Origin of the sequence: Sphingopyxis sp. (assembly GCF_050725615.1) — a bacterium.
Lineage (GTDB): Bacteria > Pseudomonadota > Alphaproteobacteria > Sphingomonadales > Sphingomonadaceae > Sphingopyxis.
Genome location: NZ_JBOHHU010000015.1, coordinates 1 through 56,626 on the forward strand (window position 1 = coordinate 1; position 56,626 = coordinate 56,626).

Here is a 56,626-nt window from a genome sequence, read left to right on the forward strand (position 1 = left end):
CGGCCGCGCTGCCAGCGCCTATATGAATTACGACGTCCACAAGGCGGGGGCAGGGGATGACGCCGCCTTCCTGCGCGAAGCTGCGGTGCTCCGCGCGCTCTCGGGCCCGCTCGCGCCCGCCGGCGTCCGCGTCGCGCCCTTCTACGCCTCCATCCCCGACCAGCGCGCGCTCGTCTGCGGCATGGTCCGGGGCAAGGACCGCTTCGGCACGATCATCGACCCCTCGCAACGCGACACGCTCGCCGCCGATTTCATGGCGCAGCTCGCCGCGCTCCACCGCATCGATATCGCGGCGAATCCCGTCGACGGCATGGGCCCGGTCGAACCCGCCGAGGTCTTCATCCGCCGCCGCGTCGCCGAGCTGCGCGCGGGCAACAGCGGCAAGGGCTGGGACCCGCTGATCCACCTGTCGCTGAACTGGCTCGAGGCCAATATTCCCGCCGACCTGCCCGCGCCGGTGATCGTCCATGGCGACGCCGGCCCCGGCAATTTCCTCTACAACGGCGACAAGGTCACCGCGCTGCTCGACTGGGAACTCGTCCATTATGGCGACCCGATGGCCGACCTCGCGATGCTCGCGATCCGCATGCTGTTCCAGGGTTTCGTGCCCTTGCCGCAAGCCTTCGCCGCCTATGAAGCCGCCGGGGGCCAAAAGGTCGACCTGCCGCGCCTCATCTACTGGCGTCTGCTCTTCCAGACCAGCTTCGCGCGCCGCGCGCGCTACGACGATCCCGACGCGCCGCCGCCGCCCAATCTCGGCATGAACCTCGTTTATTCGACGATCCACCGCCGCGTCCTCTCGCACGCGCTCGCCGAGGCTGCGGGCATCGAATTGCCGCCCGTTGCGCTGGCTGACGCCCCGCTCGGCGCGCACGACCGGAGCTTCGCCATCGCGCTCGACGACATCAAGGGCACCATCGTCCCGCGCCTCGCCGACCAGCAGGCTACGGCGAAGGCCAAGGGCATGGCGCGCCTCATCAAATGGTGGCGCGCGATCGAGCGTTTCGAGCCCGGCTTCCACGCCGCCGAAAAGGTCGAGATCGAAGCCGTGCTCGCGCGCGATTTCGCCGATTATCGCACCGCCTGGACCGCCTTCCGCGATGCCGTCGCGGGCGACCGCATCGCCACCGACGCGGCGATCATCCTCTGCAACGCGCACGAGACGCGCGAGGCGGCGCTGATGGCCGACGCGATGGGCGGCCTCGCCGATACGAAATTCGCACCGCTGCAACAAAATCAGGAAGGGTAGAGACCATGTCGAAGGATATTTTAGGCTATAAGGGCAAGCGCGTCGTCGTCATGGGCTGCTTCTCGGGCACCGGCGAGGCCTGCGCCCGCGCCCTCGTCGACCTCGGCGCCGAAGTGCATGGCGCCGACATCAAGCCGTCGCCGGTCAATCTCGCGAGCTTCACCGAGGTCGATCTCAAGAACCCCGACGCCATCGCGTCGGGCATCGCGAGCATCGGCGGCAAGATCGACGCCGTGTTCAACGTCTCGGGCCTGCCGCAGACCTTCCCCGGCGAGGACGTCGTCACGGTCAATTTCCTCGGCATCCGCGCCTGGACTGAGGGCTGGATTCCCCACCTCAACCCCGGCGCCGCGATCGTCTCGGTCTCGTCGCTCGGCGGCATGAAGTGGCTGACGCGCCAGCCGTTGCTCCGCGAATTTATCGCGATCGAGGATTTCGCCGAGGCCCGCCAATGGTATCTCGACCGTGCCGAGGAAGTCGGCGACCCCTACAGCCTCGCCAAGGAAGCGATCAACACCTGGACGCAGGTCCGCGCGCCCGACCTGATCGGCCGCGACATCCGCATCAACTGCACCATGCCCAGCCCGATCGACACCCCGATGCTCGGCGAATTCCGCAAGGTTGCGGGCGACGCGGTGCTGGGCGCCTTCGCCAAGGCCAAGGGCCGCTATTCGACCGCCGACGAACAGGCGCTGCCGCTGATCCTGCTCAACAGCGACGCCGCAAGCTTCATCAGCGGCGTGTGCCTGCCGGTCGACGCCGGCCTCGCGGGCGGCCTCGCGACGGGCGTGCTGGATATCCAGAAAATGATCGCGGAAGCGGCGGCGGGATAAGTCGTCGCCGTGAATCCGCGATTCCACCTCTCTTCCCTCGTCGCCCTGAACTTGGTTCAGGGTCCATGGCCTGCCTTATCCTTCGACGCTGCGTCGAACGAGAGCGCGGGCCATGGATGCTGAAACAAGTTCAGCATGACGAAGATTGAAGAGTTCGGTTCGGGGGCGCTGACTACGCGGGGCCTAGCCCCGCGCCCCCAGCATCATCGCGATACCATGCGCCGCCGCCGCCTTCAGGTCGGCATAGCCGACCCCGTCGGCGTGGCTGCTCATCGGTCCGATCGCCGACAGGCGTTCGAGGATCATCAGCACCGTGCCGGCGCACGACCGCGCCGACAGGTCGGCGGGGGTTCGCCCGGCCGCCTGCGCACGCGCGACCTGCTCGCTGATCGCGTCCATCATCGGCCGCGCCTGCGTCATCCGCGCTTCATAGAAACGCGCGTCGCCCTCTTCGGCGGCCAGATTGCGCACGACGAAGATGGTGCGGTTGCGGTTCCACAATTCGGTGTAGCATTCGACGAACGCACGCGCCGCCTCGGCGGCTCCCGGTCCCATCCAGTCGCGCGCGATCACCGCTTCCAGTTCGGGCGAATTTTGCGACGCGCCTTCGAGCGCCGCCAGCACCACCTCGGGCACGCCCTTGAAATAGACATAGAAAGTCGCGGGCGAGGTCTGTGCCGCGCGCGCGACGTCGACCACCGACACGTCGCGCAGCCCGTGCGTTTCGAGCAGGTCGACCGTCGCGTCGATCAATTGCTGCCGCGTCCTTTGTCCCTTCGCGCCCAGCTTGCGCTCGGGCGGGGTCTCCGCCGCGATGATGGCCTGTGTCTGCGTCAAATAGGTGATCCTGCCCCGAAATCTTGCCGCCATCCTAACAGCGGGGTTGCGATATGGCAAAAAATTGACGTATCGTCAAAAATGAAACGAAAAACACGAAAATCAGGGGATTCGGGATGGAGAGGCTGAGCGGCAAGGTCGCTGTCGTGACCGGTGCATCGAAAGGCATGGGGCGACATTTCGTCGCGGCGCTCGTCGCAGCTGGCGTAAAGGTCGCGTGCCTCGCGCGCCCGTCCGAAGAATTCGACACGCTCGCCGCCGAATTCGGCGATGCGGTACTGCCGATCGCCTGCGACGTCGCCTCCTCGGAGGAAGTGAACGCCGCCATCGCGCAGACCGCCGCGCACTTCGGCCGCATCGACGTGGTCGTCGCCAACGCTGCCATCTTCCATCCCTTCGCCTTCGAAGACGGCAGCGACGAAATCATCCGCAGCCATATCGACATCAACATCCTCGGCGTATCCTGGCTGGTCCGCGCCGCGATCCCGCATTTGCGCGCCACCAAGGGCCAGATCGTGGCGATCAGCAGCGAGTCGGTGAACATGCCGTTCCCGATGCTCGCGCTCTACGCCGCGACCAAGGCGGCGGTCGAAACACTCTGCCATGGTCTGCGTGACGAATTGCGCAGCGACGATATCCGCGTCACCATATTGCGCTCGGGGTCGGTCAAGGGCGGTTCGGGCGGCAAAAGCTGGTCGCAGGAAACCGTCGCCGCCTTCTACAAGAAGATCGTCGAGACCGGCCATGCGTCGATGACGGGCGAGGGGGCGACCCCCGAATCGATGGCCAAGGCCTTGCTCTCGGTGATCGGACTGCCCGCCGACATCGGCGTCGATCTGATCGAGGTCCGCGCCGCGCAGGTCGGGGTGCCCGAAGGCGCGAAGAAGCTGGAAGGGTGAGCCTTCGCTACCTCCTCAATAATCTCGTCACCCTGAACTTGTTTCAGGGTCCATGGCCGGTCGTTTCCCTCAGCGTGGGGTTTGAAGTCGAGCGCGGGCCATGGATGCTGAAACAAGTTCAGCATGACGAAGTCTTGAGAGTTTCGCGCTTTCCCCGGGGACGGCCTTGACCCCCTCCCGCAACCTCCCGCTCATCATCGGCGCGCTCTGGATCGCGGAGGTCAACGGCTCCTTCGAAACCGCGATGATCCTCGCCGCGCTCAAACGGCTGATTGAGGATTTCGGCAATCCCGCGATGGTCGGCTGGCTGATCACCGGCTATCTGATCGTTGGCGCCGCGATCGCCGCGATCGTCGGCCGCCTCGGCGATCTGTTCGGGCGCCGGCAGGTGCTCGTCGTCGTGCTCGCCATCGGCGCACTCGGCTCGCTGATCAGCGCGCTCTCGACCAATTTCCCGGCGCTGCTCGCGGGCCGCCTGATGCAGGGCGTCACCGGGGCGATCCTGCCTTTGTGCATCGGTCTCGTCCACGAAAATGCCGGCAAGGACCGCGCCCCGATGGCGATCGGGTTGATGATCTCGGGCGCATCGATCGGCACCGCCGCAGGGCTCGTCGTCGGCGGCATGATCGTCGACAATTTCAGCTGGCACGGCGTCTTCTTCGCCAGCGCGGGCCTTTGCGCCGTCTCGGCGCTCGCGATCGCCGGCCTGCTCCCGCGCTCGCCGCGCCAGCCGGCATCGGAGCCGGTCGACTGGCTCTCGGGGCTGGCCTTCGCGCCCGGCGTCGCGCTCGTCCTCGTCTACTTCAGCATGGGCAAGGAGTGGGGCTGGGCCGCCCCATTGCCGCTCGCATCCTTGGGGGCGGGGCTATTGCTCACCCTCTGGTGGTGGCGCACCAGCCTCGCGAGCCCGAACCCGCTGATCGCGGTGCGCAGCTTCTCGGATCGCACCATCGCCGTCGGCAGCGCGGTGACCGCGCTCGTCGCGATGAGCACACTCCAGATCACCGTCTTTTTCTCGCTGCTGATGCAGGCGCCGCTCTGGACCATCGCCGGCCTTGGTTTCACCGCAACCCTCGCGGGCGTCGCCAAACTGCCCTCGAACCTCAGCTCGGTCTTCGCGGGACCGCTCGGCGGCTGGCTCGCAGCGCGCGGGGGAGGGCGTTTTGCGCTGGTCGCGGGCGGCGTGGTGACGGTCGCGGGCTGGCTGCTCTGGTTCGTCATGGACGTCGACAGCTTCGCCAAGGTCGTCGTCCAGCTCATCATCATCAGCTTCGGCACCACGATGCTCTTCTCTGTCGCCCCGACGATTATCGCGCAGGCCTCACCCCCCGAGCGGATCAGCGAGATTTCGGGCCTGCTCACGGTCATCCGCCAGCTTTTCATGGGCATCGGCGCGCAGATGGTGACGACCTTGCTCGCCGCCGACATCGTCCGCCGCGGCAGCGAAAGCTATCCGTCGCCCTTCGCCTACGACATCACCGTCGCGGTCATCGCCGCGCTCTGCACCGCCGCGGTGCTGACCGCGCTCGCGCTGCCCAAGGCATCAATCAAGGAGCACGACCGTGTCGGATGAGCTGAAGGGCAAGGTCGCCGTTATCACCGGCGGCGGGCGCGGCTTCGGCAAGGCTTTCGGTCAAGCGCTGGCGGCGCGCGGCGCGCAACTGGTCCAGCTCGATCTCGACGATGATGCCGCCAAGGCAGCCGCCGCCGAAATCGGACACGGTGCCGAAGCGATGATGGTCGACGTCGCCGACGAGGCGGGCGTCGAGCGCGTCATGGCCGATATCGCCGCCCGCCACGGCGGCATCGACATATTGATCAACAACGCCGGCATCCACTCGGCGGAGGCCAATGAATTTATCGGTACGCTCGGTACCGCGCGCACGCGGCGCATGTTCGACGTCAACATCTGGGGCGTCATCTATTGTACGCTGTCGGCACGGCGCTTCATGGCTGGGCGCGCGGGGGCGTCGATCGTCAACATCTCGTCGATGGCCGCCTATGGCGCGCAAAAGGCCTATGGTGTCTCGAAGCTCGCGGTGCGCGGCCTCACCGTTTCCTTCGCCAATGAACTCGCGCCCGATGGCATTCGCGTCAACGCGATCGCCCCGGGACTGATCTTCACCGACACCATCCGCGCCGAATTGCCGCAGCCGGTGATCGACCATGTCATGGCGATGCAGATTCTTCAGCGCGAAGGCGAGGAACGCGACATCGTCGAGGCGATGTTGTGGTTGGTGTCGCCCTCCACCAGCTTCGTCACCGGCGAAACGATCCGCGTCAGCGGCGGCGCCACACTTCAGATATGATTGCGAGAAAATGAGACCACTTCCCGAACTTACCCCCGAAAACACCGCCTTCTGGACCGGCGGCGCCGAAGGGAAATTGATGATCGCCTTTTGCACCGATTGCGCCCATGCGATCCACCCGCCCCAACTGATTTGCCCCAAATGCTGGAGCGAAGCTGTTGAAACCAAGCCGGTCCCCGGCACAGGTACTGTCTACACCTTCACGGTCAACCACCAGCCATGGGCGCCCGGCATGGCGGTGCCCTTCGCGCTCGCCGTGGTCGATCTCGACGGCGCGCCCGGCGTGCGCGTCACCGCCGAGGTGGTGAACGCCGATCCCGACAGCGTGGCCATCGGCCAAGCGATGAAAGTGGGTTTCCTCAACATCGACGATGTCTGGTTCCCGCAGTGGGAGCCCGCACAATGACCCTGAACGCCGCCATCACTGGCGTCGGAATGTCCGACATCGGCCGCAAGACGGGTCGCCCCGCGATGATCCACCTCGCCGAAGCCGCGCGCCGCGCGCTCGAATGCGCGGGGCTGACCAAGGACGATATCGACGGCATCGCGACCTATCCGGGCAAGGCCGACAATTCGCCGGGCATGTCGCCGCTCGGCACCGGCGAGGTCCGCAACGCCCTTGGCCTCAAGACCCGCTGGCACAGCGCCGTCCCCGACGGCCCGTCGCAGATGGCGCCGATACAAGTGGCGGCGATGGCGGTCGCGACGGGGCAGGCCCGCCATATCCTCTGCTTCCGCGCGCTCACCGAAAGTTCGTCGCAAACCGCGACGCAGCGCGCCAGCATACCCGGCGCGGGCCGCGCGCGGCTCGGCGGTTGGTACTCCTATCTCGTCCCCGCCAACGCCATGTCGGCGTCGAACTGGGCCGGCTGGATGGCGCAGCGCTATTTTCACGAATTCGGCATGACCCGCGAGCATCTCGGCCTCGTCGCGACCGGTCAGCGCGCCTTCGCGCAGCATAATCCGTCGGCGGTGATGCGCTCCCCGCTGACGATGGACGATTATCTTGGCGCACGGATGATCTCGTCACCGCTCGGGCTGTTCGACTGCGACGTACCGATCGACGGCGCTTGCGTCGTGATCGTCTCGGCCGCCGACGCCGCGAAGGATTGCGCGCAGGCGCCGCTGGCGATCGAGGCGATGGGCGCCGCGCTCGGCTCGCAGGAAACCTGGGATCAGCGCGCCGACCTCACTACCATGGGCGCGCACGACAGCGCCGCCGACATGTGGGCGCGCACCGACCTGAAGCCCGCCGACGTCGACGTCCTCGGTCTCTATGACGGGTTCAGCATCTTCGTGCCCTATTGGCTCGAAGCCATGGGATTCTGCGGCCATGGCGAAGCGAAGGACTTCATCGCCGAAGGCAATATCGGCCCCGGCGGACGCTTTCCGGTGAACACCGGCGGCGGGCAATTGTCGGGTGGGCGGCTGCACGGTTTCGGGTTACTGCACGAGGTGTGCACCCAGCTTTGGGGGCAGGCCGGCGGGCGCCAGGTTGATGGGGCCAAAGTCGGCGCGTGCGGCATGGGCGGCGGCTTTATCGCGGGCTCGATGCTGCTGCGGCGGGATTGAACCATCCCCTCCCGCAGGCGGGAGGGGAGCGAGAATTACGAACTTGTTCGTTAGTCGCAGCGGGGTGGGCCTCTGCCCAGTCAGACGCTCGCTACGCTCGCGCCCACCCCTAACCCCTCCCGCCTGCGGGAGGGGGATTTAACGCAAATCGACCCACCGCCGCTCGTCGCTCGCCAGCACCGCCGCCTCAACCACCTCCTGCACATGCAGCGCCTGCCTGAAGTCCGGCGCGGCCGCTCCCGAGCCGCCGATCGCATCGCGCATTGTCGCAAAGATCGAAGCCAGAGCCAGCAACCCCGTTTCGGGCCGATCGGCCACAGCATGACATCCCGGCACCGCCAGATACGCCGGCTCGATCGCAATCATCTCCATCGCCCCGCTCCCCAGCGCCGCATCCCTCGTCCCGAACAGCCGCGTGTCATGCGCCATCGGAAACACCGGCGCCCGCGCTTCGATCCGCCCCTTCGCCCCCCACACCGAAAAGCGAAACCCGTCGCCGCCGATCTTGCACCAGTTCGCCTCCAGCCGCGTCGGCAGGCCCGAGGCGTGGCGCAGCAGCAGCGACGCCCGGTCGGGCACCTCGGGAAGGATCGTCTCACCATCGAGCGGCCATTCCTTGAGCGCGAGCGACTGGTCCGCGGTCACGGCGGCGACCCGCCCGAAAAAATGCACCAGCAGATGCAGCATATGGCTTCCCAGATTGCGCCCCGCGCTCGCGCCATTGGCGGGATCGGCGAACCAGACATAGCCGGGCACATTGGTCTGGCCTGCACTGAACAAGGGCACCTCGAACGCGATATCGGCGCCGAACACCTCGCCGAGCCAGCCGGCCTCGATCATCGCCTTCATCTGCACCATCGCCGGCACAGCCTGCATGAAGGCATCGACCACCGCGACGGTCCCCGCCGAGCGCCAAGCCGCGTGCATCGCGCGCGCGTCGGCCAAATCCTTGGCGAAGGGAATGCCGTTATAGACATGCTTGCCCGCGCTGAGCGCCGCCATCACCATGGCGAAACGCAGCGGCGGCCGCGTGCCGCAATCGACGATGTCGATCTCGGGATCGGTCGCCATCGCGCGAAAATCATGGAAGGCGCGCGCGACCTTGAAATCCTTCGCCGCCTTCGCTGCCGTCTCGGGCCGCGAGGTGCAGATCGCGGTCACCTCGATCCCGTCGAGACTGCGCCAGGCGGGCAAATGCGCCTTCGCGCCCCAGGCGGCGCTGATGATGCCGACACGAAGGGGAGGGGAGGTCATGCCGCGTCGGCCCGTCAGGCGATCGCCTTCTTGTTCTTGAGCTCCTCGATCCGGTCCCATTCGAGCCCCAGTTCCATCAAGAACAATTCGGTATGCTCCGACGCTTCGGGCGCGCGTGTGTTTTCCACCCCGGCGCGGTCGAACTGAACCGGATTGGCGACCAGTCGGATCGGCGCGCCGCCGTCGGCGCTCTCGACCTCGAAGATCAGATCATTCGCCAGCACCTGCTCGTCGCTCGCCACGTCGTGCACCGACTGATAGGCGGCCCATTGCCCCTTCATCGTCTTGAGATGCTGGACCCAATAGGCATAGGGCTGCGCCGCGATGGCGTTCTTGACCAGCGGATAAGCTTCGGTGGCATTCGCCATGATCGCCTCGGCGGTCGAGAAACGCGCGTCCTGCGCCGCCTCGGGGATGCCGAGATGTCCGAACACATCCTCGATATAGGGCCCGGGCGACAGGACGGTCAGGTTGATGAACTTACCGTCCGAGGTTTTGAACACCCCCATGAAGGGATTGGTGCCGACGGCCTGATTGCCGCCTGGCATCTGGTTTTCAAACGGGTCGGCGCCCAGCTCCATTGCCACATCGACCGAACAGGCGGTCGCCCAGATGCCCGATGACAGCAAGGACACATCGACCTCGGTCGCCTCGCCGGTGCGTTCGCGGTGGAACAGCGCCGCCGCGATCCCGCCCGCGATGTTCATGCCGCCGATCGTGTCGCCATAGGCCGGCCCGGGCTGGGTCAGCGGGCCGTCGAGCGCCTTGGGGGTCACCAGTACCGCCGACCCGCCGCGCGCCCAATAGGCGGTCGAATCGAACCCGCCCTTGTCGCGCTCGGGTCCCTTGTCGCCAAAGGCGCTGCCGCGGACATAGATGATGTTCGGATTGGCGGCGCGGATATGCTCGATATCGATCCCGAGTTTCTGCCGTGCCGAGGGCAGGTAATTGGTCAGGAAGACGTCGGCGGTCTTCGCGATCTCATAGAGCAGTTCGCGGCCTTCCTCGGTCGAAATGTCGATACCGACGCTGCGCTTGCCCCGATTGGGATGCTGCATCAGCGACGATCGCTGCGGATTGACCGCCAGCCGCTGCAGCATTTGGATGCCGCGCTGCGCGTCGCCGCGCACCGGATGCTCGATCTTGATCACATCGGCGCCCCAGTCGGTCATCACCCCGCCCGCTGCCGGGACGAAGGTGAATTGCGCAACCTCGAGGACGCGGATGCCGGACATCACTTTGGTCATGGCTGATCCCCTTATTCGGCGTGGAAGCCGATGACCTTCTGGTAGGTGAATTCGTTGAGGCCCTCTTCGCCATATTCGCGGCCATAGCCCGAGCGCTTGATGCCTCCGAACGGTGCGTCGGACTGCATCGTCCCCGCGCCGCCGTTGATGCCGACCCCGCCGGTGCGCAGCTTCAGCGCCATGCGATACGCCTGTCCCGCATCGGCCGAGTAGATCGCGCCCGACAGCCCGAAATCGCTGTGGTTGGCCATCGCGATCGCCTCTTCGTCGTCGTTATAGCCGATGACCGCGCCGATCGGGCCAAATACCTCTTCCTGCGCTAGACGGCTGTCGTTCTTCACATTGTCGAACAGGGTCGGCTCGTAATAATAACCCTTGTCGAGCCCCTCGGGCCGCTTGCCGCCCGCGACCAAAGTCGCGCCCTCGTCCTGCGCGATCGCGACATAATCCTCTGTGCGTTTGCGCGCGACTTCGCGGATCAGCGGGCCGTAATTGACCGTCGGGTCGACCGGGTTGCCGATCTTCATATGCCCGAGCATCGCCTGCATCGCCGCGACGAACTGCGGACGGATGCTGTTGTGGACGATGTGGCGCGTGGTGAGTGCGCAGCCCTGGCCGCCATGGGTGGTGAAGCCCATGATCCCCGCCGCCGCGGCTTTCGCGATATCGGCATCGGCGCGCACGATCAGCGCCGACTTGCCGCCGAGCTCCATCACGATGCGTTTGAGCGTCGGCGCCGCCTGCGCCTGGATCATCGCCCCGACCTTGTCCGATCCGGTGAAGTGGACGAGGTCGACGCGCGGGTCGGTGGTGAGCAGCTTGCCGGTCTCGATATCGCCGGTGACGATGCTCAGCACGCCCTTGGGCAACCCGACCTCGTCGGCGATCTCGCCGAGGATCAGGGCCTGCATCGGTGTATAGGGCGAGGGCTTCAGCACCACCGTGCAGCCGACCGCGAGCGCGGGGATCACCTTGCCGATATTGAGGAAGAAGGGGAAGTTGTACGGCGAGATGGCGGCGACGACACCCACCGGTTCGCGGCTGACCACTCCGGTGCCCAGCGTCGTGCGGCCCTGCGCATTGGGGGTCAGCTCGACCGGCAGCGACGAGACGGCGGGGCGCGAGGCGACCTCGATCGTCCGCCGCGCATGTTTCATCGGAATGCCATATTGCAGGAACTCGGCGAGCATCCGCGTCGCGCCGGCCTCGGCGACGATCATGTCGACGATCGCGCCCTTGCGGGCGTCGAGCGCGTCGAGGAAGCGCGTCAATATCGCCTGCCGCTGCGCCACGGGCAGATATGCCCAGTCGCCCTGATCGAAGGCGGTGCGCGCTGCGCCGATCGCGGCGTCGACCTGCGCCGCGCTGCCGACCGGCGCCTCGATGAGCAGGCTTTCGTCGGCGGGGTTGATCACCGCCTCGCGCTGGCCGGTCTTCTGCCATTCGCCGCCCACGTAAATGGCGTCGTCATATTTCAAGAAAGCCATATTGTTGTCCTTATGAAGCGGCTTTGGTGTCCCAGACGATCGGCAGGTTGCGGATCGACAGCAGCCCCGGGATCACGGTGGTGTCGGCGCCCGGTTTGATCCGGAACGGCGGCACGCGCGACAGCCATTCGGCGAGCAGCACGCGCAATTCGCGCCGCGCCAGGTGCGCGCCAAGGCAGATATGCACCCCGCCGACCAGCGTGAAATGCCGGTTGTTCTTGCGCTCGGGATCGAAATCGCGCGGGCAAGCGAACTGGCCCTCGTCGAAATTGCCCGAACTGTTGATGCAAGCGATCCAGTCGCCTTCCTTCAACTCGACGCCGTGCCAGGTGAAATCCTTCTTGATCCGCCGCCCGCTGTTGACCAGCGGCTGGACGCGCAGGAACTCCTCGACCGCGCTGTTGATGATCTCCGGATGGGCGCGGATGCGCGCCTGCAGGTCGGTGTCGAGCGCCATGCGGCGGAACATCTGGCTGATCGTCGAGGCGACAGTGTCGAGCCCGCCGAGCCACAGGAACCAGGTCATGCCGATCGTCTCGTCGGGGGTCAGCGGCACGCCGTCGATCGATCCGTTGGCGATATAACTGCCCAGCGTCTCGTCGGGGTTCGCCTGCTTCTCGGCGATGAAGCCGCGCAGATAGGCGAGGATTCCCGTCACGGCGGCGGCTTTCGCGGAAATGTCGGGGTCGTGCAGAATCGCATATTCCCAGTCGAGAAACTGGTCGAACATGCTGAAGGGAAAACCCATCAGGTTCAGGAACACCCGGACCGGATAGATGCGCCCGAAGTCATAGGCGATGTCGACCTCGCCATCCTGCGCCACCGCGTCGATCATCTCGCTCACGATCGCGCGAATTTTCGGCTCCATGGCGTTCATCGCGACCGGCGTGAACCAGGGGTTCAAAAACTTGCGATAGCGGCCATGGTCGGGCGGATCGATACCGAGCGGGATCGATGGAAAACTCTCGCCCGCCAGCACCTGGAACTGCGCCGCACCCTCGGTCGAGAAGATCTCATTATCCTCATAGACGCGGCGAATGTCCTCATAATGCGACACCGTCCACGCGCCATGCTGACGCCCGCTCGTCGGCCAGGGATAATAAAGGATGCGCGGTACGTCGGGCGATCGCATCACATCGGCGGGCAGATAGGGGTCGGGCAGGTCATAGGCGATCTGGCCCTGCGCAAAGCGCGTGTCGAGCACCAGCTCGGGCGGGACATGCGCGGGCACCGGCGGGGCGTCCGCCGGGGCATGCGCGATCGGACAACGGGAGAGCGTCGTTTCGGTCATAAATCCTCCGCTCAGGCCGAAGCGAACATGCGTTCGATGTCGCCCGACGTCACCGGACGACGCGCCTGACCGATCGCGTCCATGCTGTCGGTCTTGAGCCCGCCCAGATTGTGGCGCGGGCTGACGTCGACGTCCTTGCCCAACTCGCGCAGGTGCGCGACGGTGCAATTTTCGCGCCCGCCGTTCAGCGCAAAGGCGTCGAAGCTATATTCACGCATCGCGTTGAGGTGGGTGATCTTGTCGACCACATTCTTCTCCAGCCCATTGACCGATGCCCACAGATATTCGGGGACATTGGGCCACACCGTGTCCGAATGCGGATAATCGCATTCATAGGCGATCATGTCGGTGTTCATATATTCCAGGTTCTTCACGCCGAACTGGTCGTCGATGAAGCAGCAGATGATGTGCCGCTTGAACAGGTCCGACGGCCGTTCGCCGTTGAAGTCGGTGTAGGTCCATTCGTGATGATGCTCGTGCGTGAAATCGGCGCGCTCGAGGAAATAGGGGATCCAGCCGATGCCGCCCTCACTCAGCGCCATGCGCAAATCGGGATAGCGCTGCCAGAATTTCGCGAAGGTCCAGTCGGCCGCCGAATTGGCGATCGAGATCGGCATCGCGGTGATCCATGCGTCGATCGGGCTTTCGGGCGAGGGATGCATCGCGCGCGCGCCGGTACCGATATGGCAGTTGATCACCATCTTGTAATCGCTGCACGCCTTCCAGAACGGCTCCCAATATTCGTTATGGATGCTCGGCAGGCCGATGTTCGACGGATTGTCGGAGAAGCTGACCGCATGGACGCCGAGGTCGCTCATCCGCTTCAGTTCGGTCAGCGTGTCGTCCATGTTCCACATCGGGATCAGGCACATCGGGATGAAGCGGCCCGGCGCGGTCGCGCACCATTCCTGCACATGCCAGTCGTTCCACGCGCGGCAGGCGAGCAGCGCCTCCTCGGGATCCTTCTGCGCCATCGACACGAAGGTCCCGCCGGCAAAGCTCGGCATCGTCGGAAAGTTGAGGGAGGCGAGCACGCCATTGGCGTTCATGTCGTCGACGCGCAGCTTGGGGTCATAGGTGCCGGGGCGAAGCTGTTCGAACGCGCTCGGCTCCATGCCATATTCGCTGCGCGGGCGGCCGACGACGGCGTTGAGGCCGATGGTCGGGAAACGCTGGCCGTTCCACGACCAGATATCCTTGCCATTGTCCTGGACGATGCGCGGCGCGCGGTCCTTCTTCCCTTCCGGATAATGGCGGATGAAGGCCTCGGGCGGCTCGACCGCATGATCGTCGACGCTGATGATCACCATGTCGTCCATCTGCATGGCGACTCTCCTCTCAAATGGTTTGTTGTTGCCCTCATCATCGCAAAAATTGACGATGTGTCAACTCTTGGTTTATGACATAGTATAATAAGTGGGAGGGAGACATGATCGCGCGAACGCTGCCGGTGATCGACCGGGACAATCAGGCCTATTGGACATGGGGCCGCGACGGCAAGCTCGCGATCCACCGCTGCGCGGCGTGCGAATATTATGTCCATCCGCCGGTGCCCTTTTGCCCCAGATGCGAAAGCCGCGACGTCGCGCCGCAGGCGGTGTCGGGACGGGGCAGGGTGGTGACGTTCACGATCAATCACAAGGCATGGGTCCCCGAATTGACCGAGCCCTATGTGCTCGCGCTCGTCGCAATCGCCGAGCAGGACGATGTCCGAATCCCTTGCAACATCGTCGATTGCGCGCCCGATGCGGTCGATTTCGATATGGAGGTCGAAGTCGTCTTCGAACAGACCGAAGACCTCTGGGTCCCGCTCTTCCGCCCGGTGACCGCATGACGCGCTTCGCCGAGAAAAATACCGCGATCACCGGGGTCGGCATGTCCGATGTCTCGCGCGGCGCCGACAAATCCGCGCTCGCGCTCACCGTCGATGCCGCGCTCGAAGCCATCGCCGACGCCGGCCTGACCCGCGCCGATATCGACGGCATCGCGACCTGGCCCGGCGAGAAAGCCGACGGCTCGGGCTTCTCGCCCGTCGGCTGCGCCGCACTACAGGATGCGCTGCGGCTACAAGTCAGCTGGTATGGCGGCGGCGGCGAGGCGCCCGGCCAATATGGCGCGGTGTTCAACGCGATCGGCGCGATCGCCGCGGGTCTCTGCCGCAACGTCCTGATCTTCCGTACCATGTACGAGGCGACAGCGCGTAAGACCGCCTACGCCAATTCGCTGCTCCGCGAAGGCCAGCGTCAGGCGGGCCCCTTCGCCTGGTACGCGCCCTATTACACCTATGCCGCCGCGCTGCAGCAGGCGCTGTTCTTCAACCTCTACGTCTACAAGAGCGGCATCCGCCCCGATCAGGTGGGCCAGATTGCGGTGGGCCAGCGCCGCAACGCCGCGCTCAATCCCAAGGCAATCTACAAGGCGCCGATCACCATCGACGATTACCTCGCGTCGCCGCTGATTGCGACGCCGCTGTGCCTCTACGACTGCGACGTCCCCATCGACGGCGCCGCAGCGATTATCGTCTCGCGCATGGATGTCGCGCGGACCTTGCGGAACCCGCCGATCCGCATCGAGGCGATCGGCTCGTCGATGCGCTACCGCAACAGCTGGACCCAGCTCGCCGAACTCGACACCCAGGCGCAGCCGAAGGTCGCCGAGATGATGTGGAGCCGCACCGACCTCAAACCCGCCGACGTCGATATCGCGCAGCTCTACGACGGCTTCAGCTTCCACACGATCAACTGGCTCGAAAATTTCGGTTTCTGCGAGCGCTATGGCGCGAAAGATTTCATCGACGGCGGCCATCGCATCGCCCTCGAAGGCGAGCTCCCCGTAAACACCGGCGGCGGCGCGATGTCGGGCGGGCGCCTCCACGCCTATGGCGCGGTCCACGAAGCCTGCACCCAGCTCTGGGGCCGGGCAGGGGTTCGGCAGGTGAAGGGCGACCCGCAAGTCTGCGCCACCTCGACCTCGGGCGGCCCGCTGGCGGGGGCGATGCTGCTGGTGCGGGACTGACCTAGCATATCATTATACTGTCATCCCCGCCTTCGTGGGGATGACGATAGTGTTATTGTTGCGATAGGATCTGACCGCCGACCACCGTGAGCGCGACCGTGCCGAGCGCACTGGCATCCTCCGGCCAGTCGTACAGCATCAGGTCCGCCGGCCCCCCGACCAAAAGCGGCACCTGATACCGCGCCAGCGCTTCCGCGCGCCCGATGGCCTCGCCGCCCCCGATCACATCGCCGCCCCGTGTCCGCCGGTCGGTCGCCGCGCGTAGCGCCACCCATGGGTTCGCATCGCCGTAGGGCGCATCCGACCCCCCGAGCACCGACACCCCGCTGCGCGTAAGCGAGCCGAGCCGATAGAGATCATCGAGCGCATCGCCGTCCATCTGCGCGCGATAACGATCCCCCCGATCATGGATGAAGTTCGGCTGCGTCACCACCGTCAGCCCCGCCGCCGCGATATCGCCGATCAGGCTCGCCGCGATCATCCCGCCATGCTCGATCCGGTCGCCGCGCCTCGCGCCCCCTGCAACCGCCAGCGCTTCCAGATAGAAGACCAGCTCCCCCAAGGTCACGCAATGCGCCGCGACATTCCGTCCCAGCGCCCGCGCCGCCGCGATCCGCCCCGCCACCGCCTCGACCGGCGGCAGATCATTCTCGTCGAGCAGCAGTTTCACCGGGCCCAGCACATAGCCGTCGCCGGCCGGCAACGCCTCGGTCCCCATCATCACCAGCCGCTGCGGCATTGCGCCCGCCAGCAACGCCGCCTCGGCCGCGCCGTTCGACGCCCCCGCATCGGTAACCCCGGTTACGCCCCACTCGGCGAGCTTTGCGCCCAATGCCGCCAGCGACGGCGGCGCTCCGCCGATCCGTTCGCGCAGCCAGGCGTCGCCGCGCCAGATGCGGCCGTTGGGTCGTCCGTCGGCGCCTGGTTCGACGCAGGCGGGGAAGGGCGCTTCGCCCAGCTCGGCCAGCCCCAAGCTGTTGAGCAGCCAATAGCCCCCCGTGCGGTCCTGCACCCGCAACGGCCGGTCGGGCAGCCAGTCGTCGAGCAGGACGCGATCGGGAAGCCCCGCGACCCGCTCGTCATAACCGATCGCGCGCACCCTCGTTCCCGGCTCGCCCGCTGCGGTGCGCAGTTTGGCGATCACCGCATCGACGCTTTGGCAATCGGCGAGATCGACCGACTCCATCCGCGCCGCCGTAGCCAGCAAATGCAGGTGATGATCGTGCAGCCCGGCGCCCAGCGTCAGCCCCCGCGCATCATATTCTGGACCATGCCCGGCGACCGCCGCGCCCATCGCCGCGATCCGTCCGTCGCGCACCGCCACCGCCAAGGGCGCGCCATCGGCACCGCGCGCGTTGCGGATAATCAGGTCGAAGGCGCCGCTCACACCAGTGCCTTTGCGAAAGTCGCGGCGGTGCGCGCCAGCGAAATGTCGATCACCCCACAGCGATCACCCGCCATCGCCTCGAGCGCCAGCGTCGCGGCGGTCAATCCGGTGAGCGGATCGGCCAGCGCATCGCCGAGGAAGCGCGGCGCCTCGCCGTCCCACCCGACCAGCCCGCCCGCCGCCGCGCAATCGTCGCCGAACCCGACGCGCATCGCCGCCTCGCCGGTCCAGCCATGCGCGGTGATCGCGATCCACAACAGGTCGGGATTGATCCCGAACAGCCGCGCTTCGTCGAGCCCCAGCCGCGCCAGCGCATGCGGCCGCGCTGCCGTGATCAGCACCCGCGCCTCGCCGATCATCGCGATCAATTCGGGGCCGTCGAGCGCCATCGCCCGATGCCGCTTCGCGCCGTTCAACCGCGCGTCGAGCTTCGGCGTGTGCCGCCGCGTCGGGTCAGGTCGGGCTGGGCTTTCGACCTTGACCACCGCATGCCCCGCCTCCGCCAACAACGCCCCGCAATAGGGCCCCGCCCACAGCGCCGACAGGTCGAGTATCATCCCGTCCTTCGGCGCGGCGGGCTGCAACGCGCACGGCGCCAGCGGCGCGGCTTCGCCAACCCGTGCGACCGGCAGATGCAATGCGGCGGCCGACGCAACCGTCGCCGCCGTCACCTGTCGGGAGGCTGCGCCAAGGATCGCCTCCCACGGATCGTCGTCGAAATCGCAACCCGTCCACGCCGGAACCAGTTCGCGATCCTCGTCCCGCGCCAGCGACACCGCCATCCACCCCTCACGGCACGCCACCAGCCGGCAATGCCGGTTCGGCGACCATTCGCCGGGCGCGGCGAGCAATAAATCGTCGTGCCGCGACAGCGCGCGGCGCGGGTCGAATAGGATACGGCCGCCTGACGCTGCGACCAGCCGCTCGCCTGCCGCCGCGACCGCGTCCAGCAATGCGCTCACGCGCCGCCTTCGATTTGGTGGACGAGCCCCCAGTCGAGTGCCTGCGTCGCCCCGACGCGTTTGCCCGACACCAGCATCCACAAAGTGCGATGCCGCCCGATCGCCCGCGCGACCGTCGCGGTCCCGCCCGCGCCGGGGATCAGCCCCATGCCGAGTTCGGGCAGCTGGAACCAGGCGTCGGGCGCCGCGACCCGGTGATGCGCTGCCGCCGCCACTTCGATTCCCGATCCGATGCAGGCGCCATGCAGCCGCACCGCCCCCCGATCGCCCAGCGCATCGAGCGCGCGCGCGCAGCTGTGCAGCGTCCGCACCATATGCGCCTCGGCCAGGTCGCGCGCCGTGCCGAATTCGGGCAGGTCGCCGCCGGTCGAGAAACATTTGCCCGCACCCTGGAGAAGGACCGTGGGAACGCTCGGGTCGTCGAGTGCATTCGCCAGCGCCTCGTACAGCGCATCGCGCATCGCGGCGGTCATCGCATTGTGATTGGTCGGATCGTTCAGGGTCAGCGTCAGCCGGTCGCCATCGCGTGCGACCGCCACCGGCTCGGCGGGCGTCGGCGGCCCATCGTCGATCTTGGCCGCCGCCAGCCAGCGCGCAAACTCTGCGCCGCCCAGCAACGAGGAATAGGCGAAGGATTCAACTGTCAGCGCATCGGCCAGTGGCATTTTTTGCGTCAGCCGCAGCAGTTGCGCGGCAATCGTCGCCGCCAGCGGAAGGGCGCGCACCGCATCGGCCAACTCGTCCACCTGCGAAAAGCTGCCCAGCGACACCCACGGGCGCGGCGCGCCGACCGCCGCCGTGACCAGCATGTCGAAATCGTCCGCCACGACCGCCGGCATCGCACCGTCGCGGTCGACCCCGATCACCACCGTCTGGATCGGCGCCCTCGGTCGCCGCCACTTCGCCGCATCGACCACCAGCACCGGCTCGCCACCCGGCGCCGACAGGCGGTCTGCCCCCAGATAGTCGGCGCGATGATCGGGCGTCGTCATGGCGCGACCCTATCCCGCGCAGGCCTCATCCGCCAGTTCGGCCTTGAGGATGCGGCGGAGCAGCTTGCCGGTTTCATTGTAGGGAAGCTCGTCGCGCACGAACCATTGCTCGGGGGTCTTCGTCGACCGCAGCTTGGTCCGGATCATAGCCGCCATCGCGTCGGTGTCGGGCGCGCCCGATCGCGACACGATCACCGCGACCACCTTTTCGCCCCATTGCACGCACGGAATGCCCAGCACCGCGCAGTCGGCGATATCGTCGAAGCCGCGCAGCACATCCTCGATCTCGCCCGGTGAGATATTCTCGCCGCCGCGCACGATCACATCGTCGAGCCGCCCCTCGACGAACAGGTAACCGCCGTCGTCGAGCCAACCCGCGTCGTTGGTCGCGAACCAGCCGTCGTCGGCGATCGCCTTTTTGTGCAGATATTCGCCCGACACCTGTTCGCCGCGCACATGGATCTCGCCATGCTCGCCCGGTTCGCAACATGTCCCGTCCTCGCGCCTTATCTCGAGTTCGAGGCTCGGCAGCGGTTGCCCGACCGACGCGATGCGCCGCCGCGCGACGGGGTCGTCGGAGGCAAAGGCGGCGCGATGATCCTCGGCGCCGAGCAGCGCGATCGTCGAACTCGTCTCGGTCAGCCCATAGGCGTTGACGAAGGCGACATGCGGCAGCATCGCCAGCGCGCGTGCGATCACCGGCTCGGGCATCTTGCCCCCGCCATAGGACAGCGCGCGCAGGCTCGGAAGCGTCTCGCCCGTCGTCGCCATCACATCGAGAATGCGATCGAGCATCGTCGGCACGACCATCGCGTGCGTGATGCCCTCGCGCGCCACCGTCGCGACCCAGTCCTCGGCGGTGAAGGCGGGCAGGTACACGATCCGCCGTCCGCCATAGGCCGCCGTCAAAATCGCTGAAATGCCGGCGATATGGTAGCTTGGCACGCTGACCAGCGCCGCCTCATCCTCGTCGGCGCCGAGGAATTCGACCGTCGACATCACATAGGAGGTCAGATTGCCGTGGCGCAGCACCGCCGCCTTGGGCTCGCCGGTGGTGCCGCTGGTGAACAGCAGCACCGCGATGTCGGTCTCGGCCTCGGGCAGGTCGACCTTCTCGGGCGTCTCGCCACTCAGGAATTGCGCCTCGAAGTCGCTGCGCGCGATCAGTTCGACCCCCTCGACCGGCGCGATCCGTCCCAGCATGTCGTCATCGGCGACCAGCACGGCGGGTGCGCTCCGCGCGACCAGCTTGTTCAGGTCGGCGTCGGCAAGGCGATAGTTGAGTGGTACGAAGGGGGTGCCCGCCATCCCGCTCGCGAACAGCAGCAGGGGCAGGGCGTTGCCGTTCATGCCGAGGAAGGCGGTGTTGGCCTTGCCCTTCGCCGCCAGCCAGGCCGCGACCTGCGTCGCCCGCGCGCGATAGCCGTCGAAATCGAGCCCGTCGGCCCGCGCGCCGAGCGCCTGCCGGTCGCAACAGGCGTCGGCGGCGATGTCGAGAAGCAGCGGCGTACGCATGGGCCGTCAGTCCGAGGCGGGAAGCGGCTTGGCGCCCTTGATCGTCATCGCGGTGCCGCCAAACGCCAGCGAACCCTTGCCCGCCTTGGCGCCCAGCACCTCGATACCGCTCGCCTCGTCGGTGTAGCGCTTGCCGATGATCACCCCTTCGGCGAAGGCCGGATCGATGGCGCCGCTCGGCACGCTCGTATCGTCGATCGGCAGCACCGCGACCCCGCCGCACTGCAGTTCGCCGGCGGCGCTCGGCGGCCGCACGACGACCAGCTGCGCGTCGCACACCGCGGATTTCCAGCGCGAACCCGGCTTCAGTTCCATGTCACTCGATCCTTTCCCATGGCGCCCGTCTGTCGCCTTTGCTCCGCCAATATGTCAATCGACATAGAAAGTAAACGTAGTTATACAACTCAAAACAGCAAAGGGATCAGGATGCACCCACGGCATTTTGCGCAAACGTCGCCCGAACGCCCGGCGATCGTCATGGCGGCGAGCGGCGCGGCGACACGCTACGCCGAACTCGAGGCCGTCGCAAATCGCGGCGCGCACCTGTTTCGTGCGCTTGGCATCGGTCCGGGCGATACGGTGGCGGTCTGGCTGAAGAACGCCCGGGAATATTTCGAAATCTATTGGGCGGCACAGCGCGCCGGGCTCTATCTCTGCCCGATCTCGAGCCAGCTCACAGCGGAGGAAGCCGCCTATATCCTGAGCGACAGCGGCTCGAAATTGCTCGTCACCCACGCCGATGTCCCCGCCGCCGCCGCGCTGGTTGAAAATTGCGCCGACCTCATCCCCGATGTCACGCATATCTACGACCTCGGCGCCGGCCTCGCGCCATCCTGGCAAGCCGCCGTTGCGGCCCGGCCCGCGACCCGCATCGCCGACGAATCGGCGGGCTATCACCTCGTCTATTCCTCGGGCACCACCGGGCGCCCTAAGGGCATCCGCCTGCCGCTCTCGGGCGAACCCGCCGACGCCCCGCATATGCTCGCCGAGCGTATGGCGGCACGCTACGGCATCGGCCCGGACAGCGTCCTGCTCTCGCCCGCGCCGCTCTATCACACCGCGCCGCTCGCTTATGGCATGTCCGCGCACCGCCTCGGCGCGACGCTCGTCATCATGGACAGGTTCGACGCCGAGAAGGTGCTGCGCCTGATCGAGAAACATCGCGTCACTTTCATGCAGATGGTGCCGACGATGTTCATCCGCCTGCTCGCGCTGCCCGACGACGTCCGTGCGCGCTACGACATTTCGTCGCTGACCAAAATCGTCCACGCCGCCGCGCCCTGTCCGGTCGAGGTCAAGCGCCGGATGATCGAGTGGCTCGGCCCGATCGTCTATGAATATTATGGCGGGTCGGAGGGCAATGGTTCGACCTTCATCACCCCCGAAGAATGGCTCGCCCATCCCGGATCGGTCGGCCGCGCCGACTGGGGTACGCTCCATATCTGCGGCGACGATGGCGAAGAAGTCGGCCCGAACGTCGACGGTCTCGTCTATTTCGAGGGCGGCTGGGATTTCCAATATTTGAACGATCCCGACAAGACCCGCGACGCCCGCCATCCGCGCCATCCCGGCTGGTCGACGCTCGGCGACATCGGCCATCTCGACGCCGATGGCTATCTCTACCTCACCGACCGCAAGAGCTTTATGATCATCTCGGGCGGGGTGAACATCTATCCGCAGGAGGCCGAAAATCTCCTCATCCAGCATCCCGAGGTCGCCGACGTCGCGGTGATCGGCGTGCCGGACGCCGAGATGGGCGAGGCGGTGAAGGCGGTGGTCCAGCCCAAAGACTGGAACGACGTCGGTCCCGACCTCGCCGCGCGCCTGATCGCTTATTGCCGTGAGCATCTGAGCCCGATCAAATGCCCGCGCTCGGTCGATTTCGACCCCGCGCTGCCGCGCCATGACACCGGAAAGCTCTACAAACAGGCGGTGCGGAAACGCTACTGGCCTGCGGGCTGACGGCGGCGTTGGGGATGATGAGCCCATCCCTCCAATCTTCGTCATGCTGAACTTGTTTCAGCATCCATGGTCTGGGCCGTCGGTCTGCGCTGCGCCGAAGGACAGGGCAGGCCATGGACCCTGAAACAAGTTCAGTGTGACGAGAATAGCCAGGATCCGGGTTAAATCATCGAGCAAATGTCTTGCAGCCTCTGCCGATCGGCCTATTTTGGCCTGGCATGATCCGCTCGCTGCTCAGCCTGATGCTCGCCGTCGCCTTCGCCTTTCAGGGCATGACCGGCTGCGCCATGGCCGAAACCGGCGCCCCGGCGCCCAGCGACCATTGCGCCGAAATGGCCGCGAGCCAGCCCGATGGCGCATCGCATCACCAGATGCCCGACGCCGACGGTCCGCATGATTGCAAGCATAATTGCCATCTGCCGGCGATTGCCGCGCCGCCCGCGCTTGTCTCCGAGCCTGCTGCGGCGCCCGAAATCGTCGCGGCCACCATCCTCGCATCGCGCCATGGCGGCCAGACGACCCCCGCCATCCCCCCTCCACGAGCCGCCTGAATCCGCTTCAATTGACGATTCGCTCGAACCCGTCGGCCCGACGCCGATGCTCGGGCCATGGATTCAGGACTGAACAAATGCATCACCAACTGACGCGGCGCGGCTTTTTTGCCGGCGCTGCCATGCTCGGCGGCGGGCTTGCCCTGCCGGCTTGGGCGCAATCGGGCCACGACGGCCATCTCGCGGGGCCCGGCACGCTGTCGGGCGAGGATATCCGCCTGTCGATCGGCCATATGCCCTTCCGCCTCGGCGGCACCAGCGGCCATGCCGTCACGGTCAACAACAGCCTGCCCGGGCCGCTGATCCGCCTGCGCGAGGGCCAGACCGCGCGCATCCATGTCACCAACACGCTCGACGAGGACACGTCGATCCACTGGCACGGCCTGCTGCTGCCGTTCCAGATGGACGGCGTGCCGGGCATCAGCTTCCCCGGCATCCGCCCGCGCGAGACCTTCACCTATGAATTTCCGGTGCGCCAGGCGGGGACCTATTGGTACCACAGTCACTCGAACATGCAGGAGGCGATGGGGCTGTTCGGCGCGCTCGTCATCGATCCCGCCGGCGCCGAACCCGCACCCTATGACCGCGAACATGTCCTCGTGCTCGCCGACTGGAGCTTCCTCCACCCGCATGTCCTGCTGAAAAAGCTCAAGCAGCAGGGCGGCTATTTCAACCGCCGGAAACAGACGCTCGCGGGCCAGCTCGCGGGCAAGGACCAGAAGGGCGCCGACCGCCGCATGTGGGGCGGCATGCGCATGGACCCGACCGATATTTCGGACATCACCGGCAGCACCTATGCCTATCTCGTCAACGGCCACGACAGCACGGGCAACTGGACCGGGCTGTTCACCCCCGGCGAGCGCGTCCGGCTGCGCATCATCAACGCGTCGGCGATGACCAATTTCAACATCCGCATTCCCGGCCTGCCGATGACGGTGGTCCAGGCCGACGGCCTCGCGGTCCAGCCGGTCGAGATCGACGAATTCCAGATCGCCGTCGCGGAAACCTATGACGTGATCGTCACGCCGACCGCCGCGCAGCCCTATGGCTTCATCGCCGAGGCGCTCGACCGGTCGGGACAGGTGCGCGCGACGCTGGCCCCGACGATGGGCCTGGTTGCGCCCATTCCGGCGCTGCGCGAACGTCCGCTGCTCACCATGAAGGACATGGGCATGATGGATCATGCGGCGATGGGCCACGAGATGGCGGGCATGGATCATGGCGTGATGAAGATGCGTGACAAGTCCGCCGCGCCTGACATCCAATACGGCCCGGGCGTCGCGACGGTGTCGCCGATGCCGATGGACCGCCTCGGCGATCGTCCGACCGGACTTGAGGATGTGCCGCACCGCGTGCTGACCTACCGCGATCTCAAGTCGCGCGATCCGAACCCCGATGGCCGCGCCCCATCGCGCCAGCTCGACGTCCATCTGACCGCCAATATGGAACGCTATATGTGGTCGTTCGACGGGGTGAAGCTGTCCGAAAATCCTGACCCGATCGCTTTTCACCACAAGGAACGCGTGCGCGTGAACCTGATCAACGACACGATGATGCCGCACCCGATCCACCTCCACGGTCATTTTTTCGAGGTCGTGACGGGCAACCCCGGTCATCACCCGATGAAGCACACGGTCAATGTGCTGCCCGGCAGCAAGCTCAGCTTCGACCTCACCGCCGACGCGCTCGGCGACTGGGCCTTCCACTGCCATATGCTGATGCACATGCATTCGGGCATGTTTCGCGTGGTGACGGTGCGTCACGAAGGCGGCGGCGATCATGGGACGCATGGAGGGCACCAATGATGCGCACGCTCCTTCTCCTTCCGCTGCTGGCGCTCGCATCGCCTGCCGTCGCCCAGGATCATAGCGGCCATGTCATGCCCGCCGCGCCCGCCGCCGATCCCCATGCCGGTCACCGGATGCCGGAAGAGGCACCGGCGCCCGATCCTCACGTTGGCCACCCAATGCCGGCCGAGGCCTCGGTGGGTAACGCCCCGGCGCCGACCCCGCCCGCCGACCATGCCGCCGACGCCGTCTATGACCGCGCGGCGATGCAGCGCGCGCGCGATATATTGATCCACGAAAATGGCGGCATGAGCTTCTCGAAGATCGCGCTCGACCTCGCCGAAATACAGGTCCGCGACGGCAGGGAAGGCTATCGCTGGGAAGGCGAGGCCTGGTTCGGCGGCGACGTCGACCGCCTCAAGCTCAAATATGAAGGCGAGGGCGATTTCGGCGGCGGTCTCGACCATGCCGAGGTGCAGGCGCGCTACGCGCGCGCGATCGATCCCTGGTGGGACGTCAGCGCCGGGGTGCGCTACGATATCACCCCCAACCCGTCGCGCACCTATGCCGCGATCGGGATCGAGGGCGTCGCGCCTTACTGGTTCCACCTCGAGGGGACGGCCTTCGTCTCGAACAAGGGCGACGTACACCTGCGCGCCGAGGGCAGCTACGACCAGCGCATCACCCAGCGCCTGATCCTGCAACCCCGCTTCGAGGCGAATGTGGCGGCGCAGGATGTCCCCGAACTCGGCATTGGCGGCGGCCTCTCCGATATCGAACTCGGTCTGCGTCTGCGGTACGAAATCGTCCCCGAATTTGCGCCCTATGTCGGCGTCGAATATGGCCGCAAGATCGGCGATACCGCCCGTTTCGCGCGCGCGGCCGGCGAGGGTGTCGGCGGGACCAGCTTCGTCGCGGGGGTGCGCCTCTGGTTCTGAAAAAACCGCAGCCCTGAGCCTGTCGGAGGACGCTTCTCAGTGAGGCGCCCTTCGACAGGCTCAGGGCTACGGTCCTTGTTCCGGTGTCAACCCCGACCCGGACCCCACAGGATCAGCGCGGCGCCGCCCAGACACACCAGCCCGCCGAGCAGATCCCACCGGTCGGGCGACACCCCTTCGACCAGCTTGAGCCAGACGAGCGAGGCGACGATATAGATCCCACCATAGGCGGCGAACGCACGCCCCGCCGCCTCGGCCTCGACGCGGGTCAGCGCAAAAGCGAAAAAGGCCAGCGCCAGCGCGCCGGGCGCCAGCCACCAGGGCGACTTGTCCAGCCGCAGCACCGCCCAGAAGGCGAAACACCCCCCGATCTCGCCGAGCGCCGCAAGCACATACCAGCCGATCGTCGCGAGCGGCGTGCTCATGCGTGCGTCGCTTCGCACAGCCGATGGTCGCCCAGCGCCTCGATCACCCGGCAGTCGCCGGCCAGCCCGCCGCGGCAGCGCCCGACCATCCGCGCCAGCTCGTCGCGCAGCGTTTCGAGCTGCGCGATCTTCGCCTCGACCTGCGTCAGATGCCCGGTCGCGATCCGGTCGGCCTCGGCGCAATCGCGCTCCGGATGGTCCGACAGATCAAGCAGCGACCGGATTTCCTCGATCGTGAAGCCCAGGTCGCGCGAATGACGCACGAACGCCAGCCGCGACCGGTGCGCTTCGCCATAGCTGCGATAATTGGCCGCCGTGCGGTCGGGTTCGGGGAGGAGGCCAATGCGCTCATAATAGCGGATCGTCTCGATATTGGCGCCAGTTATCCGCGCGAGTTCGCCGATTTTCATGCCTTGACCCTGTAGTTGCTACAGGGTGCATATAGGGGGACGACTCGAAACCCCAAGGAGATTCGGCGATGGCCGACCAATGCTGCGCCGGCAAAAGCGGCACCACCGCGCTCAACGACCCGAAATGGCGGCGCGTGCTGTGGATCGCTCTGCTCATCAACGCCGCCATGTTCGCGGTCGAGATCGTCGCCGGGGTTGCCGCCGATTCGCGCGCGCTTCAGGCCGACGCGCTCGATTTCCTCGGCGACGCCGCCAATTATGCGATCAGCCTCGGCGTCGCCGGCATGGCGCTCGCCTGGCGCGCGCGCGCCGCGCTGTTCAAGGCGGCGACGATGCTGGCGTTCGGGCTTGGTGTTCTCGGCGCGACGATCTGGGGTTTTGTCAGCGGCACCGCGCCGCACGCCGAGACGATGGGCGTCATCGGCTTTTCGGCGCTCGTCGCCAATGGCGCCGTCGCCCTGATGCTCTACCGCTACCGCACGGGCGACGCGAACATGCGCTCGGTGTGGATCTGCTCGCGCAACGACGCCATCGGCAATCTCGCGGTGCTCGCGGCGGCGCTCGGCGTCTTCGGCACCGGGCGCGGCTGGCCCGACCTTGCGGTCGCCGCGATCATGGCCAGCCTCGCGATCTGGGGCAGCCTTGAGATTTTCCGCCAGGCGCGCGGCGAACTCGCCGCCGCCTGACGGCGCAAGACGCTCAGCCCGGCTGGTTGTACATTTCGGTCGGCCCGGGATATTCGCGGCCGTCGTCGAGCCCCTTGCCGACCTCGCGCTCGGACAGTGCATTCACCATCGCGTTCAACCGCATCACCGTCTTGCGGTGCCTTGGATCATTGGCGAGGTTGACCAGTTCGCCGGGATCGGCCTGGGTGTCGTACAGTTCTAGGTCGTTGCGCGCGTTGAGCGTCTTCCAGTCGCTCGGCGTGTGATGATGCGCGGGCGCGAAATAGCGCGCGAACTTGTACCGGCCGTCATGTACCCCGCGATGCAGGCGCCGCTTCTCGAGGTCATAGATCTTCGAATAATCAGGGATGCTCTCGCCGGGCGGGCGCGGCCCCACGACCTTCGCCGAATTGGGCTCCCACATATGCGCGACGGCATAGTTGAAGAAATGGCCGCGCTTGTCGCGCTCGGTTGGCGCCGCCGGCGACGACAGCAGCCCCGACACATCGACCCCGGGCAGGTTCGGGAAGCGGTTTCTCCCTTCGTCCGCCGACAGGCCCGCGAGCGTCATCAGCGTCGGGGCGATGTCGATCGCGCCCATCAGGCCCTTGGTCGTCTGCCCGCCCTTCACATCGGGGTGGGCGATGATCATCGGGATATTGGTTTCCTCGCGGTACATCGTGCCCGCTTTCTGGCGCAGCCCGTGCGCCCCGGCGCGCTCGCCATGGTCGCTGGTGTACAGGATGATCGTGTTGTCGATCTGGCCGCTCTCCTTGAGCGCCCACAGCAATTGCCCCAGCCGCCGGTCGACGTCGCGCAGGCAGTTGTAATAATAATTGTTGAAGCGGTGCCAGCTGTCGAGATCGCCCAGCGGCATCGGCCCATAGAAAAGATCGTTGAGCCGCTGGATGCCCTTGTGCGCCTCGGGCTTGGTGCTGAGGTCGTCCTTGTAAAAGCTTTCGGGCAGGTCGAACTTGTTGTCGACCTCATAGATCGGGTCGCCCGGTTCGCGGCGCAGCGGCGCCAGGATGTCGGGGTGAACGCGATGCTTCGCCTGCTCGCCGGAGGCGTCATAGAACATGATGTCGTGCGGGTTGATCAGCCCGACGACCATGAACCACGGCTTCCCCTCGGCCTTGTCGCGCCGCACGAAGTCGAAGATGCTGCGCGCCGCGTCGCCCGCGACGAACATGTCGGCGCGATAGCCGTCCCAGGTCAGCCCCAGTTCCTCGCCGTCGAAGCCATAATCGTGGAAGCCGTATTTCTCCATCGCGCGCTCGGTGCTCGGATAGACGCCGCCCGGCACGCGGTTCCAGTTGCGCTCGAAATTCATCCGGCTGAGGTGCCACTTGCCCTTGTAGCTGGTGTAATATCCGGCGGCCTGCATCATATGCCCCAGCGTCGGCATATCCTCCGCCGCGACGGGGTTCGGGGCATTGTCGCTGTTCAGGAACAGCCCCGTCTGCTGGGTGTGATGGCCCTGGAAGATCGTCGAGCGCGACGGCGTGCAGGGGGTGGTGTGGACATGGTAATTCTCGACCAGCATCCCGCGTTCCATCAACTCGCGGTGATGGGGCAGCTTTTCGAGCAGTCCCTTGGGATAGCTCGCAATGCTCTGCTCCTGATCGGTGACGATCATCAGCACGTTGAGCTTCTTGCCGTTCTTCGCATAGGTCGGCAGCGCGAGCCCCGCTGCCGCGAGCGCGCCCATGCCGCCGACGAAGGTGCGCCGATTCACGTCCCAGCTCATGTCTCTCTCCCAGGATTTCGACAGGCGGCCCGCGATGCCGGTTCAGGACATCGCGGGCGCCAGATGATCAGAATTTGAACGCCAGATCGACCCCGAACTCGCGCGGCGCCTGATAGAATTGGCTGATCGGCGTCGCCCCCGCGTTGGTCGCGCCCGACATGACCTTCTTGTCGGTCAGGTTCGTGCCATAAAGCGTGACCTTCCACCGGTCGTCGTCACCGGCGACCGCGATGCTCGCATTCACCAGCACCACCTCGTTGCGATAATAGCCCGGATTGTTGTTGCGGCCCCAGGTGTTGAAGCGCGACGAATAGCGCGCGTCGCTGTGCAGCTTCACCTCGCCGATAGAGGTCGGGATCGCATAGTCGAGCGACAGGCTGCCGCTCCACTTGGGCGCATTGGCCAGGTCGAGCCCCGACGAGTCGGTCGGCACGGCGAATGTCCCGTTGGGCACGCCGTTGATCAGGATCGGCACCGCCGGCCCGCACTGGCCGACTTCGGGTGCGCCATTGGTGAAAACCCCGTTGGTGTCGGCGCAAAAGTCGGTGTAGCGCGCGTGCAGATAGGCGAGGTTGGCGCCAATGGTGAACCCCTGTGCAGGGCGCAACACGCTCTCGACCTCAAAGCCATAGATGCGTGCGGCGGCGATGTTGGTCGTGATATTCTCGGCGCGGACCGAGCCCATCTTGGTCACCGAGCTTTGCAGATCGCTATAATTGTTCAGAAAGCCGGCGACGTTCAGCCGCAGCAAGCGGTCGAACAGGTCGCTCTTGACCCCGACTTCATAGGCGGTGACGCGTTCGGGATCATAAGGACCGATATTCTCGGGGATCGTGCCGCGCGAGTTATAGCCGCCCGCCTTATAGCCCTGCGAATAATTGGCGTAGACCATGATCTCGGGGGTGATTTCATAATTCACCGTCAGGCGCGGGGTGAACTCGGCCCAAGAAGCCTGCAGGCTGCTTGCGAAGGACGAGATCCGGTTGCCGTTGACGAACACCTGCGATGCGATGTCATACTTCTTGCGGTCGTGGCTGTAACGGCCGCCGATCGACAGCGTGAGCCCGTCGGCGGGGTGCGCGTTGACAAGCGCGAACAGCGCATAGCTTTCGGTGTCCTGATGCAGCTGCGCCAGCGTCGTGGTCGTCGGGTTGGCGAGCACGGTGTTGAACTGGCGCCACTTGTCGGCCTGGTAATAGAGGCCGACGACGAAATCGACCGGCTCGCCGGCGGGCGAGACATAGCGGAGTTCGGCGCTCTTCGATTCACCCGAGAAATCGCGCGTGACGTCGAGCTGCGGCGCGGGGGTGATCAGCCCGTCGAAGTCGCCGCGCGTCACATAGGTCAGGTGGCGATAACCAAGCACCGAGCTGATCGTGCCCCAGCCCACATCGAGGTTCGAGTTCCACGACCCGCCATAGCTTTCGGTGTTGGCATAGGGATCGAACAACACCGCGGCCTTATAGACGTCGGTTTTCACCGCGTCGGGCAGCCGGTCCCAGTTGGGGTCGCCATTGTCGAGTACATGCGGCGCCGGGCCCACGGTCTTCTGCTTCAGCCAGTCGAGGATCAGGGTCGAATCGAACGCGCCGCCCCGATCATATTCAAGCGCACCGCGCACCGACTTCACATTGGCGCCGTTCAGCCGGTTGCCGGTGATGACGTTGCGGGCATAGCCATTATAATCGCGGAAGTTGACCGCGACCTTGGCGGCGAGCGCGTCGTCCGCGAAGCGACCGCTGTTGATCTTGCCGCGGAACTGCTTGAGCCCGTAGGACCCCAGCGAGACGCGTGCCTCGCCGCCGAAATCGTCGGTCGGGCGCGCGCTGATGACGTTGATCGTACCGGCAAGGTTGTTCTTGCCGAACAGCACGCCCTGCGGCCCCTTCAAAATCTCGATGCGTTCGACGTCGAACAGGTCGAGCATCGTACTCGACACGAAGGGGATATAGACGCCATCGATGATCGTGCTGACCTTGGGATCGGCGTTGGGATCGGGATCGGCGGTGCTCATGCCGCGGATCGAGATCATCGGCACGTTGGCGACCAGGCCTTGCGTTTGCAGCACGACGTTGGGCGCCAGGCCGTTCAGGCTGGTGATGTTGGTGCTGCCGCTTGCCTCGACCATGTCGCTGTTGAAGGCGGAGATCGCGATCGGCACATCCTGCACGCTTTCCGAACGGCGCTGCGCGGTGACGAGGATTTCGCCATAGGTTTCGTCGGTCGTTGCGCTGCCGTCATCGGTCGCGGTCTCGGGGGCCGCATCCTGGGCGTGCGCCGGCGCGGCTGAAAGCGCGATCGCGGCGGTCGAAAGCAATAGCAAAGCGGTCTTCATATCGTCCTCCCGTTCGCCGGCGCGCGAAATCCGCTTCCGCACGCGCCCTCGCGTTCGGAAGTGCGGCGCGCGCATCCGGCTCGTTTGTCCATGGAACGGGTGTGCGTCGGCTTGTGCCGTCTTCCGCCGGTCGGGATTGTCTATCCTCGGTTGGCACCGTCGGGGTTCATCCTCGTTCTCAGGGTTCTCATATCAGGCTCGAAAAATACTTCAACTACTAAGTATTATATCTTCGTGAAATGCAGGATTGGCGGAAAAGCGCTTGATGCGTGCCGTCGACATGCCTTATATATTAGTATTCTAAGTATTTTGGGCGCGCGTCGAAGCGGCGCCAACGGGGTAAGGCGGCATGACGGAACCGGCGAAAGCGCGAACGCTGTATGACAAGATATGGGACGCGCATGTCGTCGCCGATGACGATGGCGAATCGATCCTCTATATCGACCTGCACCTGCTCCACGAGGTGACCTCGCCGCAGGCTTTCGCAGCGCTTGCCGCCTCGGGCCGCACGGTGCGCAGGCCCGAACGCGCGCTCGCCCTTTCCGATCATAATGTGCCGACCGAAGGGCAGGCGGCGGGGGCATCGGGGGTTGCCGACGAAGCGGCCCGCGCGCAGCTCATGGCGTTGGAGATCAACGCCGACCGGTTCGGCATCCAGCGCTTCGCCATGGGCGATCCGCGCAATGGCATCGTCCATGTCGTCGGCCCCGAACAGGGCAGGTCGCAGCCGGGGATGACGATCGTCTGCGGCGACAGCCACACCTCGACGCATGGCGCCTTCGGTGCGCTGGCCTTCGGCATCGGCACCAGCGAGGTCGAACATGTGCTCGCGACCCAGACGATCCGCCAGCGCAAGTCGCGCAACATGCAGATTGTCGTCGATGGCATGCTCGCGCCGCATGTGTCGGCCAAGGACCTCGCGCTGCACCTGCTCCGCGCGGTCGGGGTCGACGGCGCCACCGGCCATGTCATCGAATATGCCGGCCCCGCCATCCGCGCGCTGTCGATGGAGGCGCGGATGACGCTCTGCAACCTCAGCATCGAAATGGGCGCGCGCGCCGGGCTGGTCGCCCCCGACGAGACGAGCTTCGCCTATCTCGAGGGACGCGCCTCAGTCTCGTCGGGCGACGGATGGGGCAGGGCGTTGGCGCGCTGGCGCGCGCTTGCGACCGACGCCGGTGCGGCCTTCGACCGCGAGTTGCGTGTCGATGCCGCCGACGTCGTCCCGATGGTGAGCTGGGGTACCAACCCGTCGCAGGTGGCGGGGATCGGAGAATTTGTGCCCGATCCTTCGGACCTGTCAGACCTCGATGCGCGGGCGAGCGCCGAACGCGCGCTCGCCTATATGGGCCTTTCGCCGGGCCAGCCGATCGCCGGCGAGCGGCTTGACCGCGTCTTCATCGGCAGCTGCACCAACAGCCGGATCGAGGATTTGCGCGTCGCCGCCGCCGTCGTGCGTGGCCGCTGCGTGGCGCCGCATATCCGCGCGATGGTGGTGCCGGGGTCGGGGTTGGTGAAACGACAGGCCGAGGCCGAGGGGCTCGACGTCATCTTCACCGCTGCGGGCTTCGACTGGCGCGAGCCGGGCTGCTCGCTCTGCGTCGGCATGAACCCCGATCGCCTTGCCCCGGGCGAGCGCTGCGCCTCGACCTCGAACCGCAATTTCGAGAATCGCCAGGGGCGCGGCGGCCGCACCCATTTGATGAGCCCGGCGCTCGCAGCGGCAAGCGCGATCGCGGGCGCGATCGCGTCACCGGAGATGCTGGACTAGGCTGCGCGCTCGAACCGCGCGATGGCATCGGCATGGCGCAACGTCCGCCCGATGTCGTCGAGCCCTTCCATCAGCACCCGCTGGTCGTCGGCGTCGATCGCGAAACCGATGACCTCGCCCGACGCCAGCCGGATTTCCTGCGCCGCCAGATCCACCTCGACCGGCCTATATTGCGACAGCTCGATCTCTGCGGACAGTCGGGCACAAACCTCCTCGGGCAGCCGGATCAACAACAGCCCGTTCTTGCGCGCATTGCTCGCGAAGATGTCGCCGAAACTCGGCGCGATGACGCAGCGGATCCCGAAATCGTCGAGCGCCCACACCGCATGTTCACGCGAGGAACCGCAACCGAAATTGCGGTCGGCGATCAATATCTGCGCGCTGCGGCCAGCGGGGTGATTGAGGATGAAATCAGCCCGCTCGCTGCCGTCGGCCGCAAAGCGCAGCTCCTGGAACAGGTGCCGGCCCAGCCCGCCCCGGGTCAGCGCCTTCATAAAGCGCGCGGGGATGATCATGTCGGTGTCGACATTGGCGAGCGGCAGCGGCGCGGCCACCCCGCGCACTCGGACAAATTGCTGCACCATGGCCTCCGGCTAATAACTTAGTAATCTAAGTAATGCCCGAACGCCATTTTGTCCAGCCCTGGCGACCTCTTGGGCCCCGCCGCCCACGATAGAGGTTGCCGCCCGATTCTTCGGCCTCTAAGAATTGTCGCAGCCACAAGGCCGCCGAAACGGCGACAGGGGAGCATGGCATTGGCCAAAACCAGACAAAGCTTTCGGCATCCCGCCGAATTTTACACCGATCCCGAAAACAGCATCGGCTATCTCGCGCGTGTCGTCTTCCGCTCCTTTTCGCGGCTGCTCGAACGCCGCACGCTGACCCATGATGTATCCGCCGGCCAATGGCGCTTCCTGCGCCAGCTGTGGCGCGAGGACGGCATCACCCAGCGCGAACTCAGCGAACGCGTCGGGATGCGCGAACCGACGACGGTCGTCGCGCTCAAAGGGCTGGAAAAGGCGGGTTTCATCACCCGCAAAAAGACCGACGACGACCGCCGCAAGACCTTCATCTTCCTCACCCCGCACGCACGCAAGCTCGAATTGGTGCTTGCGCCGATGAACGCCGAAATCCACGAGATCGCGACGCGCGGGATGACCGACGAAGAGGTCGAGCAGCTCCAGTCGCTGATGCGCCGCGTGATCGGCAATCTCGCCGACGAAACGCGAAAGCTGTCGGTGCTCTCCGACGTCAAGGCTTGATCGCGAGCCGCCAGGCTGCAATGCCCTTCGCGAATCGGTTAGTATACTAACCAAATGCGAGGGGAAGGCTTATGACCAGGATTGCGGTGATCGTCGGCAGCACGCGCGACGGCTCGTTCAACCGCGCGCTCGGCGCGCTGGCGGCGGCGCGGCTTGCGGCGCATCGCGCCGACGTGACCGTCGTCGACCTCGCCGCGCTCGACCTGCCGATCTACACCGCCGCGCTCGAAGCGAACGCCTTTCCCGCCGACGCGCTGGCGCTCAAGGAAGTGCTCGCCGCGCAGGAAGGGCTGCTCCTCGTCTCGCCCGAATATAATGGTTCGATCCCGGCGCTGCTCAAAAACGCCATCGACTGGGCGTCGCGTCCGACCGGCGACGAGGGCCCCGTCGCGCTGACCGCCTTTCGCGGCAAGGCGGCGGCGATCATGGGCGCGTCGGTCAGCCCTTTCGGCGGCATTCGCGGCCTCGCGCACCTGCGCCAGATCCTCGGCACGATCCAGATGCTCGTCATTCCCGACCAGGTGCTCGTGCCCAACGCCCATGCGGCGTTCGACGAAGCCGGCCAGCTTCGCGAGGCGTTGCCCGCGTCGCTCGTCGATATGACCGCAGCCCGCCTCGTCGCGGTGGCAAAGGCGCTCGCGGCTTAGGCCCGCTTCTTTTTTGCGGGTTCCGCGTCGCGTTCGATATTGTCGCCCCAATCGGCATCGAGCGCCGCGAGCAGCGCGTCGAACTTGTCCTGTCCCAGCAACTCGGCGATCTGTGCGGTCAGCGCGTCCATCGCGCGCTGCGCATCCTTGCGCATCCGCGCGCCGGTCTCGGTCAGCGACACGATCATGTGCCGCCGGTCGTCGGGATCGGTGTCGAGCCTGACGATGTCGAGCTTGATCATCTGGTTGATCGTGCTGTGAATCGCCTGCCGCGACACCCCCAGGTTGCGCGCGATATCCGACGGGCGGACGACGCCGCTGACGATATTGGTCATCACCATCGACTGCGGGCGGCTGACGTCGGGCCAGCCGCGATCGTGCAGCCGCGCCTGCAGCCCTTCGTCCATCCAGCAAAAGCGCTGGAAAAGTGCGATGATCAACTGGTTGGTGCGCATATGATGCTGCGGTCGGCCCCCTTTGCCTTTGGTCCGTGCTAGAAGAAGGGCCGGGGGGACGCAAGGCAGCGCGGGCGTTGCATATCCGAAATACTTAGTATACTATCCTTTTAACCGGCGCGAGACGCCATGACGACGGGAGCGACGAGGGCCATGATGGGATTGATGCAGGATGTGCCGCTGACGGTCGACCGCATCCTCGATCATGCCGCCAACTGGCACGGAACCCGTGAAATCGTCTCGCGCGATGCCGAGGGCCGCGTCACCCGCTCGACCTACGCCGATATCCATGCCGATGCGAAGCGCGTCTCGAACGCGCTCGCCGCCGAGGGAATCGTGGCGGGTGACCGGGTCGCGACGATGGGCTGGAACAGCGCGCGCCACCTGTCGGCCTGGTACGGCGCGGCGGGCATGGGCGCTATCCTCCACACGCTCAACCCGCGCCTCTTCCTCGAACAGATCGCCTATATCGCGAACCATGCCGGCGACCGCCTGCTGATCGCCGACCCCGCGACCGCCGATCTGGTCGAAGAATTGCTGCCGCAGGTGCCGAGCATCGAGAAAGTGATCTTCTTCTGCGACGCCGCCTCGCTGCCGCAGACCAGCTTTCCCGCCATCGCCTTCGACGACTGGATTGCCGGCCAGCCCGCCGATTACGTCTGGGGCGGCTTCGATGAAAATACCGCCTGCGGCCTCTGTTACACCAGCGGCACCACGGGCAATCCCAAGGGCGTGCTCTATTCGCACCGCTCGAACTATATCCACGCGCTGATGACGCTCCAGCGCGACGCGCTCGGCCTGTCGGCGCGCGATACCGTGCTGCTCGTCGTGCCGATGTACCACGCCAACGCCTGGGGCGTCGTCTATTCGGCCCCTGCGGTCGGCGCGAAGCTCGTGCTGCCGGGCCAGCGCATGGACGGCGAATCAATCTATAATCTGATCGAACAGGAGGGCGTCACTTACTCCGCCGCCGTCCCGACCGTGTGGCAGATGCTGCTCCAATATATGCAGGAGAATGGCAAGCGTTTCACCACGCTCGAACGCGTCACCATCGGCGGTTCGGCATGCCCCGAATCGATCATCCGCACCTTCCGCGACGATTATGGCGTCGACGTCATCCAGGGATGGGGCATGACCGAAACCTCGCCGCTCGGGACGGTGTCGGTTCCGAACGCATCGGTCGCGGCCAAGTCCGAGCTCGAGCAGATGGCCTATAAGCTCAAGCAGGGCCGTCTGCTCTGCGGGCTCGACATGAAGCTCGTCGACGATGCGGGGGGCCGCCTGCCGCACGATGGCAAGACCCCGGGCCGCCTGATGATCAAGGGGCCGACGATCGCCGGCGCTTATTTCGGCGGCGAAGGCGGCGATGTCCTCGACGCCGAAGGCTATTTCGACACCGGCGACGTCAGCACGATCGACGCCGAAGGCTATATGCAGATCACCGACCGCGCCAAGGACGTCGTCAAGTCGGGCGGCGAATGGATCAGCTCGATCGAGATCGAGAATATCGCCATGGGGCATGACGCGGTCGCCAACGCGGCGGTCGTCGGCGTTTCGCATCCCAAATGGGACGAACGCCCGATCCTGCTGTGTCAGCTCAAGCCCGGCGCCAGCGCCACGGCCGCCGACCTGACGCAATATCTCGACGGCAAGATCGCCAAATGGTGGATGCCCGACGACGTCCTTTTCGTCGACGACATCCCGCTCGGTCCCACGGGCAAGATCGACAAGAAGGCGATCCGCGCCGGGCTCGAGGGCTATAAATTGCCCTTCGAGGTCAGCCGCTAGAACAACCGAAAACAGGAGAGAGACATATGGACCCCAATGGCATCGATGGCCTCGACGCGACATTCATCGGCCGCGCGCCGCCGACCGCGCCGCGCATCCAGGCGGGCGGCCACCCGTGCCAGGGCATTTATTGGACCGAGGCCGGCAAGCGCCCCAAGGTCGCGATCATCGCCACCCATTATAACGTCGATTTCTCGGAACATTATATCGCGCCTTATTTCGCGCGGCAGGGCTTCGGCTTCCTCGGCTGGAACACCCGCTATCGCGGTTTCGAGGACCAGTTCCTGCTCGAACATGCGGTGCTCGACATCGGCGTCGGGGTGCGGTGGCTGAAGGAAGAGGCCGGGGTCGAACAGGTCGTCATCCTCGGCAATTCGGGCGGCGGCTCGCTGATGGGCGCCTATCAGGCCGAGGCGATCGCGCCGACCCTCACCGATCGCCTGCCGTCGGTCGGACAGGACGCGCTCGCGCAACTGGTGAAGGGCGACCTCTACATCAGCTTCAACGCGCATCAGGGCCGCCCCGAAGTCCTCACCGACTGGATGGACGCCTCGGTGATCGACGAGAATGATCCGACGCTGACCGATCCCGAACTCGATCCGTTCAGCCCCGACAACGGCCCGCCCTATTCGGACGCGTTCATCGAAAAATATCGCGCCGGCCAGCGCGCGCGCAACCAGCGCATCACCGACTGGGCCAAGGCCGAGCTCGCGCGGCTCAACGCCGCGGGCATTCCCGACCGCATCTTCCCGCTCTTCCGCTGCTGGGGCGACATCCGCTGCGTCGATCCCGCGATCGACCCGTCGGAGCGCAAGCCCAACTGGTGCTATCGTGGCGACCCCGCGATCGCCAACCGCACCCCCAGCATCGGCCGCGCCAACACGCTCAAGACCTGGCTCAACATGTGGAGCCTCGAAACCTCGCCGTGCCAGGGCCAGCCGCATCTGGCGAAGCACGACACCCCCGCGCTGGTGGTGCAGGGGCTCGCCGACACCGGCGTCTTCCCCAGCGACGCGCGCAAGATCTTCGATTTCCTCGGCTCGACCGACAAAAAGATCGAACTGATCCCCGGCGCGCATTATTTCGAGGATTCGATCAAGGAACGGCAGGACGCCGCCGACCTCGTCGGCGCATGGATCCGGGAGAAGCTGTGACGTGACGGCGGACGCCGACATCATCGACGCGCTGCGCGGCGCCGGGCTGGCGGGGGAGGGCGAGGTCGTCCTCCAGCCGCTGACCGGCGGCGTGTCGTGCGACGTGTGGAAGGTCGACAGCCCGGCCGGCCCGATCGTCGTCAAGCGCCCGCTGCCGCAACTGCGCGTCGCCGCCGAATGGCTCGCCCCCGTCGAGCGCGGCACCAGCGAGGTACGCTGGCTGCGCCGCGCGCGGGGCGTCGATCCGCATATCGCGCCCGAGGTGCTCGCCGAACTGCCGACGGGTCACGCCTTCGCGATGCGCTTCCTCCCCGGCTGCCCGGTGTGGAAGGACGAGCTGATGGCGGGCCGCGTCGATGCGGATTTCGCCGCGCAGGTGGGGAAGGGGATCGCTGCGGTCCACGCCGCGACCGCCTATAACGAAGGCGACCGCGCCGACTTCCCCAACGACGACATGTTCCGCGCGCTGCGCGTCGATCCCTTCCTGCTCTATGTTGCGCAGCATGACGCCGAGCTCGCGCCCGCGCTCACCGCGCTCGCGACCAACTTGTCGGGGCGCAAGATCGCGCTCGTCCACGGCGACGTCAGCCCCAAGAATATCCTCGTCAGCGCCGATGGCCCGGTCTTCCTCGATGCCGAATGCGCGGTCTATGGCGACCCCGCCTTCGACCTCGCTTTCTGCACCACGCACCTGCTGCTCAAGGCGGTCTGGTCGGGCGACGCGCGGTTGAACGCAGCCGCCGCCGCGCTCGTCGCGGCCTATCGCGCGGGCATCGACTGGGAGGATGCGGATGATGTGCTGCTCCGCGCGGGCCAACTCACCGCGGCGCTGCTCCTCGCGCGCGTCGAGGGCAAGTCGCCCGCCCCCTATCTCACCGACCCCGAACACAAGCGCATCGTCAGGGACCAAGCTCGCGTGCTGATCGGCGCGCCGCAAGCGATCGACGCGCTCGTCGCCCACTGGAAAAGGACTTAGAATGCCATCGCCCATCGCCTCCGTCACCGGCCGCCAGCTCTGGGATTCGCGCGGACGCCCCACGGTCGAGGCCGAAGTCATACTCGCCTCGGGCGCCGTCGGCCGCGCCATCGCCCCCGCAGGCGCCTCGCGCGGTGCGCATGAGGCCATTGATCTCCGCGATGGCGGCACCGCCTTCGGCGGCTTCGGCGTCAATCGCGCCGTGGCGGGCATCGGCGACGAGATCGCGCCCGCGATCACCGGCATGGACGCGCATGATCAGGCGGCAATCGACGCCGCGCTCTGCGCGCTCGATGGCACCCCGAACAAGGCGCGCCTCGGCGCCAACGCGGTGGTCGCGGTGTCGATGGCGGTCCTCCACGCCGCCGCCGCCGATGCGCGACTGCCGCTGTGGCGCTACCTCGCGGCCGATAGGAAAGTCCGCATCCCGCTTCCCGAAATCCAGATATTCGGCGGCGGCGCCCACGCCGGGCGGCGCACCGACGTGCAGGACTTCATGGTCATGTGCCCCAATGCGGGCAGCTTCCGCCGCGCCCTCGAAATCACCGACGATGTCTATCGCGCAGCAGGCAGGCTGATGGAGGCGAAAGGCCCGCTCAGCGGCGTCGCCGACGAGGGCGGCTGGTGGCCCAATTTCGCCTCGAACGAGGATGCGCTCGATACGCTGACCAAGGCAATCGAGGCGAGCGGTCACCGCGCGGGCGAGGATGTCTTCATCTCGCTCGACATCGCCGCCAACGAACTCGGGGACGCCTCGGGCTACAGCCTCGCGCTCGACGATGGCCGCCTGTCGAGCGAAGCGATGGCCGCGCGCATCGTCGAATGGGCGGGCCGCTATCCGATCCTGTCGATCGAGGATCCCGCGGGGCAGGACGACTGGACCGCGATGGCCGCCGTCACCGCCGCGATCGGCGACCGCGTCCAGATCATCGGCGACGATGTGCTCGTCACCAATGCCGAGCGCGTCGAACGTGCCGCCAATGCGGCGGTGTGCAACGCCGCGCTGATCAAGGTCAACCAGGTCGGCACCGTGACCCAGGCGAAGGCCGCGCTCGACGCTGCCGTGGCGCGCGGCTGGGGCGCGATCGTCTCGGCGCGCTCGGGCGAGAGCGAGGACGTCACCATCGCCCATCTTGCGACCGGCTGGAACGCCGGGCAGCTCAAGGTCGGCAGCTTCACCCGCTCCGAACGCATGGCGAAGTGGAACGAAATGCTGCGCATCGAGGAGGCGATGGGCGCCGACGCGGTGTTTGCGGGTTTCTCGGCCTTCGCGGGCAGCATCGGCGCGGTCGCGGCATGATCGTCCTCCACGCGCGCCCCAGCCCCGGCTTCCGCGACGCGGTCGATGCGATCTTCGGTCCGGGCGTCGTCACCCATGTCGACGAAGCGGCTCCGCTCGACGCGGTCGCGCCCGACATCACCGCGCTGCTCCATGTCCTGACCCCGGTCACCCCTGAGTTCATCGCTTCGGCGCCCAAATTGAAGCTGATCCAGAAGCTTGGTGTCGGGGTGAACACCATCGCGCTCGACGCCGCCCGCGACCATGGCGTCGCGGTATGCAACATGCCCGGCACCAACAGCCAGGCGGTCGCCGAAATGGCGCTGTCGCTGATGATGGCGGTGCTCCGCCGCACCTGTTTCTTCGACGCGCGCACCCGCGCCGGGCAGGGCTGGACCGCCGACCCGTCCGAACTCGATCAGGTCGGCGAAATCAGCGGGCGCACCATCGGGCTCGTTGGTTTCGGCCATTCGGCCGGGTTGCTCGCGCCCGCGCTCGCGGCGCTCGGCGCGAAGATCGTCTACACCGCACGCAACCCGCGCGACGTGCCCTATGAATATCTGCCGCTCGGCGAACTGCTCGCCACCAGCGACATCGTGTCGCTGCACATCCCGCTGACCGACGAAACGCGCGCCAGCATCGATCCCTTCGCGATGAAGAAGGGCGCGGTGCTGGTGAACACCGCGCGCGGCGAACTGGTCGATGAAGCCAGACTGGTCGAGGCGTTGACCAGCGGCCATCTGCGCGGCGCGGGCCTCGACGTCTTCGCCGAAGAGCCGCTGCCGCGCGGGAATCCATTGCTTGGCCTGCCGAATGCCGTCCTTGCCCCGCACATCGCCTGGCTCACCCCCGAAACGCTCGTGCGCAGCCTGACCGTCGCGCACGAAAACTGCCGTCGCCTCGCCGCCGGCGAACCGCTGTTGCACCAGGTCATATGAAACACCCCGTCATTGCGAGCGAAGCGAAGCAATCCAGAGCGGTTTATGCCTACTCTGGATTGCTTCGCTTCGCTCGCAATGACGACCGATTGGATCGCCAACCATGACTCTCCCCATCGTCCTCATCACCGGCCAGCTGCTCACCGGCGCCGTCTGGCAGCCCCTGCTCGACGCCTGGCCCGACCGCGAAGTCATCGTCGCCGACAACCAAAGCGACGACAGCATCGACGGTTTCGCCCAGCGCCTCCTCGACAATGCCCCGCCCAAATTCGCCCTCGTCGCCCACGCCATGGGCGGCTTCATCGCCTTCGAGGTGATGCGCCGCGCCCCCGAACGTGTCGCGAAGCTTGCGCTCATTTCGACGCTCGCCTCCGCCGACGGTCCCGCGCAGACCGCGCGGCGGCAGGGCTATATCGACCTCGTCGAAGCCGGAAACTTCGACCAGGTCGTCGAGGAGCGCATCCCGATTCTCTTCCCCGAGGAAAAACGCCGCGATACCCGCCTGCTCGACATAGCCCGCCAGATGGCCGCCGACACCGGCGCCGACACCTTCCTCGCCCAGCAGCGCGCGATCATGGCGCGCATCGACAGCCGCCCGACGCTGGGCGAGATCGCCGTCCCGACCTTGCTGATCTGGGGCGAAAAGGACGGCATCACCAGCCGCGCACATCACGACGAGATTTTGGACGCAATCCCCGACGCGCGGCTCGAAGTGATCGCGGGGGCAGGCCATCTGCCGACCGTCGAGGCGCCGGAAATTGTGGCGCCGTTGCTGACGGCGTTCCTCGACCAATAACCCCGTCATTCCCGCGAAAGCGGGAATCCAGCTTTTTCCTCCTTCTTTGTGCCTTCGTGCCTTTGTGTGAGAATAATGAAATCTCAGACAAAGGCACGAAGGCACAAAGAAAGTTGGATCATGCCGGGAGGGATGACGATTGGGGCAGCTACTTCAACTCCGCCCGCACAATCGCCGCCCCATCGACCATCGCCTTCAGCTTCGCCTGACTATGCTCCCGGCTGTGGTACTTCATCCCACAATCGGGTGCGATCCACAGGCGCTCCGCATCGACATAACGCAAAGCCTCCCGAATCCGCCCCGCGACCACCTCGGGCGTCTCGACTTCGGGGATCGACAGGTCGAGTACGCCATACATGATCGTCTTGGTCGGAAGCTCGGCGAGGATCGCGGGGTCGAGCCCCGGCTGCGCCGCCTCGATCGAGATCACGTCGACGTTGGAAGCCTCCAGCTCGGCGAGGAAGTCATAAGCCTTGGGCTTCGGCCCCGTCGCGCCGGCGCCATGATGGACCATCGCATAACCGAAACAGATATGCAGCGCGGTCGTCCCGCCGACCCCGTCGAGCGCGCGGTTGATCGACTCGATCGCATAGGCATTGGCCTCGGCCGCGCGGGCCTGCAGATAGGGTTCGTCGAGCTGGACGACATCGACCCCCGCCGCGAACAAATCCTTCACCTCGGCATTGACCGCGTCGGCATAGTCCATCGCGAGCGACCGCGCGTCGGGATAAAAGCCATTCTCGGCCTGCTGCGTCATCGTGAACGGGCCGGGCAGGGTGAGCTTCACCGGCCGCGTCGAATGGCGCCGCAGGAAGGCCGCATCCTGCGCCTCGATCGGCGCCACGCGGCGGATCGGCCCCGACACCAGCGGCACCGGATTGGCGTTGCCCGTGCGGTCGATCGCGCTGCCGTGCTTTTCGGTGTCGATCCCCGACAGCGCCGTCGCCAGCCGGTTCGAGTAGCTTTCGCGCCGCATCTCACCGTCGCCCACGATATCGATGCCGACCTCTTCCTGATCGCGGATCGCCATCAGCGTCGCGGCCTCCTGCGCATCGGCCAGCCAGGGGGCGGGGATGCGCCACAAGGTCTCGGCGCGCACCCGCGGGGGCAGGCTCGCCTTCAACCGTTCGCGGTCGATCAGCCAGTCGGGCTGGGGGTAGCTTCCGACGATCGTTGTCGGCAATATGGGCAGGTTCCGCACGGCTTGTCCTCTCGATTTTTTGCTGGCCAAGCATTTGCTTAGTATTCTATCTAATTCAAGGAAAATTGACCAAACTGACCCGAGGGAGAGCGAAATGATCGATCTGGATGCCATCCGGACCCTGGCCCATATTCCCGGCGCCCAGGCGCGCGCGCGCGGTGCCGCAATCGCCGTCAAATATGGCGACCGCGAAACGAGCTTTGCCGATCTCGACCGCCGGTCGAACCGCGTCGCCAATGCGCTGCTCGCTGCGGGCATTCAGCCCGGCGACCGCATCTCGGCGCTGACCAAGAACCATGATGCCTGGTATCCGCTCTTCTTCGGCACCGCGCTCGCGCGCGCCTGTTTTGCGCCGATCAACAACCGCCTCGTCCCCGCCGAAGTCGGCTTCATCGTCGGCGATGCCGCGCCCAAATATCTGTTCGTCGGCGAGGATTTCTTCGACACTGCCCTCGCGGCGGTCGCCGGGCTCGCGAACCCGCCGCGCCTCGTCGCGCTCTATGGCGAGCATCCGCAATTCACCCCGTTCGACGCGTGGCTCGGCGAGGCTTCTGACGCGGCGCTGCCCGGCCCCGATCTCGCCGACGATGTGTTGCAACTCTACACCAGCGGCACCACCGGCCTGCCCAAGGGCGTCGTGCTTACCCACCGCAACTACCGCAGCTTCCTCGAAGCCGCGACCGAGGTCGACGGCTTCGCTTATGGCGAGGACGAGACGGTGATGATTGTCATGCCGCTCTTCCACGTCGCGGGCACCAATGTCAGCTTCTCCGGCCTCGCGCAGGGCGGCCGCCTTCTGCTCGTCAAGGATTTCACCCCCGCCGATGCCATCCGCATGCTGCGCGAGGAAAATGTCGCGCACGCCTTCCTCGCGCCGGCGATGATCCAGATGATGCTGATGCAGCCCGCGGCGGGCGAGGGGCCCTATCCGTCGCTCCGGTCGATCGCCTATGGCGCCTCGCCGATCGCCGAGGATGTGCTGCGCCGCGCGCGCGCGACCTTCGGCTGCGATTTCGTGCAATTCTACGGCATGACCGAATCCTCCGGCGGCGGCTCCTATCTCTCGCCCTCGGCGCACGATATTCCGGGCAAGCTCACCTCGTGCGGCAAGGCCTGGCCCGGGGTCGATCTCGCGATCCTCGACGGCGAGGGCAGGGAACTCGGCGACGGCGAGATTGGCGAGATCGCGATCCGCGGCGGCATCGTGATGAAGCAATATTGGAACCGCGCCGCCGCGACCGAGGAGACGCTCGCGGGCGGCTGGCTCCACACCGGCGACGTCGGCTATCGCGACGCCGACGGCTTCTACTTCGTCCACGACCGCATCAAGGACATGATCGTGTCGGGGGGCGAGAATATCTATCCGGCCGAGGTCGAAAGCGCGATCATGGGCTGCCCCGGCGTCGCCGATGTCGCGGTGATCGGCGTTCCCGACGCCAAATGGGGCGAAGCCGCCAAGGCGCTGATCGTCCCCACCGCCGATGGTGCCCCCGATCCCGCCGCCGTCATCGCCTGGGCGCGCGAACGCATCGCCGCGTACAAGGTGCCCAAGAGCATCGAGTTCATCGACGCGCTGCCGCGTAACCCGTCGGGCAAGGTCCTCCGCCGCGAACTGCGCGCGCCCTATTGGGAGGGCAAGGGCCGGGCGGTCGGGTAGGTTCCGGCGAGCCCTATTTCATCGCGCCAATGGCGGGTTTCGGGCGGTTGCAGACATAAAGCCCCTCCCCTTCAGGGGAGGGGTTGGGGTGGGGGCCTGCGACAGTGCGCAAGGTCGATGGCCCCACCCGCTGCGACTAACGAACAAGTTCGTAAGTCTCGCTGCCCTCCCCTGAAGGGGAGGGAGGGGTCCGTCGGAATGTCTCAAATCCATCCCAAAAAGGACGCCCCCCCCAAAAAAACGGCCCGGCGCTCGCACGCCGGGCCAAGAGGAGTTCCTGGGGAAAAACCTTATTCGGCGGGCACCGGCGTCCGCCCGGTGATGAAGCCGTCGCGGCGGGTGCCGTCGGCCTGCATCGGATCGTGCGCGACATCGCTCGCGTCGAATTCCTTGGTCCACGCCGCAAATTCCAGGCACACGCCATCGGGATCGAAGAAATAGACCGAGCGCACGAACACCCCGGGATGCACCTCGGCGGCGATATTCGTCTCGGAATCGTCATGGTTCAGGACACCCGAAACCCTGACGCCCTTTTCGACCAGGCGATTGCAATAGGCGTCGAACTTGTCGGCGGCGACGTTGATCGCGATATGGTTCATCGACCCGTGCGCCGACATGAAATTGCCCTCGCCGGGCAGCGCCTCGGGCGCCGAGATGCCGGGAACCGCTTCGGGCGCATCCTTGAACCAGAAAAAAGCGAGGGCGTCGCCATTGCCGACGTCAAAGAAGAAATGCTGGCCACGCCCGCCCGCGAGGTCGAGCGTCTTGATCAGCGGCATGCCCAGAATGTCGCGATAGAATTCGACCGTCCTGGCCATATCCTTGCACACCAGCGCCAGGTGATTGACGCCGCGAAATTCGAATTCGGGATTGGTAGCAGCCATTGTCCGTCTCCTCGGGTTTAGTTGATGTTCGCGCTGGGGCGGCTCTTCATCCGCTCGTACCAGCTGGCGATGTTGGCAAAGGCCGGGTCGATCGGCTGGCCGACCCCGGCGCCGAAATCGAGGAAGGCGAACAGCATCAAATCGGCGAGGGTCAGCCGGTCGCCCGTCACATAGTCGCGCCCCGCGATCAGCGGATCGACCCACTTGATGCCGTCCTGCGCACAGGCCTTCAGTCCCGCCGCCGCTTCGGGCAGGCACCGCATCCGCGGCTCGAACAGCGCCAGACCCTCGGCGAAACGGAAACCGTTGGTCAGCGGCTCGCAGATCTTCAGGTCGATGCGGCGCACCCACATGCGCGTCTTGGCGCGTTCTTCCGCCGTCGATCCGATCAGCGTCGGCTCAGGAAATTTTTCGTCGAGATATTCGCAGATCGCGGTGATCTCGGTCAGCACCGATCCGTCGTCGAGTTCGAGCGCCGGGGTCTGCCCCGCCGGGTTGACCTCGACATTATAGGGCGCCCGCCGGTTTTCGCCGCCGCGCAGGTCGATGTCGACCGTCGGCAGCTCGATGCCCTTTTCGGCCATGAACATGGTCACGACGCGCGGGTTGGGGCCGATGGAGTTATAATATTTCATGCCCATCCTCTCCTGGTCTTCGTATCACGCTCGCCGATAACCGTCAAGTAAATTGACGGTTATCGGCATCGCGCTCATTGGCCCGCGGGACGCGGCGCGCTCAGGAAGTCGGCGGCGCTGAAGCCTTCGGGCGCCGCGACCTCGACGATCGGATCCTCGCGTGCGTCAAATTCCATGCGCAGCGCGCGGGTGATCACCGCGTGCATATCATAGAGGCAGGTGATGTAGGTGAATTCGAATATCTGCTCGTCGTTCCAGAAGGTCTTGAGCTTGTCGAATACCTCGAGCGGCACGCGCCCGCTCGCCTGAGCCAGGCAGTCGGCATAGGCGAGCACGGTGCGTTCCTGCTCATTATAGCAATCGGCCACCTGCCAGTGCGCGATGGCGGCGATCTTCTCGTCGCTGACGCCCAGCCCGCGCAGCGATTTGCAATGCTGCGAGAAAACGAACTGGCTGCCCTTGACCCAGCCGGCGCGCGTCTGGCCCAGCTCGCGCAGCACCGGATCGATCGTGCGTGCCGGGTTGCGATAGACGGCAAAGCCTTTGACCGCATGTTCGAAAATGTCTGGCGACAGCGCGAAGACCGTCCACCAGTCGCCCGGCGTGCCGGTCGCGGTGCCCGGCTCGGTGACCGGGTCGCGGTCGCCGAACAGGCGGTTGTAATAGGCAAGGACGGTCTCGTCGGTAACTTCGGACCGGGGAACCTGGCGCAGGACGGGCATGATTGTCTCCTCAGGCGTTGGCGAATTTGCGGAATGTGGCGACATGGGCGCTGTCGAAATATTCGTCGAGACGGGTAATCTTGCCGCCCGCGACCTTGCAGATGATCGCGCAGGGCAGGCGGACCTCGCCGTCGTCGTGGGTGCGCCGGCCCCTCAGCACATGCTGCTGGACGAACCCGCCGGGAAAGACGGTCAACCGGCGCTCGGCATATTCGCGGTCCTTGATCCGCGCGACCATGCCGGTCAACGTCGCCGCCGTCTGGTCCGGGGTGACGATCAGCTCGTCGGTGTTGTGCCAGATTTCGGCATCGGGGGTGAAGCTGCCCCGCATCGTCGCAATGTCGCCCGCCTCGATCGCGTCGAAGAAGCGCGTCGCCATCGCGCGTATATCGTCCAGCTCGCTCATTGCACTCTCCATCGCCAAATCATCATTGGCCCGCGAAATCCTCGTCCAGATGGCGCGTCATCGCGAACTGGATCGCGCACGCCGCAACCGCGAAGGGAATGAGCGCCATCAATCCCCAGCGCAGGCTTTCGACACCATAAGCGGGCTTCAGCATATCGCTGACGAAACCCACGAACAACGGGCCCAGGCCCAGCCCGATGATGTTGAACATCAGCATCAGGATCGACGTCGCGGTGGCGCGCGCGCGCGGCGGGGTCAGGTTCTGGACCAGCGCCAGCGACGGCGCGATGTAAAAGGTGCAGGCGGTCAGCGGCACCACCATCAGCGCCAGCACTGCGGGCCAGCCGTCGATCATCAGCGCGGCGATCAGCGACGGGATCAGGATCGCGGTGGCGATCGCGGGAACGCGGCCATAGGCGCGCGGCGAGGTGCGCGACAGCCGCGCCACCAGCCATCCGCCGCCCAGCGTCCCCGCAGCGAAGGTGATGCCCGCCACCGGCGCGAACCAGGTCCCCATCGCGGCGAGCGGCATGCCCTGCACGCGCATCAGATAGGCCGGGATCCAGTTGAGCATCCCATAGCTCACGAAAGCGGCGAAGGCGGTCGCCGGCAGCACCAGCATCAGCGAGCGGCGCTCGCCGAACAGCGCCAGCGCGCGGGCGAAGGGGACGGCGTCGTCGGTCGCGCCCTTGTCCATCTGGCCGCGCGCCGGCTCGCGCACCAGCCAGATCAACAGCGGCCCGACGACGATGCCGATCGCGCCGATCAGCAGGAAGGCATTGCGCCAGCCGATCGCCGACGCGGCCCAGGCGCCGAAGGCTGCGCCCACGAACACGCCGAACGGGCCGTTGCAGGTGAACAGCGCCATGATGATCGGACGCCGCTCGGGCGGATAATAATCGGCGAGTACCGACACCGACGGCGCGGTGCCCCCGGCTTCGCCCGCCCCGACCCCGAAGCGCATCAGCGCGAGCTGCCAGAAATTGGACACCAGCCCGCACGCCGCGGTGAAGCCGCTCCACACGATGCAGGCGATGCCGACCAGTTTGACGCGGTTCCAGCGGTCGGCGAGGATCGCCACTGGCACGCCCATGCCCGCATAGAAAAGCGCGAAGGCGAGGCCGGTCAGCAGTCCGAACTGGGTGTCGCTGAGCGCGATGTCGGCGCGGATCGGCTCGATCAGCATCGAGAGCATCTGGCGGTCGATGAAGTTGATCGTGCCGACGAGAAACAGCATCGCGAGCGCGACGTTGCGGCGCAGCGTCAGCCCGCTGTCGGGCGCGGCGGCGCCTTGGAGGGTGGTGGCCTCAGTCATAACACTCCCCGAAAGGCGCCGATTCCGGGCAGCCGTCCATATTCAAAGCGGTCGGTCGTTCCGCATCGCGAGGCCGCCGGACCGTGAGGCCCGGCGGCCCGCCATCAGAAACTCGCGCCGAGCGTCAGGCCAAAGGTGCGCGGCGCATTGTAGAAGCGCTGGGTGAAGAATTGTGCGGTCGGGGTCAGCGCCGCGACATAGGTCTTGTTGGTCAGATTCTTGCCCCAGACCATCGCGCGGAAGCGTCCGTCTTCGCTTTCCCAGCCGATCGACCCGTCGATCAGGGTGAAATCGCCGGTCTTGCCCGCCAGATCGTTGGCGACGGTCGAATAATAGGTGCTGCGATAGAGCAGTGCGGCGCGCAGGTTGATCGTCCCGGCGCTGCCCAGCGGCACGCTATAGTCGGCCGACAAATTGGTCTGCCACTTGGGTGCGCGGACCAGTTTCTTCCCCGTATGATCGACATCGACCAGATAGGTGCCGTTGGGCAGCCGGGTAACGCCGCCGCAGGTCGAGGTCGGCGGGGTCGCAAAGGCTGACGGACCGTCGATGTCGGCGCAGAAGTCGGTATATTTGGCGTCGAGATAGCCGACATTCGCCGACAGGCGGAAATTCTGCGTCGGCTTCAGCGTCGCTTCGAGTTCGAGCCCCTTGGTGGTCGCCGACCCGATGTTGAGCTGCGCGGTTTCCTGCCCCGATGCGACATTGGGGTTGGGGAAGAAGACGCCGAATTCGAGTTGCTTGAACTTGGTGACGAAGCCGGTGAGGTTGAGGCGCAGGAGCCGGTCGAAGAAATCGCCCTTGAACCCCGCCTCGAACAGGTTGGCGGTATTGTCCTGCGTCGGGCCCGCCGTGCTCGTCGTCGCCGACCGCGCGCCGAAACCGCCGCCCTTATACCCCTGGCTGAAACCGGCATAGACCATGACGTCGTCGGTCAGGCGATAATCGAGCCCGGCCTTGAAGGTCATGCGGTCGCGGTTGTAGTCGAGCTTGAACGCCTTGCCCGCGGCCAGGTTGGTGTTGGCGATCGCCTCCATCTCGGCGAGCGACCGCACGAACGAACGCGACGAAAAGCGCGAAGGGCTGATCAGAACCCCGGTGGGGTCGCGGAAATAATCCTTCGATTCCCAGCTCTGCCGGACCCCCAGCGTGATGTTCAGCCGGTCGGTGATGCCATAGATCGCCTGCGCGAACAGCGCCTTGGCGGTGTTGTCCTGCGTGACGAAATCCTCACTGCCGAAGTTGAGGGTCGGCGCCAGCAGCACCGGCAGCGTCGGAAACGCCTGCGCCAGCTCGAAGCTCTGCTTGAGGAAATAGCCGCCGAACACCAGGTTCAGGCGCGACAGCGCGTCGGTGCGGTCCGAGAAATCCGACTGCAGGCGCAATTCCTGACTGAACTGGCGATGCGATTGCAGGCGGAAGGTCGGGAAGAAAAAGACTTCCGACTGATCGAAATCGCTGTCGTTGAAATCGTCGGTCTCGATGTAACCGGTGATCGATTTCGCCTGCCACGACCCCATGTCGAGCCCGATATTGCTGATCAGACCGAGCTGGTCGGTGTCGTGATCAGCCGGGAAGTCGCGCCCGATCGTATAGGGGCCGTCGTTCGGCTCTTCAAAGCGGAAGACCTGCCACAGCAACTGGTTGCGGTTCGGCGCCGCGTCGCCGCCCGGCGCGCTCGACCGGTCGCGCAGCAGGAAGGCCTTCAGGTTGATGTCGAGATTGTCGGTCGGGGTGAAGACCACCGTGCCGCGCAGCGTCAGCCGGTCCTGCCCGCCGACCTTCTTGCCATTGAAACGGTTGGTGAAATAACCGTCATAGGTTTCCTTGTTCAGCACCAGACGGACCGCCAGCGTGTCCTCGATCAGCGGCATGTTGACGGCGGCGCGCGCGTCCATGCGGCCATAATTGCCCACGGTCACCTCGGCCTGCACACCCCAGTCGCGGCCGGGGTTCTTGGTATAGGCGGCGATGCCGCCCGCCAGCGAGTTCTTGCCGAACGACGTGCCCTGCGGACCGCGCAGCACTTCGATGCGGTCGAGGTCGAAGGTGTCGAGCATCGTCGCAACGGGGCGCGTCACATAGACGCCGTCGATCGAGACGCCGACCGGGCTTTCCTCGGTCGATTCGATCCCCTGCGCGCCCAGCCCGCGAATGAAGATCGCCGCCGAGTTGGAAAAGGTCGCGACCGGCTGGATGCTGATGTTGGGGGTCGACGGCGCCAGGTCGGTGATGTCGCGGGCGGCGATCCGGGTCAGCGTCTCTTCGCCAAAGGCCGAGATCGCCTGCGGCACGTCCTGCAGCGATTCATTGCGGAAACGGGCGGTGACGATGATCTCCTCGGAGCCCGCATCGTCCGGCGCATCGCTCGTGTCGGCCGGCGCCGCGCTGTCCTGCGCGCTGGCCGGAGCCGCCAGGGCCAGCATGGCGGCCGACGCGACGCCAGACAGCAGAATCCGGTTACGAATATTCATCTTCACCCTCCCTTTGCGTATCGAAGCTGGCGGTTCCGGAAACGGCATCCGGTCCGTCAATCTGATTGACCCTTAGTATACTAATCGTTTTATGCTTGTCCAGTGTTTCGCAATCGGGAGTCGGAAGAATGGAGCAGGAAAATATCGCGGGCGCTGCGGCGCCGCTGGCCAGCCGTCCGCTGTGTACGGTGGAGTTCGAGGTCGGGGGCGGCATCTTCGGAATCGGCGCCTCGCCGTTCGGCGAACAGCGCATCGGCTATATCAGCGGAGGGCGTTTTTTCGGGCCCCGAATCAACGGGATCGTGCTTCCCGGCGGCGGCAACTGGTCGCGCGGCGGCCGGCTCGGATCGGGCGAAGCCGTCGGCACCTTTGATGCCCGCGCGGTGTGGCAGACCGACGACGGCGCGCTCATCTCGCTCAGTTACACCGGCCGCACGATGGTCCCCGACGATGTCCGCGCCCTGTTCGCCGATCCCGCCGCGCCGCCGGTCGACGCGTCGCGCTATTATCTGCGAATCGCCCCGGTGTTCGAAACCGCCAGCCCCAAATATGACTGGCTTAACGGCCTGCTCGCAGTCGGGGTCGGCACCCGCACCGACTTCGGGGTGCGCCATCAGATCCACGAGATCCTCTGATGATCGACCTCCATTATGCGGCGACGCCGAACGGGCAAAAGATCGCGATCATGCTGGAGGAGATCGGCGCCGATTATCGCGTCCTCCCCTATGATATCTTCAACGGCGACCAGCTCACCCCCGAATTTGGCCGCATCAACCCGAACCACCGCCTGCCGGCGATCGTTGACCAAGCGCCCGGGGATGGCGGCGATCCGGTCACCGTCTTCGAATCGGGTGCGATCCTCCAATATCTCGCCGAAAAGAGCGGGCGCTTCCTTGCCGCTGCTGGCGCCGCGCGCGCCGCGACGCTGTCCTGGCTGACCTGGCAGGTCGCGGGGCTCGGCCCGATGGGCGGGCAGGCGAGCCATTTCCTGCGCTATGCGCCCGCCGGACAGGATTATGCGACCCGGCGCTACACCAACGAAGTCACCCGCCTGCTCACCGTCCTCGAAAAGCGGCTGGAGAAAAGCGCCTATGTCGCGGGTGAGGAATATAGCATCGCCGACATGGCGATCTGGCCCGGCCGCGCCTCGGCCTTCGTCATGGGCATGGGCCTCGACGACTGGCCCGCGACGCGCAGCTGGTTCGAACGCATCGGCGAGCGTCCCGCCGTGGCCCGGGCGATGGCGCGCGACGATCTGAAGGCGCCCGCCAAATATGTCGGTCGCCACCAGAAACTCGACGCGGCCGAATGGTCGAACATGTTCGGCGATGCGAACCAGGCGGCGGTGACACGCGACTGAAGGCGCGTCGCGCCGCGCGGCGAGCCGTGCTACACCGACTCCGGGTGCGACAGGGGAGGTGACCGATGCGGGGTTCCGGACCATTATGGGGGCTGCTCAACGCGGCGCGGCTGGCCAATCTGGCCGATGACGGCGCGCCGCCGCCCATTGCCGTTTCGCAGGGGGTCACCCGCCGCCGTGTCCTCGCCGCGCTCGGCGCCACCGCCGCGCTGCCACTCGCCGGCTGCTTTGCGCCATCCTCGGACGCGTCCGGCACCCGCGTCGCGATCATCGGCGGCGGCCTCGCCGGCCTGACCGCGCTCGATGCGCTCGCCGCCGCCGGGGTCGATGCGCATCTCTACGAAGCGCGCGGCCGCCTCGGCGGGCGCGTGTTGACCACCGATTTTTTTCCGGGGCTGAACATCGAGGATGGCGGCAACCTCATCAACACCGACCACGCCGATATGCTCGCCCTGGCCAAGCGCTTCGCCATCCCGCTGATCGACCGCAAGCCGATGGCGGCGCACAACCGCTATGTTGCCGACGACCGCCTGCTCGGCGATGCCGAACTGATCGACGACCTGCGCGCGATCGCGGCGCAGATCGGCAAGGATGCCGCCGCGCTCGACGCCGATTATGAAAAAGTGGCGCCCGCGCTCGACGCCCTGTCGGTCACCGCCTATCTCGACCAATATGCCGCGCTGATGAAGCCGCATGTCCGCGCTTTCCTCGAAGCGACGATCCGCACCGAATTTGGCGCCGAACCGGGGCAGGCGTCCGCCATCGAACTGCTGTTCAACCTGCCGGTCGTCGACGGCAAGCAGGCCGAGCTGATTTCGCTCAGCGACGAGCGTTTCATCCTGACCGGCGGCTCGTCGAGCGTGGTCAGGGCGCTGTCCGAACCGCTGATGCCCAAAATCTCGACCGGCCATGCGCTGGTGTCGATCGCGCAGGGCAAGGACGGGCTCGACCTTAAATTCGCCAATGGCAAGACCGATCGCGTCGACCGCGTCATCGTCACCGTGCCGGCGCCGCTGATGCGCACGATCGACTATGGCGGGCTGCTGTCGGCCGAATGGGCGGCGCTGGTCGCCGAGATCGACAGCGGCCGCAACGACAAGATCAACGCCAGCTATGCGATGCGCGTCTGGGAGGACAAGACCGGTCCGGCGGGTGCCGCCTGGGCGGTCGACACCAGGGGCCCCGGCGTCTTTTCCGAATTTTGGGACGCCAGTTCGGGCCAGCCAGGCGAGGCCGGTGTGCTGACCTGGTTCTTCGGTGGCGATCAGGTCGATGCGCTGCACGAAGGCCATGTACCCAGCATCCTCGCCAGCGCAGAACGCGCCATTGCGCCCGCCGTCCCGCGTCTCCGCGCGACCAGCATGCGCCGCACCGCCTGGGTCAAGGATCCCTTCGCGCGCGGCGCCTATTCGACCTTCAAGCCCGGCCAGCTCACCCGCTTCGCCCCGCATTTCTGGCTCGAGGAAGACGGCAAGGCCACGCAGCAGGCGGTCGCGGGGCCGATCGTCTTTGCCGGCGAGCATCTGTCCGATGCCTTCCCCGGCTATATGAACGGCGGCGCGCAGACGGGACGGCTGGCGGCGGCGGCGATCTTGGCCAGTGTCAGGGCAACCGCCTGATCATACCCGGCCCGCGACGACGCCTCCTTCCTCGGAAAAGGTCGTGCAAAAACGGACGGCCCCGCCCGGAGTCAGAAAAAAACATCGATGCGATTGATTAGTTCAAGCGGCTGCGCGACAAAAGCCTATCCCTTTTAGGAGACTCTCATGCGCCTCGCCCTGGCACTCTTGCTGACGTCCGCCCTTCCGCTCACGCCGCTGACCGCCCCCGCGCTTGCGCAATCCGTACCCGCCCAGGCGCAAACGCAGGACGCGGCGCTGCTGCAGTTTCTCGACCGGGCCTTCGACGAACGCGTCGCGCTGCAGCCCGAAACGCAGACGCAGCTCGGCTTCAAGACCGACTACGGGCGCCTCGACGATTATACCGATGCCGCTGCGGTACGGGAACAGGAGCTGTTCGAGCGTCAGCTGAAAGAGATGCACGCGCGGTTCCGCCCCGAGCGGCTGAGTGAAAGCGCCCGCGTCAGCTATCGCCTGTTCGAATATGACGTCGAGCGCCGCCGCGAATCCTTCGCCTTCCGCAAATTGCGCTTCCCGGTGACCACGAACGGCAGCCCCGGCGGCGATATCCCCGTGCTGCTGATCAACAATCACAAGATCGACACCGTCGCCGATGCCGAGGCCTATATTGCGCGGCTGCGTGATACCAACCGCGTGATGAAGGAGGTCGCGGCGACGATGCGCGAGCAGGCCGCAGCGGGCATCATTCCCAACAAGGTCAATTTCGCGCCCGCGCGCGCCGATGCGCAAAAGGTCCTCGTCGGTGCGCCGTTCGATGCGGGCCCCGATTCGACGCTGCTCGCCGATTTCCGCAAAAAGGTCGATGCGCTCGATGCACCGGTGGCGGTGAAGCAGAAGCTGATCGCCGACGCGAGCGCGGCGCTGACCGGCCCCTTCCGCAATGGCTATGACGTGCTGATCGCCGCCATCGACGAAATCGAACCGCTGTCGAAGGGAAATTTCGGCGTCTGGAACCTGCCGAACGGCGACGCTTATTATGCGGACCGGCTGAAAGGCTCGACGACCACCGATCTCACCGCCGACCAGATCCACGACCTCGGCCTGAAACAGGTCGCGGCGATCCGCGAGGAGATGGAGGGCATCAAGCGCGAGGTCGGGTTCGACGGCACGCTCGAACAGTTTTTCGACCATATTCGCACCGACCCGCAGTTCAAATATCCCAATACCGATGCGGGCCGCGAGGAATATCTGAAGGATGCGCGCGGGGTGATTGCCGCCGCGATGGCGGCGGCGCCGCGCTATTTCAGCGTCTTGCCCAAGGCGGCGCTGGAGGTGCGCGCGGTCGAAAAATGGCGCGAGGCGACCGCTTCGACCGCCTTTTACAATCCGCCGTCGGCCGACGGATCGCGGCCCGGCATCTATTATGTGAACCTCGTCGACATGAACCAGACGCAGAAGGTGCAGGTCGCCGGCATCGCCGCCCATGAAGGCGCGCCCGGCCATCATTTCCAGATCGCGCGCCAGCAGGAACTGGTCGGCATCCCGAAGTTCCGCAAGTTCGGCGGCTACGGCGCTTATATGGAAGGTTGGGGACTCTATTCGGAGCGGCTGGCGAACGAAATGGGCGTCTACAAGACCCCCTATGACCGCTTCG

52 protein-coding genes (1 of these 52 cut by a window edge) are annotated in these 56,626 nt (G+C 66.0%); 28 read left to right on the forward strand and 24 right to left on the reverse strand.

Annotation, left to right across the window (positions count from 1 at the left end; all coding sequences use genetic code 11):
* Both ACREB7_RS05325 and ACREB7_RS05330 read left to right on the forward strand, forming a co-directional pair.
* Window positions 1–1,249, forward strand: a 1,249-nt coding sequence (locus tag ACREB7_RS05325) for a phosphotransferase family protein (RefSeq protein ID WP_431591249.1), incomplete at its 5' end; no start/stop codon positions are given.
* A gap of 5 nt (window positions 1,250–1,254) precedes the next feature.
* Complete coding sequence (locus tag ACREB7_RS05330; RefSeq protein ID WP_431591250.1) at window positions 1,255–2,082, forward strand: coniferyl-alcohol dehydrogenase; 828 nt, start codon at window positions 1,255–1,257, stop codon at window positions 2,080–2,082.
* Window positions 2,083–2,265: 183 nt separating this feature from the next.
* Here the strand turns inward: ACREB7_RS05330 and ACREB7_RS05335 are convergent, their stop codons facing one another.
* Window positions 2,266–2,919, reverse strand: a complete 654-nt coding sequence (locus ACREB7_RS05335) for a TetR family transcriptional regulator (protein WP_431591251.1) — start codon at window positions 2,917–2,919, stop codon at window positions 2,266–2,268.
* A gap of 116 nt (window positions 2,920–3,035) precedes the next feature.
* Between ACREB7_RS05335 and ACREB7_RS05340 the strand changes: the two genes are divergently transcribed.
* From ACREB7_RS05340 to ACREB7_RS05360, 5 genes are all read left to right on the forward strand, one after another.
* Window positions 3,036–3,818 (forward strand): SDR family oxidoreductase, encoded by a 783-nt coding sequence (locus ACREB7_RS05340; protein WP_431591252.1) that lies wholly within the window; start codon window positions 3,036–3,038, stop codon window positions 3,816–3,818.
* Window positions 3,819–3,984: 166 nt separating this feature from the next.
* Window positions 3,985–5,391 carry an MFS transporter gene (locus tag ACREB7_RS05345; RefSeq protein WP_431591253.1) on the forward strand — a complete coding sequence of 469 codons (1,407 nt, stop codon included), beginning with the start codon at window positions 3,985–3,987 and terminating at the stop codon, window positions 5,389–5,391.
* The gene (locus ACREB7_RS05350; RefSeq protein ID WP_431591254.1) at window positions 5,381–6,127 is read left to right on the forward strand and encodes an SDR family NAD(P)-dependent oxidoreductase; all 747 of its coding nucleotides are present in this window, start codon (window positions 5,381–5,383) and stop codon (window positions 6,125–6,127) included. The genes ACREB7_RS05345 and ACREB7_RS05350 overlap by 11 nt, the downstream gene beginning before the upstream one ends.
* Window positions 6,128–6,137: 10 nt before the next feature.
* Entirely contained in the window at window positions 6,138–6,533 is a 396-nt protein-coding gene (locus ACREB7_RS05355; protein ID WP_431591255.1) for a Zn-ribbon domain-containing OB-fold protein, read from the forward strand.
* On the forward strand, window positions 6,530–7,699 hold the full coding sequence (locus ACREB7_RS05360) for a thiolase family protein (RefSeq protein WP_431591256.1): 1,170 nt from the start codon (window positions 6,530–6,532) through the stop codon (window positions 7,697–7,699). Before ACREB7_RS05355 ends, ACREB7_RS05360 begins: the two co-directional genes overlap by 4 nt.
* A 138-nt stretch (window positions 7,700–7,837) precedes the next feature.
* Here the strand turns inward: ACREB7_RS05360 and ACREB7_RS05365 are convergent, their stop codons facing one another.
* The 5 genes from ACREB7_RS05365 to ACREB7_RS05385 are packed head-to-tail and all read right to left on the reverse strand — an operon-like array spanning window position 7,838 to window position 14,303.
* The gene (locus ACREB7_RS05365) at window positions 7,838–8,953 is read right to left on the reverse strand and encodes a Gfo/Idh/MocA family protein (RefSeq protein ID WP_431591257.1); all 1,116 of its coding nucleotides are present in this window, start codon (window positions 8,951–8,953) and stop codon (window positions 7,838–7,840) included.
* Between the two features lie 14 nt (window positions 8,954–8,967).
* Window positions 8,968–10,200 carry a CaiB/BaiF CoA transferase family protein gene (locus tag ACREB7_RS05370; RefSeq protein WP_431591258.1) on the reverse strand — a complete coding sequence of 411 codons (1,233 nt, stop codon included), beginning with the start codon at window positions 10,198–10,200 and terminating at the stop codon, window positions 8,968–8,970.
* 11 nt (window positions 10,201–10,211) lie between these two features.
* Window positions 10,212–11,687, reverse strand: a complete 1,476-nt coding sequence (locus tag ACREB7_RS05375; protein WP_431591259.1) for an aldehyde dehydrogenase family protein — start codon at window positions 11,685–11,687, stop codon at window positions 10,212–10,214.
* A gap of 10 nt (window positions 11,688–11,697) precedes the next feature.
* Window positions 11,698–12,978 (reverse strand): cytochrome P450, encoded by a 1,281-nt coding sequence (locus tag ACREB7_RS05380; RefSeq protein ID WP_431591260.1) that lies wholly within the window; start codon window positions 12,976–12,978, stop codon window positions 11,698–11,700.
* Window positions 12,979–12,989: 11 nt separating this feature from the next.
* Window positions 12,990–14,303 (reverse strand): amidohydrolase family protein, encoded by a 1,314-nt coding sequence (locus ACREB7_RS05385; RefSeq protein WP_431591261.1) that lies wholly within the window; start codon window positions 14,301–14,303, stop codon window positions 12,990–12,992.
* A 104-nt stretch (window positions 14,304–14,407) separates the two neighbouring features.
* On the opposite strand from ACREB7_RS05385, the gene ACREB7_RS05390 reads away from it, so the two are divergent.
* Window positions 14,408–14,812 carry a Zn-ribbon domain-containing OB-fold protein gene (locus ACREB7_RS05390; RefSeq protein ID WP_431591262.1) on the forward strand — a complete coding sequence of 135 codons (405 nt, stop codon included), beginning with the start codon at window positions 14,408–14,410 and terminating at the stop codon, window positions 14,810–14,812.
* A complete protein-coding gene (locus tag ACREB7_RS05395; protein WP_431591263.1) occupies window positions 14,809–15,993 on the forward strand; it encodes a thiolase family protein in 1,185 nt (394 codons plus the stop codon). Before ACREB7_RS05390 ends, ACREB7_RS05395 begins: the two co-directional genes overlap by 4 nt.
* Window positions 15,994–16,045: 52 nt before the next feature.
* Here ACREB7_RS05395 and ACREB7_RS05400 read toward each other — a convergent pair whose 3' ends face one another.
* Genes ACREB7_RS05400 through ACREB7_RS05420 form a run of 5 tightly spaced genes read right to left on the reverse strand, consistent with a single transcriptional unit; the run spans window position 16,046 to window position 21,164 of the window.
* Entirely contained in the window at window positions 16,046–17,380 is a 1,335-nt protein-coding gene (locus ACREB7_RS05400; protein ID WP_431591264.1) for an amidohydrolase family protein, read from the reverse strand.
* Window positions 17,377–18,342 (reverse strand): CoA transferase, encoded by a 966-nt coding sequence (locus ACREB7_RS05405; protein ID WP_431591265.1) that lies wholly within the window; start codon window positions 18,340–18,342, stop codon window positions 17,377–17,379. The genes ACREB7_RS05400 and ACREB7_RS05405 overlap by 4 nt, the downstream gene beginning before the upstream one ends.
* On the reverse strand, window positions 18,339–19,334 hold the full coding sequence (locus ACREB7_RS05410; RefSeq protein WP_431591266.1) for an enoyl-CoA hydratase/isomerase family protein: 996 nt from the start codon (window positions 19,332–19,334) through the stop codon (window positions 18,339–18,341). Before ACREB7_RS05410 ends, ACREB7_RS05405 begins: the two co-directional genes overlap by 4 nt.
* 9 nt (window positions 19,335–19,343) lie before the next feature.
* Window positions 19,344–20,849: a class I adenylate-forming enzyme family protein gene (locus tag ACREB7_RS05415; RefSeq protein WP_431591267.1), complete on the reverse strand. Its 1,506-nt coding sequence runs from the start codon at window positions 20,847–20,849 to the stop codon at window positions 19,344–19,346.
* Between the two features lie 6 nt (window positions 20,850–20,855).
* Entirely contained in the window at window positions 20,856–21,164 is a 309-nt protein-coding gene (locus ACREB7_RS05420; protein WP_431591268.1) for a hypothetical protein, read from the reverse strand.
* 111 nt (window positions 21,165–21,275) lie between these two features.
* On the opposite strand from ACREB7_RS05420, the gene ACREB7_RS05425 reads away from it, so the two are divergent.
* The 4 genes from ACREB7_RS05425 (at window position 21,276) to ACREB7_RS05440 (ending at window position 26,087) form a co-directional block, all read left to right on the forward strand.
* Window positions 21,276–22,811 (forward strand): acyl-CoA synthetase, encoded by a 1,536-nt coding sequence (locus ACREB7_RS05425; protein WP_431591269.1) that lies wholly within the window; start codon window positions 21,276–21,278, stop codon window positions 22,809–22,811.
* Between the two features lie 218 nt (window positions 22,812–23,029).
* Window positions 23,030–23,362 (forward strand): hypothetical protein, encoded by a 333-nt coding sequence (locus ACREB7_RS05430; RefSeq protein WP_431591270.1) that lies wholly within the window; start codon window positions 23,030–23,032, stop codon window positions 23,360–23,362.
* A 77-nt stretch (window positions 23,363–23,439) separates the two neighbouring features.
* Window positions 23,440–25,167 carry a copper resistance system multicopper oxidase gene (locus tag ACREB7_RS05435; protein WP_431591271.1) on the forward strand — a complete coding sequence of 576 codons (1,728 nt, stop codon included), beginning with the start codon at window positions 23,440–23,442 and terminating at the stop codon, window positions 25,165–25,167.
* Window positions 25,167–26,087 (forward strand): copper resistance protein B, encoded by a 921-nt coding sequence (locus ACREB7_RS05440; RefSeq protein ID WP_431591303.1) that lies wholly within the window; start codon window positions 25,167–25,169, stop codon window positions 26,085–26,087. The genes ACREB7_RS05435 and ACREB7_RS05440 overlap by 1 nt, the downstream gene beginning before the upstream one ends.
* 86 nt (window positions 26,088–26,173) lie before the next feature.
* Here ACREB7_RS05440 and ACREB7_RS05445 read toward each other — a convergent pair whose 3' ends face one another.
* Together ACREB7_RS05445 and ACREB7_RS05450 are read right to left on the reverse strand one after the other, a co-directional pair.
* Window positions 26,174–26,512, reverse strand: a complete 339-nt coding sequence (locus ACREB7_RS05445) for a YnfA family protein (RefSeq protein WP_431591272.1) — start codon at window positions 26,510–26,512, stop codon at window positions 26,174–26,176.
* Complete coding sequence (locus ACREB7_RS05450; protein WP_431591273.1) at window positions 26,509–26,922, reverse strand: MerR family transcriptional regulator; 414 nt, start codon at window positions 26,920–26,922, stop codon at window positions 26,509–26,511. Before ACREB7_RS05450 ends, ACREB7_RS05445 begins: the two co-directional genes overlap by 4 nt.
* Window positions 26,923–26,990: 68 nt before the next feature.
* On the opposite strand from ACREB7_RS05450, the gene ACREB7_RS05455 reads away from it, so the two are divergent.
* Window positions 26,991–27,608 (forward strand): cation transporter, encoded by a 618-nt coding sequence (locus ACREB7_RS05455; RefSeq protein WP_431591274.1) that lies wholly within the window; start codon window positions 26,991–26,993, stop codon window positions 27,606–27,608.
* A gap of 13 nt (window positions 27,609–27,621) precedes the next feature.
* Here ACREB7_RS05455 and ACREB7_RS05460 read toward each other — a convergent pair whose 3' ends face one another.
* Together ACREB7_RS05460 and ACREB7_RS05465 are read right to left on the reverse strand one after the other, a co-directional pair.
* Window positions 27,622–29,337, reverse strand: a complete 1,716-nt coding sequence (locus ACREB7_RS05460; RefSeq protein WP_431591275.1) for a sulfatase-like hydrolase/transferase — start codon at window positions 29,335–29,337, stop codon at window positions 27,622–27,624.
* Window positions 29,338–29,404: 67 nt separating this feature from the next.
* The gene (locus ACREB7_RS05465; protein WP_431591276.1) at window positions 29,405–31,672 is read right to left on the reverse strand and encodes a TonB-dependent receptor; all 2,268 of its coding nucleotides are present in this window, start codon (window positions 31,670–31,672) and stop codon (window positions 29,405–29,407) included.
* A 349-nt stretch (window positions 31,673–32,021) separates the two neighbouring features.
* Here ACREB7_RS05465 and leuC point away from each other — a divergent pair, with 349 nt between their 5' ends.
* Window positions 32,022–33,443 (forward strand): 3-isopropylmalate dehydratase large subunit, encoded by a 1,422-nt coding sequence (gene leuC / locus ACREB7_RS05470; protein ID WP_431591277.1) that lies wholly within the window; start codon window positions 32,022–32,024, stop codon window positions 33,441–33,443.
* On the opposite strand, the gene leuD is transcribed toward leuC, so the two are convergent.
* Window positions 33,440–34,027 carry a 3-isopropylmalate dehydratase small subunit gene (gene leuD / locus ACREB7_RS05475; RefSeq protein ID WP_431591278.1) on the reverse strand — a complete coding sequence of 196 codons (588 nt, stop codon included), beginning with the start codon at window positions 34,025–34,027 and terminating at the stop codon, window positions 33,440–33,442. The genes leuC and leuD overlap by 4 nt on opposite strands.
* Window positions 34,028–34,192: 165 nt before the next feature.
* On the opposite strand from leuD, the gene ACREB7_RS05480 reads away from it, so the two are divergent.
* On the forward strand, window positions 34,193–34,705 hold the full coding sequence (locus ACREB7_RS05480; protein ID WP_431591279.1) for a MarR family winged helix-turn-helix transcriptional regulator: 513 nt from the start codon (window positions 34,193–34,195) through the stop codon (window positions 34,703–34,705).
* Window positions 34,706–34,776: 71 nt separating this feature from the next.
* Window positions 34,777–35,352, forward strand: a complete 576-nt coding sequence (locus ACREB7_RS05485) for an NADPH-dependent FMN reductase (protein ID WP_431591280.1) — start codon at window positions 34,777–34,779, stop codon at window positions 35,350–35,352.
* Here the strand turns inward: ACREB7_RS05485 and ACREB7_RS05490 are convergent.
* Window positions 35,349–35,807 (reverse strand): MarR family winged helix-turn-helix transcriptional regulator, encoded by a 459-nt coding sequence (locus ACREB7_RS05490; RefSeq protein ID WP_431591281.1) that lies wholly within the window; start codon window positions 35,805–35,807, stop codon window positions 35,349–35,351. The two genes, ACREB7_RS05485 and ACREB7_RS05490, sit on opposite strands and share 4 nt — an antisense overlap.
* A gap of 153 nt (window positions 35,808–35,960) precedes the next feature.
* Here ACREB7_RS05490 and ACREB7_RS05495 point away from each other — a divergent pair, with 153 nt between their 5' ends.
* The 6 genes from ACREB7_RS05495 (at window position 35,961) to ACREB7_RS05520 (ending at window position 42,738) form a co-directional block, all read left to right on the forward strand.
* The gene (locus ACREB7_RS05495; RefSeq protein ID WP_431591282.1) at window positions 35,961–37,595 is read left to right on the forward strand and encodes a long-chain-fatty-acid--CoA ligase; all 1,635 of its coding nucleotides are present in this window, start codon (window positions 35,961–35,963) and stop codon (window positions 37,593–37,595) included.
* Window positions 37,596–37,621: 26 nt separating this feature from the next.
* Complete coding sequence (locus ACREB7_RS05500) at window positions 37,622–38,749, forward strand: alpha/beta hydrolase (protein ID WP_431591283.1); 1,128 nt, start codon at window positions 37,622–37,624, stop codon at window positions 38,747–38,749.
* 1 nt (window position 38,750) lies between these two features.
* Window positions 38,751–39,725, forward strand: coding sequence for a phosphotransferase family protein (locus ACREB7_RS05505; RefSeq protein ID WP_431591284.1), 975 nt, complete (start codon window positions 38,751–38,753; stop codon window positions 39,723–39,725).
* A gap of 1 nt (window position 39,726) precedes the next feature.
* Window positions 39,727–41,025 carry a phosphopyruvate hydratase gene (gene eno / locus ACREB7_RS05510; RefSeq protein WP_431591285.1) on the forward strand — a complete coding sequence of 433 codons (1,299 nt, stop codon included), beginning with the start codon at window positions 39,727–39,729 and terminating at the stop codon, window positions 41,023–41,025.
* Window positions 41,022–41,942 carry an NAD(P)-dependent oxidoreductase gene (locus tag ACREB7_RS05515; RefSeq protein ID WP_431591286.1) on the forward strand — a complete coding sequence of 307 codons (921 nt, stop codon included), beginning with the start codon at window positions 41,022–41,024 and terminating at the stop codon, window positions 41,940–41,942. Before eno ends, ACREB7_RS05515 begins: the two co-directional genes overlap by 4 nt.
* A gap of 103 nt (window positions 41,943–42,045) precedes the next feature.
* Window positions 42,046–42,738, forward strand: a complete 693-nt coding sequence (locus ACREB7_RS05520; protein ID WP_431591287.1) for an alpha/beta fold hydrolase — start codon at window positions 42,046–42,048, stop codon at window positions 42,736–42,738.
* Window positions 42,739–42,886: 148 nt separating this feature from the next.
* Here the strand turns inward: ACREB7_RS05520 and ACREB7_RS05525 are convergent, their stop codons facing one another.
* A complete protein-coding gene (locus tag ACREB7_RS05525) occupies window positions 42,887–44,053 on the reverse strand; it encodes a 5-methyltetrahydropteroyltriglutamate--homocysteine methyltransferase (RefSeq protein WP_431591288.1) in 1,167 nt (388 codons plus the stop codon).
* On the opposite strand from ACREB7_RS05525, the gene ACREB7_RS05530 reads away from it, so the two are divergent.
* Window positions 44,034–45,596: a long-chain-fatty-acid--CoA ligase gene (locus ACREB7_RS05530; protein WP_431591289.1), complete on the forward strand. Its 1,563-nt coding sequence runs from the start codon at window positions 44,034–44,036 to the stop codon at window positions 45,594–45,596. The genes ACREB7_RS05525 and ACREB7_RS05530 overlap by 20 nt on opposite strands.
* Before the next feature lie 290 nt (window positions 45,597–45,886).
* Here ACREB7_RS05530 and ACREB7_RS05535 read toward each other — a convergent pair whose 3' ends face one another.
* The 6 genes from ACREB7_RS05535 to ACREB7_RS05560 form a co-directional block, all read right to left on the reverse strand.
* The gene (locus ACREB7_RS05535) at window positions 45,887–46,480 is read right to left on the reverse strand and encodes a VOC family protein (RefSeq protein WP_431591290.1); all 594 of its coding nucleotides are present in this window, start codon (window positions 46,478–46,480) and stop codon (window positions 45,887–45,889) included.
* A 17-nt stretch (window positions 46,481–46,497) separates the two neighbouring features.
* Window positions 46,498–47,115: a glutathione S-transferase family protein gene (locus ACREB7_RS05540; RefSeq protein ID WP_431591291.1), complete on the reverse strand. Its 618-nt coding sequence runs from the start codon at window positions 47,113–47,115 to the stop codon at window positions 46,498–46,500.
* A gap of 74 nt (window positions 47,116–47,189) precedes the next feature.
* Window positions 47,190–47,837 carry a carboxymuconolactone decarboxylase family protein gene (locus ACREB7_RS05545; protein ID WP_431591292.1) on the reverse strand — a complete coding sequence of 216 codons (648 nt, stop codon included), beginning with the start codon at window positions 47,835–47,837 and terminating at the stop codon, window positions 47,190–47,192.
* A gap of 10 nt (window positions 47,838–47,847) precedes the next feature.
* Entirely contained in the window at window positions 47,848–48,243 is a 396-nt protein-coding gene (locus ACREB7_RS05550; protein WP_431591293.1) for a nuclear transport factor 2 family protein, read from the reverse strand.
* Window positions 48,244–48,265: 22 nt separating this feature from the next.
* Window positions 48,266–49,558 carry a spinster family MFS transporter gene (locus tag ACREB7_RS05555; protein WP_431591294.1) on the reverse strand — a complete coding sequence of 431 codons (1,293 nt, stop codon included), beginning with the start codon at window positions 49,556–49,558 and terminating at the stop codon, window positions 48,266–48,268.
* Between the two features lie 104 nt (window positions 49,559–49,662).
* Window positions 49,663–52,032 carry a TonB-dependent receptor gene (locus tag ACREB7_RS05560; protein WP_431591295.1) on the reverse strand — a complete coding sequence of 790 codons (2,370 nt, stop codon included), beginning with the start codon at window positions 52,030–52,032 and terminating at the stop codon, window positions 49,663–49,665.
* A gap of 128 nt (window positions 52,033–52,160) precedes the next feature.
* Between ACREB7_RS05560 and ACREB7_RS05565 the strand changes: the two genes are divergently transcribed.
* The 4 genes from ACREB7_RS05565 to ACREB7_RS05580 all read left to right on the forward strand — a co-directional run.
* Window positions 52,161–52,667 (forward strand): DUF3237 domain-containing protein, encoded by a 507-nt coding sequence (locus ACREB7_RS05565; RefSeq protein ID WP_431591296.1) that lies wholly within the window; start codon window positions 52,161–52,163, stop codon window positions 52,665–52,667.
* The gene (locus ACREB7_RS05570) at window positions 52,667–53,392 is read left to right on the forward strand and encodes a glutathione binding-like protein (RefSeq protein WP_431591297.1); all 726 of its coding nucleotides are present in this window, start codon (window positions 52,667–52,669) and stop codon (window positions 53,390–53,392) included. Before ACREB7_RS05565 ends, ACREB7_RS05570 begins: the two co-directional genes overlap by 1 nt.
* Before the next feature lie 65 nt (window positions 53,393–53,457).
* Window positions 53,458–55,011: a flavin monoamine oxidase family protein gene (locus ACREB7_RS05575; RefSeq protein WP_431591298.1), complete on the forward strand. Its 1,554-nt coding sequence runs from the start codon at window positions 53,458–53,460 to the stop codon at window positions 55,009–55,011.
* A gap of 147 nt (window positions 55,012–55,158) precedes the next feature.
* A protein-coding gene (locus ACREB7_RS05580; RefSeq protein ID WP_431591299.1) for a DUF885 domain-containing protein crosses the window boundary here: on the forward strand, window positions 55,159–56,626 show its 5' portion. The gene runs 350 nt beyond the window's last position; the window shows 1,468 of its 1,818 coding nt (coding positions 1–1,468); its start codon is at window positions 55,159–55,161; its stop codon lies beyond the right edge, outside the window.

Coding starts and splice junctions, on each gene's coding strand:
- ACREB7_RS05330 (WP_431591250.1), top strand. CDS start 1,255: ATGTCGAAGGATATTTTAGGCTATAAGGGCAAGCGCGTCGTCGTCATG.
- ACREB7_RS05340 (WP_431591252.1), top strand. CDS start 3,036: ATGGAGAGGCTGAGCGGCAAGGTCGCTGTCGTGACCGGTGCATCGAAA.
- ACREB7_RS05355 (WP_431591255.1), top strand. CDS start 6,138: ATGAGACCACTTCCCGAACTTACCCCCGAAAACACCGCCTTCTGGACC.
- ACREB7_RS05360 (WP_431591256.1), top strand. CDS start 6,530: ATGACCCTGAACGCCGCCATCACTGGCGTCGGAATGTCCGACATCGGC.
- ACREB7_RS05365 (WP_431591257.1), bottom strand. CDS start 8,953: ATGACCTCCCCTCCCCTTCGTGTCGGCATCATCAGCGCCGCCTGGGGC.
- ACREB7_RS05370 (WP_431591258.1), bottom strand. CDS start 10,200: ATGACCAAAGTGATGTCCGGCATCCGCGTCCTCGAGGTTGCGCAATTC.
- ACREB7_RS05375 (WP_431591259.1), bottom strand. CDS start 11,687: ATGGCTTTCTTGAAATATGACGACGCCATTTACGTGGGCGGCGAATGG.
- ACREB7_RS05380 (WP_431591260.1), bottom strand. CDS start 12,978: ATGACCGAAACGACGCTCTCCCGTTGTCCGATCGCGCATGCCCCGGCG.
- ACREB7_RS05385 (WP_431591261.1), bottom strand. CDS start 14,303: ATGCAGATGGACGACATGGTGATCATCAGCGTCGACGATCATGCGGTC.
- ACREB7_RS05390 (WP_431591262.1), top strand. CDS start 14,408: ATGATCGCGCGAACGCTGCCGGTGATCGACCGGGACAATCAGGCCTAT.
- ACREB7_RS05395 (WP_431591263.1), top strand. CDS start 14,809: ATGACGCGCTTCGCCGAGAAAAATACCGCGATCACCGGGGTCGGCATG.
- ACREB7_RS05410 (WP_431591266.1), bottom strand. CDS start 19,334: ATGACGACGCCCGATCATCGCGCCGACTATCTGGGGGCAGACCGCCTG.
- ACREB7_RS05415 (WP_431591267.1), bottom strand. CDS start 20,849: ATGCGTACGCCGCTGCTTCTCGACATCGCCGCCGACGCCTGTTGCGAC.
- ACREB7_RS05420 (WP_431591268.1), bottom strand. CDS start 21,164: ATGGAACTGAAGCCGGGTTCGCGCTGGAAATCCGCGGTGTGCGACGCG.
- ACREB7_RS05425 (WP_431591269.1), top strand. CDS start 21,276: ATGCACCCACGGCATTTTGCGCAAACGTCGCCCGAACGCCCGGCGATC.
- ACREB7_RS05430 (WP_431591270.1), top strand. CDS start 23,030: ATGATCCGCTCGCTGCTCAGCCTGATGCTCGCCGTCGCCTTCGCCTTT.
- ACREB7_RS05435 (WP_431591271.1), top strand. CDS start 23,440: ATGCATCACCAACTGACGCGGCGCGGCTTTTTTGCCGGCGCTGCCATG.
- ACREB7_RS05440 (WP_431591303.1), top strand. CDS start 25,167: ATGCGCACGCTCCTTCTCCTTCCGCTGCTGGCGCTCGCATCGCCTGCC.
- ACREB7_RS05445 (WP_431591272.1), bottom strand. CDS start 26,512: ATGAGCACGCCGCTCGCGACGATCGGCTGGTATGTGCTTGCGGCGCTC.
- ACREB7_RS05450 (WP_431591273.1), bottom strand. CDS start 26,922: ATGAAAATCGGCGAACTCGCGCGGATAACTGGCGCCAATATCGAGACG.
- ACREB7_RS05455 (WP_431591274.1), top strand. CDS start 26,991: ATGGCCGACCAATGCTGCGCCGGCAAAAGCGGCACCACCGCGCTCAAC.
- ACREB7_RS05460 (WP_431591275.1), bottom strand. CDS start 29,337: ATGAGCTGGGACGTGAATCGGCGCACCTTCGTCGGCGGCATGGGCGCG.
- ACREB7_RS05465 (WP_431591276.1), bottom strand. CDS start 31,672: ATGAAGACCGCTTTGCTATTGCTTTCGACCGCCGCGATCGCGCTTTCA.
- leuC (WP_431591277.1), top strand. CDS start 32,022: ATGACGGAACCGGCGAAAGCGCGAACGCTGTATGACAAGATATGGGAC.
- leuD (WP_431591278.1), bottom strand. CDS start 34,027: ATGGTGCAGCAATTTGTCCGAGTGCGCGGGGTGGCCGCGCCGCTGCCG.
- ACREB7_RS05480 (WP_431591279.1), top strand. CDS start 34,193: ATGGCATTGGCCAAAACCAGACAAAGCTTTCGGCATCCCGCCGAATTT.
- ACREB7_RS05485 (WP_431591280.1), top strand. CDS start 34,777: ATGACCAGGATTGCGGTGATCGTCGGCAGCACGCGCGACGGCTCGTTC.
- ACREB7_RS05490 (WP_431591281.1), bottom strand. CDS start 35,807: ATGCGCACCAACCAGTTGATCATCGCACTTTTCCAGCGCTTTTGCTGG.
- ACREB7_RS05495 (WP_431591282.1), top strand. CDS start 35,961: ATGATGGGATTGATGCAGGATGTGCCGCTGACGGTCGACCGCATCCTC.
- ACREB7_RS05500 (WP_431591283.1), top strand. CDS start 37,622: ATGGACCCCAATGGCATCGATGGCCTCGACGCGACATTCATCGGCCGC.
- eno (WP_431591285.1), top strand. CDS start 39,727: ATGCCATCGCCCATCGCCTCCGTCACCGGCCGCCAGCTCTGGGATTCG.
- ACREB7_RS05515 (WP_431591286.1), top strand. CDS start 41,022: ATGATCGTCCTCCACGCGCGCCCCAGCCCCGGCTTCCGCGACGCGGTC.
- ACREB7_RS05520 (WP_431591287.1), top strand. CDS start 42,046: ATGACTCTCCCCATCGTCCTCATCACCGGCCAGCTGCTCACCGGCGCC.
- ACREB7_RS05530 (WP_431591289.1), top strand. CDS start 44,034: ATGATCGATCTGGATGCCATCCGGACCCTGGCCCATATTCCCGGCGCC.
- ACREB7_RS05525 (WP_431591288.1), bottom strand. CDS start 44,053: ATGGCATCCAGATCGATCATTTCGCTCTCCCTCGGGTCAGTTTGGTCA.
- ACREB7_RS05535 (WP_431591290.1), bottom strand. CDS start 46,480: ATGGCTGCTACCAATCCCGAATTCGAATTTCGCGGCGTCAATCACCTG.
- ACREB7_RS05540 (WP_431591291.1), bottom strand. CDS start 47,115: ATGAAATATTATAACTCCATCGGCCCCAACCCGCGCGTCGTGACCATG.
- ACREB7_RS05545 (WP_431591292.1), bottom strand. CDS start 47,837: ATGCCCGTCCTGCGCCAGGTTCCCCGGTCCGAAGTTACCGACGAGACC.
- ACREB7_RS05550 (WP_431591293.1), bottom strand. CDS start 48,243: ATGAGCGAGCTGGACGATATACGCGCGATGGCGACGCGCTTCTTCGAC.
- ACREB7_RS05555 (WP_431591294.1), bottom strand. CDS start 49,558: ATGACTGAGGCCACCACCCTCCAAGGCGCCGCCGCGCCCGACAGCGGG.
- ACREB7_RS05560 (WP_431591295.1), bottom strand. CDS start 52,032: ATGAATATTCGTAACCGGATTCTGCTGTCTGGCGTCGCGTCGGCCGCC.
- ACREB7_RS05565 (WP_431591296.1), top strand. CDS start 52,161: ATGGAGCAGGAAAATATCGCGGGCGCTGCGGCGCCGCTGGCCAGCCGT.
- ACREB7_RS05570 (WP_431591297.1), top strand. CDS start 52,667: ATGATCGACCTCCATTATGCGGCGACGCCGAACGGGCAAAAGATCGCG.
- ACREB7_RS05575 (WP_431591298.1), top strand. CDS start 53,458: ATGCGGGGTTCCGGACCATTATGGGGGCTGCTCAACGCGGCGCGGCTG.